The following is a 57,671-nucleotide window of genomic DNA, read 5'->3' on the forward strand; positions in this document are numbered from 1 at the left end:
ACTATGTGAGTGTTGAATAACAATGGGGACAATACGTGTTGTCCTGTTTCAATTTCCCAATCAGAAGAAAATATTATGCTCATGGCTGAAGCGGCAGGCCCGTCTATACGCACCATAATGTCGATCCATTGTCCAATTCCTATGTTTTTTTTAAACAACTGTGGATCTACCATATTCATACTGCCAGTATAAGCAATATGATCATCAATTAATATCATTTTTCGGTGTTGTCGCAGATCCATACGACGTAAAAAGACGCGCAACAAATTAACATGTAGCGCTTCTACAATTTTCACTCCAGCTTGTCGCATTATATTAGGATATGAACTATTGAAAAAATTGGCGCATCCGGCTGAATCTAATATAATTCGACATCGGACGCCTCTTTTAGCTGCTATAATTAATTTTTTTATAACATGATCTACTAATCCCCCGGATTCCCAAATATAAAATACCATATCAATGCTGTGTTGAGCTAATTCAATATCTTTAATTAAAGATATGATGGTATCGTCAGTTTTTTTAAATAACTGTATTTGATTACCCTTTAAAGCGCCTATTCCTTGACGATGTTCGCAAAGCTTAAATAATGAAGCAGCGATTACGCTGTGTTCAGTGGAAAATATATGTTTATAAGTTTTTAGTATTTGTATACGACGCATGGTAGATGACCATGCTATTTTACTTCTAGTAGATCGTTGTTTACCAAGGTTAGATTCTCCAAATAATAGATATGTAATGATACCTATTAAAGGCAAAACATAAATTACTAATAACCATGCCATAGACGATGGCACCGCTCGGCGTTTTATTAAAACTCGAAATGTAACTAGTACGATTAATAACCAATAACTACATAAGAAAATACAATTAAATATAGCATGAATCACAATCATGATTACATAAATCCTATTGAGTTGTTTATAGGATATCTTAAATAAAGACTATAGATTATTATTGAATATTTATTTTATGACAAATTTTATAATCGTACAAAAAGTGTAGATATATAATGATCAGATATTAATTTTTAAAATATATTAATTAATGTTAATTATTATTTGATAGTATCAATTTCATTGTTATATGCTATACATTATAAACAGTATATGATAAGCGCAAAGTACTTCTTATATTTTGAGCAAATAAATGAATTTGTGTATTCATTATATAAATTAGTAATTATTATGCGATGCAATACATATCATCGATTACTCATACTCGAATAGTATAAGTAATTAACGAAAAACTGATGTATGTGTTTAGTTAAATTATTTAATTTTAAACAATTAGAATTGATGCATAACTATTTGTTGTAGTATCTATCCATGTATTTAAAATATTAAGGAGAGTAATTTCAAATAATTCTTAGTATAAAGATAATAAAATATTCAAAATTATAATGAAATATGAGTTTTTTTTAAAAAAAATAAAAGATTTGGTTATAGATCTGTTCCAACGTATTTGGCGCAAATTGCATATGTCAATTTATTTTTATTGTTTTGTGTCATGTGTAGTACATGCATTTGTGATGTATGTATTATTATATCATTGTTATTATTTTATCAATCAGTCTATTTGCGCGCAAAGATCTAAGATCATTACATTGTCATTACTGCAAACTAGTCAACTTTTTCATGAATCATTAGAAAAAAAACAGTTATCGAACACACTTAAAACATGTCATAAGCAACAAAATTCAAAATCTATAATTCGGTCAGAAAAAAAAAATTTAGATAGTTCTAAATATAAATTAAATGCTTATAAAAATGTTCCTTTGGTTGAAAAAAATAATGTTAATATTGGAGAACCTACAACACATTCTGTGCATTTGTCTAAAAAACCTCATGATAGGCCACATATATCTTCTTGTATAATTAATCGTGTATATCCTGAATATCCTAATAGAGCGAGAATATTGAATATAGAAGGCAAAATTATTGTACAATATGATGTAAATACTAAAGGCAAAGTTGATAACATATGCATATTATCAGCGGTTCCTCCTGGTATATTTGAAGAAAGTATTAGATCAGCTATGCGTCGTTGGGTATATGAGAGCAATAAACCAGAAAAAAAATTGATTATTATTTTCAAATTTTGTTTAAATTCTGTAAAAATGTTTGGTAATTAATATTATACATGGTTATTTTAATAAATTGATTTTTCAAATTTATGTAAAATTAATGCTTTTAATCAATTGAATAATTACGATTTCGCGTTGTAATGCATATAGTTTCTTATTTTATATTAGTTATTTTTTTAATATAAATATAAATAAAAAATTTTTAAGAAAATTAATAATTTCATATTGTTCTGATAATCATATATAAGCGATATAAATAAATTAAAATAATTACAGATAATATATTGTTCGTACTGTTTATTAAAATCTTAACAATGAAGATCCAAGAATGGAAATAGTGGATATATATTAGTATAAATATAGTTTTCATTAGAAACCATAATAGTATTGGCGGTGTAGTTAAATAAATGTTGCGATAGCTTACTTTGATACTAAGGCGTATAGCTTCCATAATAGATATATTATTAGTGGTAATTATAATCGGAGTTAAGCTGATTATAATGGTTAATAGAATACCCGGAACAATTGCTATCATTAAACCCAGTTGTATACACAATGTAGTGTAAAAAATTAATAGCAATAATTTTGGAAACATTGGTATCGCTGACTTAATAATATTTATTATATTGAAAGATTGGTTATTTTTATCGGTAGTAGATAAAACATGTAACATGGTTAGTATACTTCCGAATAAAAAAGTACTACTTAGAAGCTTAGAAATACTATTAGCGGCAGATAATTTTAATAAAATATACTGTTGATCTGATGATAACTCTTTGATTATGTCCTGTAAGCTCCTATTAATAAAATTATGCATAAATATGAGATCTTCTGTGTTTGGTAATAAAATATAATCTAAGCTAGCTTGCATTAATGTTGTAGCGAATATTAATGTCGTAATATTAATGTAATAGTTGCGAATAAAACATAATACGTCTTGAGATACTTTGATTATCATAATTTTTCCAAAAATATTTTTTTGAAAATAAAGATGTCATATTTCTTCGCAATTGAATTCGTGAAATATGATCAAATTATTTAATTTTAATTAAAATGTAATGTGATTCTATAAATAATTATATTCAATCTATTGTTTAGGGAATATTTGCATTTGGTAATTTTCTGATAATATTTATAGTTTATAATAAACTGAATATTTTTGCGTCAATGTATTGTCGATGTATTGTATGTGCGAGTATGTTTATAAATTTAACGCGTTTGCACATGGAGATTAATAAATATTGTAATAATATTTTGTATACCAAAGTAATATTAAATCTAATATAATGTACTTTGGCGTTTTTATAAAGGATTTGCGTACTAGTTTTGATGATTATAATATATAAACCATTCGGTTTTTTGTTAAAAATAAGAATATAATGACACCTATTATTGCTAATCTAATTTATGTTAGAACGCATGGATGTCTTCATAAGACGTACTAATTTCTCTATTTTCTTAAATGCTAGTTCTGTATTAGATATATTTTTTTCTATAATGCTTGCAATTTTAGAACCGGTAATGACCCCAGAAGTTCCTAACGATAACGATTCTTGAGCTTGAAGTGGTGTGTGTATTCCAAAACCTTGCAGTATAGGTAATTTCTTTTTTTGTTTTTGGATACATTTAATTATATTATATAATATAGTGTTATAAATTTTTTTTGTATTAATATCAATTCCAGTTACTCCAGGACGGGATAGTAAATAGATGTATCCATGTCCGAGAGTGGTAATATTATGGATTAATTCTTCGGTAGCATTAGGTGGGCAAATAAAGATATGGGCTATTTTATGTTGTGTAGCAGCATTATAAAACGGTAGACTTTCTTCTACAGGAAGATCAGGAATTAATATGGAATCTATATCTAGTTTTGAGCAACATGAATAGAAATTATTTATTCCATTTTTAAAGACTAAATTTGCATAGATTAGCAATCCGATGGGTAAATTTGGATATTTATTACGAATATTGTGTAGTATCATCACACAACGTGAAAAATTTATACCTGATTTGAAAGCACGTTCCATACTCTTTTGTATTATAGGTCCATCTGATATGGGATCAGAAAATGGTATTCCTAATTCTAGCGCATCGGAACCCGAAGACACTAATATATCGATGATATGCATAAAAGCAATAGGATTGGGATATCCTACGGCAATAAACGGAACAAATGCTCCTAATTTTTTCTGATTTAAATGTGTAAATAATTTTTCGTAACGATTCATTGTTATGTATCTCGTTTTTTTTTTAATGCATTACAAACTGTAGAAATGTCTTTATCTCCACGTCCAGACAAATTAACTACTAAAATTTGTGCTTTATTTGGTTGTTTTTGAATTATTTTTAGTGCATGAGCTAAAGCATGAGCAGATTCTAGAGCTGGAATAATTCCTTCATGAATAGATAATTTCTTAAAAGCTGTTATGGCTTCTGTATCATTAACAGATACGTACTGTACCCGGCCAGTATTTTTTAGATAAACATGCTCTGGACCGACAGATGGGAAATCAAGACCAGCGGAAACAGAATAAGAGTTTTTTACTTGTCCTTCCGAAGATTGTAAAATTAAACTTTTCATGCCGAAATAAATTCCTACACTTCCGTGTTGTAGAGCAGCGCCATGATATTCAGTGTCTATACCTAATCCTCCAGCTTCTACACCTAATAACTGTACTGATGGTATATCGATAAAATCGGAAAATATGCCAATAGCATTAGATCCGCCTCCTACGCAAGCAATAATTGCATCTGGTAAGCATTGCTCATATTTTTGTATTTGTTTGTGTGTTTCTTTTCCAATAATACGTTGAAATTCTCTAACGATTGTGGGGAAAGGATGAGGCCCGGCAGCTGTACCAAGCATATAATGAGTATATTCATAAGTTTTTGACCATTCACGCATGGCTTCGTTACAAGCATCTTTTAAAGTTTCAGATCCACGATGTACTGGAATAACTTTTGTGCCCATTAATTGCATTCTCAAAACATTGAGTTTTTGACGTTTTATATCTTTAGATCCCATATAAATACGACATTTCAATCCTAAAAGAGATGCTGCAATGGAGACGGCAACTCCATGTTGTCCGGCACCAGTTTCAGCGATTATTTCTGTTTTAGACATACGCTTTGCTAGTAAAGCTTGTCCTAATACTTGGTTGGTTTTATGAGATCCTCCATGTAATAAGTCTTCACGTTTTAAATACAGTTTAGTGCGAGTTCCTTTTGTTAAATTTCTACATAATGTTAAAGGAGTAGGGCGACCGGCGTAGTGATTTAAAAGATATTTGAGTTCTGTTTGGAAAGAAGCATCATCTTGAGCCGATATAAACGCTTCTTCTAATTGAGTCAGCGCTGGTATTAGAATTTGTGGTACATACATACCTCCAAATTCTCCAAAATAAGATTTTAATTTTATCATATTGATTATTTTATTGTTTAATTATTTGGAATATATATTCCTTTAATAAGATCTGATTATTTGGAAGACTTTGATGAGTTTTTGGTGATTTTTAATACCTGGTCTAATTTCAACTCCAGAATTAAAATCTAAACCTAAACAACCTATGTACCCCGCTTTATTACAATTGTCTATTGTTAATCCTCCGGCTAAAATTATTCTATCTAATCGCATATTAGAAAGCAGTGACCAATCAAAAGTTTTTCCACTGCCCCCTCCATTATCTGTTAAATAGCGATCCACGTTTAGTATATTACATTGCGGCAATGGTCTGTGGTTCATATTAATGCTTTTCCATATGTGACATGTCATAGGTAATCGTGTCCGCAAAACATTAATATAATCTTGATCTTCTACGCCATGAAGCTGAACTGCTGCTAGCCCTAATATGTTAACTATGGTAACAATGTAAGAAATTGTGGCATTACAAAATACACCAACATAACTCAAATGTTTTACGCAATAAACAATACGTTGCGCAATTGTGACATTTATGTAGCGAGGCGAAGTGGGAACAAAAATTAGTCCTCCATATATTGCACCTGATTTGTATGCAATATAAGCGTCTTTGACTTGAGTTAGTCCGCATATTTTGTTTTCTCCTAAAATTAATTTTTTAATGGCTACATTAAGATTTGGTTGAGACATTAATATTGTGCCTATTAAAAATCCATTGACATATTGTCTAAGTTTTCTTATATGACAATAATTGCTAATACCAGACTCGCTGATTACAGTGACAGTGTTAGGTATATCTTTGCTTAGAGTAATAGTGCGATTTAAATCAATAGACAAATCATTTAGATTACGATTATTTATACCGATGACTTTAGCTCCTAAATATTTAGCACGCTTTAATTCATCTTCGTTTGCGATTTCTGTTAGTACCCCCATACACAATGTATGAGCTATTCTGACCAGTTTTTGATAGGTTGCATCATCTAAAATTGATAGCATTAGTAAAATAGCATCAGCTTTATGCAAGCGCGCAAAATAAATTTGCCATTCTGAAATAAAGAAATCTTTGCATAATATTGGTTGTTCTACGATGTTGCTCACTTGGTGTAAAATATTAAAATCTCCATGAAAGTATTTATTATCAGTTAATACTGAAATTACTGAGGAGTAATTTTTATAAGTTTGTGCTATTTTGATAGGGTCGAAATCATTACAAATAATACCTTTAGAAGGAGACGCTTTCTTACATTCTAATATAAATATGGTTTGCTTTTTATTGTGGGACACAGCGCTATAAAAATCCCGATTGCTTGCTTGTGTTTTGCTTTTTAAAACATGTAATGAGTGTTGTTTTTTTTGATCAGCTATCCATGTTTTTTTATATGATAAAATTTTATCGAGTATCGTGTGTTTCATGATTTTGTATCTTAGTTTTTGATAAAGAAGTCAAAAGAGTGTAAGGTATACCATGATGCATTTTTTCTAAAGCTAGTTGCGCATTAGCGCGTAGATTGTTATATCCAAATAATTTTAATAATAATGCTACGTTGGCTGCTATTACAGCTAAATGCGCAGCTTTTCCTTTTCCTTTTAATATGTTGATCATGTATTCGTGGGCTTGTTTTTTCGAATAACAACGTAATATTTCTATTGGATACGAGTCCAATCCAAAATCTGATGCTGTCAAAATATAATTCTTTATGATGTTATTGTGTAGTTCCGCTACATGAGTAGGGGAGTGTAATCCCACTTCATCAATCCCTCCACAATGTACTACGATCGCGTGATTATATTTAAGTAATTGTAATATTTGGATTATAGGTGATAGTAACTCTTTTTTGTATACACCAATAAGTGTTAATGGAGGCTTGGATGGATTAATCAATGGGCCTACTATATTAAATAACGTAGGAATTTTTAATTGCTTACGTATGGGCATTATGCGATGTAGCACTGTATAGTATTGCGGGGCATATAAAAAGCATATACCTAATTCATCAAAGTTTTTACGCGCTTGTTGCGGATTGCTGATCATCAAATAATGTTGTTCTAGTAAGTCCATTGATCCCGTTAGATTAGATATACTACGGTTGCCATGTTTAATAATTTTTGCGCCGCAAGTTGAAGCTACAATAGCACTAGTTGTAGAAATATTGATAGTATTACTATTGTCTCCCCCGGTACCTGTAATGTCTGCAAACAAGCTATTTGGACGGGGAAAAGGTTTAGCATGAGTTAATAATATATTTACAGCGCCTACAATTTCTTCAAAGGTCTCTCCACGTATTTTCATACTAATAAGTGCCGATGCAATTTGTATTTCAGATAATTTTTCTTTTATTATGGAGCGTAATAATGCTTCACTTTGTTCTTGGTTAATATTTTTACCTTGATATAGAGTGTCTAAAATGGCTTGCATGTTATTTTTTCCTTGTATAAGCATATTGCCCATGCGATAGTTTGCTGAATAAGTTGCGTTCCGTGAGTTGTTAAGATAGATTCGGGATGGAATTGAAACCCGCAAATCCGATCAGAGTCATTACGTACTGCCATTGCTGTGTGTTTATTGTAATAAGCATTAATTTTTAAATTATTTGGTATATAACTACCTATTAATGAATGGTATCGTCCTACTAAAAAAGGGTTTGGTATATTAGAAAACATAGCTGAATTGTCGTGATGTATCAAAGAAGATTTTCCATGAAAAATTTCTTTTGATTGCGATATACGTCCTCCATAAAATTCTACAATGGCTTGATATCCTAGACAAATTCCGATGATTGGGATTTGTCTGTGTAATTGTGCTATCAATTTTGTCATGCATCCAGCTTTACTAGGAGATCCAGGACCTGGTGATAACATTAAAATTGGGTCTACCATATTCGATAGTGTATCAGTAATGATTGATGCAGGCAGTTGATTAGTATATATCAGTACTTGATGCCCATGATTGCGTAACTGATCTACTAAATTATACGTAAATGAGTCAATGTTATCCAGTAATATTACGTTAACCATTGTTAAAATAATTCCTTAGAACCATGTGCTGTAGAGATGGCATGTAAAACAGCACGTGCTTTGTTACGGCTTTCATCGGCTTCTGATTGAGGTATGGAGTCTATTACTATACCCGCCCCCGCTTGCACTGTAGCTATTTGATTTGTGACGTAGGCTGATCGAATGATGATACATGTGTCTAAATTTCCAGCACCAGTTAAGTATCCAATAGCGCCTCCGTAAGTATTACGACGTGTACCTTCTACCTCATAAATAAGTTGCATAGCTCTAATTTTTGGGGCTCCAGTTAATGTGCCCATATTCATGCATGCACGATAGGCATGTAGTACATCAAGATCATGACGCAACTCTCCTACTACTCTAGATACTAAATGCATAACGAAAGAGTATCTATCTACTTTTAATAAATCAGCTACATAACGGCTACCTGCTTTACAGACGCGCGCTAAATCATTTCTTGCTAAGTCTACTAACATGAGATGCTCTGATAATTCTTTATGATTTAAGCGCATTTCTAATTCTATACGGTTATCTGAATCTGTATCCAATGATCCATCAGTACGATAAGTTCTAGATCGCGTACCAGCGATGGGGTAAATTTCAATTTGTCGAGTATCTGCATTGTATTTTAAAGAACTTTCTGGAGAAGCTCCGAAAAGTGTAAATGCTACGTCTTGCATAAAAAACATGTAAGGACTAGGATTGTTAGTTTTTAGTACATGGTATGCCGCCAATGGTGAAGGGCATGGAAGGAAAAATCGTCGTGAAGGGACAGCTTGTAATATTTCTCCTTGACGTATAGATCTTTGTATTTTACGTATAACTCGCTTATATTTTTCGTCATTTGGCTCACAGCGTAGTGTCATATTGTGTATTTTTGTATAAGGAATAGATTGTGGTGTTTGGTTAATTTGGATTTTTAATTGATTCATCCTAGTTTGTAATCGATCTTTTTCTAAGATATTTGGACTAAATAAGGTAATTTGTAATGAAGCAGTGTATTTTTGATGATCAAACACCAATAATGTTTCGGCTAAATAGAAACAGTAATCTGGGCATTTATAAGTATTAATTAATTGAGGAAAATATTCAAAACAAGATATTAAATCGTAGGAAAATAAACCTCCTAAAAATGTAGCTTTGGGGGTGTTGTGAAGAGGTTGTATTATTTTTAGTAATGAGCGTAGACAGTCAAATATTGAAATCGATCGTAGACATGTATCTTCGTCAGTTGTTGTCTGTGTTGTAGGAAATATAAATTTGATGCTGTCAGAAGTTTTATGAATTTTCACTGTTGTGGGCAACGTTTGCACTAGTAACGGGAGTAAACTTGCGCCATTTTTAGTTAAAGCTTGTACAGTAACGGTTGAGCCATAAGCGGTAATACGCAATGCGCTATCAATAATCATCATACTTTCTATGTTGTGTTTTTTATTAATTTCTGCTGATTCTAATAATAATGTCGAATTACGTTTATTGCATAATTGATTAAAAATGGCTGCTGGATTGGAATGATAGCGCACTTGAATATTTAGACATTTCATCTGATTTTTTTGACATCTCATTATTTTTTTAAATTTCCCAGTGATTTATTTATCAAAAACTTCATTTATATTAAGGGTCTAATTGCAATATTTTTAAGAATAGTAATATTTTAAATAATTGTTTAATTACTAGAAACGGTTTTAATGAGAGAATACTCATTTTATTGCGATGTGATTATATTTATTTTATAGATACACGAATGTTAATGATATTAGTAATACTATTTTTTCTTTAAAATGTCAAATAGCAGTAATTGAAGGATAGTAAAAAACATTTTTTCATTGAATACACTAATGTATATAATGTTGTTAATAGACGGATTATTAGTGAATAATCCGTCTATTATTATACATATCAAATGTATGGGTTTTTTATTTAAGGTATAATTATTGTGACAAATATAAAATTATACTAAATTATAATAAAATATATATATTTTATTGGTTCTTATAGGTCTTGATGGTTTTATTTATAAAAGTGTTATTGCATAATCAAGTATAATAGAATTTAATAAGTGTACTTAAATGATGCTATTAAAAATGTATGTTTATACGCACGCGAAATATATTGGAAATATATTTTTGTAGATATATGATTTTTCGTTATCATGTTGCAATATGATAACGATTTGAGTCGTTATATTTGGTTTGTTTTATTAATTTAATGGTAATTCTAAGATAACGTTAGGATGAGAGTATTTGTATAATTTTATAGTATTTAATAATGTAAAAATATTTATATAAATGCTTTGATTGATAGCTATGAAGGCTTATTTCATGGGGGGGGGTATATGAATTTTTTATTATTTGAATAGCGTGTAAAGATTAAGATTACGTTTAATAACATAAATAGATGGCTATTTATGTTATTAATATATGTAAATTAGATACATTTTATCGAGAGATCTTGTTTACAATAAAGAGAATGAACAGTTATTTTTATTATGTTTTTATTTATGTCAATGTAATTGACTAATTTCATAATTAGTAAGTTATTTTTTATTAAAAATAAAAAATGTTACAGTATTTATAAAAGGATTATTTTAAACATTCAAGATGTGTTCAAGATATAGTTTATTTATATTGATGGTATGAATTAATCTTTAATTAAATTTATAAATAATGCTTGATGGAAACTTACAAGGATTTTACTTAAATTGTTAAAAATAAAGATTATTATGAAGGCTATTATCGTTTGTTGGATACATCTCACTTAATTTATTATAGATTAAATATGAGGTATGTATGTAAGTGTGTTGATTTAAATATATTTAATCCATGATGATATGATATATATATTTAATATTGCATAGAAATGAATTATTTTAATTTTAGTGGTTACGGAAATTTAATTGACAAAATTATAATAAATTATCTATGAAATAATGATTTGTGTGTATTAAAATGATATGAATAAAAACTTATATATAACAATAAAAAATAATTAAGTGTAATGATTTTTATTTATAGATTAAATGTCATTAAATTAATACAAATGTTGACATATAAAATAATAATATTGTTTGTCAATGGTATTATACTAATATGTAAATTTTATTTATAGTGATAATTGTAAGATTGAATAATGTATACATATATGGTTGCAAAATATATATGTATATGACTTTTAGTGGTGTGGATCTATCTTTATTAAGCGAATTTAATGTGTAATATTTATTACAAATCACTATTATTATATAGTCAATGTGATTATACAAAATGAATGTATTCTTTTTTAAAAAAGTTTAAAAATAAGTTGGTGATAGATGATATCCTAAAACAATTGTATATGAATAAAATTCATTGCTATGATTATATAAAATGAAATATTTTAACTCAAATTTTGATGTGTTTTATTATTATTTGTGAAATAATAAATGTTAGTGGGTATGTTATCATAGCAATGATTGTTTGTTAATGAATTTATATTTATAGAGTTTTTTTGAATTGTGATTTCATCTATTCTAAAATAGAAAGTATTGATAATAATCAAATTATTTGAAATTGCAGAGTTATATACATACCATCAATTTTTTTGTACTCCCACAGTGGAGAGGTGTGAAGTGGTTTTAATTAAGGTTAGTTAACAATTAAATATTATTTGTGTTCTGTAGAGAAAAATTGGAAAAATTTATGTAATGGTAATATTATTAAAGATATTTATGTGTGGAGTAAATTAGAATTGATTGATTATTATAAGAATAAGCTAAAGTTATTTTCGTTTGTAGGTGATTGATAATTTGGATCAAAAATTATTTTTTTTTGAATATATTTTTTGTTGGGTCTTTGAAATTAAAATAAATGTTTGAATGTGGATGGATATGCAGATATCTAATTTATTTTAAATAATAGGAGGTCATAATTAAGACATATATAGATTGCGTATATGATGTAAATAAGTTATTCCGAAAAGGAATGACAATACGTAGAAGTATATGCTATGATTTTTTTGAGTTTGGTATAGTTAAATTTGAATGAATTAATATGTTATTTTGAGGGGTTGTACTTAATGCAATAGATAAGATTTTAATTGTGTTGTATGTATTGTTTAATGAATTTAAAAGATAATAGTTTTCTTTGAATTAAAGAAAGATATTATCTTTTTAAGCATTTTCTTTATTTAAAAGAATGTGCAAACTTTATAGTAAATTAGTGTATATTAAAACTCCATTAATTTTAATATTGTTTATCAATGGACTAGCATTTCTTTTAGTTATTTTTATTTAGAATGGACTTATAATTAAGGCTGCGGTTATTTGTTTATAAAAAAATAAATAAAAAATGATTTTTTTAAAAATACGACTTATTAAAAAATTTTAGATAGATTTTATGTAAATTAAATACTGACATTTCAAATTATAATTTTCTTGATTGAAGACAGGCAGGTAAATTGTAATGATTATGTATTTTTAAGAACAGAATATTTACTCGAGTAAATAGAGCATGTGTATATTATTTATTTGTTGCATATAGAAGTAACTAACCAGTTTTGTTATGTAACAAAACGTTTTTGATTTTTTTTAGTTATAATGTTTGTATTTTTATTTGTAATAGCTATAAAATAAATGCCCCAGTTTAGATGCTTTAGTATCTAAATATCTAGAGTTTTCTGGATTTCTTCCTACTATTAGTGGAACTCTTTCTGTGATATTAATACATGATTTATTTAAGATTTCTACTTTTTTTGGGTTATTGGTTAAAATACGTATTTTTTTTACGCGCAGTAATTTTAAAATATCCGCGCAAATAGTAAAGTCTCTTTCGTCGGGAGCAAAACCTAAACATTGGTTTGCCTCTACTGTATCAGCTCCACTATCTTGCAATGCATAAGCACGAATTTTATTTAATAATCCGATATTGCGCCCTTCTTGCCGATGATAAATTAAAATGCCGCGTTTTTCTTCTGTAATACAATGTAATGCGGTTTTTAGTTGAAATCCACAATCACAACGTGAACTAAATAAAGCATCGCCTGTTAAACATTCAGAATGTATTCGTGTTAATACCGGATCTGATCCAGTGATATTTCCATATATTAATGCAACATGATTATGTCTAGTGAAATTTTCTTCAAATCCTACTATTAAAAAATTTCCCCAAAGTGTTGGTAGTCTTGCTTCTGTCACCCGCCTAAGTCGCATGTTATTGCCTCTCTAAAGATGTCATCAAGAATGTCTATTTTTATTAAAGCGTTGATAGTTTCTCAATAATAGTATTGAAGTATAAAAATATGTTATATATACAAATATCCGTATCATATTTTTTTATAGCGCAATAACTTTGTTAATTAATAATTCGATATTTAATACATATTAAATAGCATTGCTATACGTATAATTTTTTAAGTTTGTTATAATAAATATTATATGTGTTATTTATATTAAATATAATATTTATTGATGTTTTTATTTTTAGTGAGTTTTATTAAAAACTATATGAAAAGATGGTATTAAATCAGATAATTACAACTTGTATCTACAATTTTAAATATCAACATCTTTTTAATTTTGAAGTTTTAATAGTATAATGTATTTAATAAAATTTATAAATATCTATTATAGATTATTGGTTTAAGTAAAGTTTTTAAAACATATAAGAATTATACACATAATTGGTATTTATTTTTATATATGTTTGTAATTACAAAGAAAATAAATACTTTTATATTTCATTATACTTATTATCACAAAAGAATAAATGATATGTGAATAGAGAAAATATCATATGTTGTATGTTTTCGATATGAAATTAGTATAATAATTAATGAAATTAGTTAAATATTTGTGCGCAGATATCCTATTGAATATTTATTGTTAAAAAGATAATGGTATTGCTCAGCTTTGAGCTGATATTTTATTTATATAAATAAAACGATTTTAGTAAAATTTTTATATTGTTTGTTATGAACGAAACAGATTTAGGAATTAGTATAATCCTAATTTTATAAGATTTTATTTTCTATGTTTTTATTTTAACGTTAACATATAAATTATAAAAATATAGAGGTATAAATGAATAGAATGAAAAATTCTGTTTTAGGTAAAAATAAAAACAATTGAAATGCGATATTAATTCATGTTAAATAATAGAAACGAATAATAGGGGTATCGAAATGTGATCGATTTTTTTTTAGATAATTTATTCTAAATTTTATATACAAATGAAAGCAAAATACGTGTATAATATCTACTCGATGTATTCCGGATTCAAGTGGAGAGTAAGAGAACGGTAATGTGAATTTTTATTCAAAATTAATAGTGGTTACATAATTCCAAATATATGATTATTATATATATTCATATTTCATGATTTAGAGCATGTAAAGGGATTGTGGAGATCTGAAATCATATCAAAATTAATATTTTTGAGATGTACCAATAAGTAAGTCAAACTTAATTTGAGATTCTACAACAATATAATTAATAAAATCCGGGGTTAAATATATTGACAGATAAAAACAGAGTATTTAAAAATTTTCAAAATGAATGATGAATCGTAATGATTTGATAAATTGTTTATAAATGTGAGTTTTTGATTAAATTTATTTAATAATTGTGATGGTTGAACAGAAATAAATGGTTGTATCCTTGATTAAGATATAGTAGAAAATTTTTAATATTTGATAAATCATTAATTAATTATCCGAAAAGTAGAGTTGGCTTATGATATGATGAATAATTCATGATGATTTACATTTATATTGGTATTTGCGACATGACTAGCGTAGATTTACCATGGTAATTAAACCGCAGTTTATAGATATGGTTATCATGACAGTAGGAATATTTTATAAAATTTTTTAACAGTAACTTATACAACTAAGATTAAAAAACGATTTTGCTACAATAATAGACAAATTTATAAACATGTAATAATATTTGTTACAATTAATTTTGAATGATTGATGTGTTAGTTATATTGTTAAATATTAATCATAACAAACGTTATATTTTTGGAGATACAAGAATGGCATTGCTTAGTAATAAGCGAATTTTAGTTACCGGTATAGCTAACAATAGATCTATAGCTTACGGTATAGCTCAGTCCTTACATAGAGAAGGTGCTGAGTTAGCTTTTACTTATCATACCGATAAATTAAAATTGAGAGTACAAAATCTATCTAAAAATTTTGATTCTGATATTGTGTTGCCATGTGATGTATCTGAAGATTCTTGTATAGATAAATTATTTGTTGAGTTGAATAAAAAGTGGTCGACTTTCGATGGTTTTGTACATGCGATAGCGTTTGCTCCCACTGATCAATTGACAGGTGATTATGTAGATACTGTTACTCGTGAAGGGTTTACATTGTCCCATACTATTAGTTCTTATAGCTTTGTAGGAATAGCTAAAGCATGCAGGAACATGCTTACCAATAGCGCATCCTTAGTTACATTGACTTATTTAGGTGCTATGCGTGCTACTCCTTATTATAATGTAATGGGATTAGCTAAAGCTTCATTGGAAGCGAATACTCGTTATATGGCCAATGCCATGGGACCAAAAGGTATTCGCGTTAATGCGATTTCTTGTGGGCCTGTTCGCACTTTGGCGTCCTCTGGTATTAAGAATTTTAAAAAAATGTTATTGTGTTACCAAAGGCAATCACCGATTCGTCGTAATATTTCCATTGAAGAAATTGGAAATGTTGCTGTATTTTTGTTTTCTGATTTATCATCTGGGATTACTGGTGAAATAATTTATGTTGATGGTGGATTTAATATCGCATCTAATATAGATGATGTAGAACAATCAATGTAATTAGTAACGTAGGATGTAGTTATTATATTTGAAATGTTATTAAAGAATAATATGCTTATATCTTATGTTTAAGATCGTTCATGTTTTTAACATTTTTGGGTTATGATGAATATGTGATGTCTTTAATAATTTATTTTTTATTGTAGAATTTAATATAATTTTTATAATGTGATTGTGTTGAAAATATGATTTATAATGGTAGATTCGTGTTTTGAGAATAATAATCACAATAATAATTATTAATGTTTAGAACTAGACGTACACGATAATGGAATAGATATGCGATATAATATTATACCAGTTACTCCTTTTCGTCAAAATTGTTCAATAATTTGGTGCGAAGTAACACATGAAGCAGTTTTAGTAGATCCTGGGGGAGAAAGTGATAAATTACGATCAGAAATAGATAAATTAGGAGTAAAAATAAATAAAATTTTATTAACTCATGGTCATTTTGATCATGTTGGTAGTGCTATGGAGTTACGACAGTATTATAACATTCCAATACTAGGTCCAAATAGAGCTGATCAATCGTTGTTAGATGACTTATCTGTGCAATGTAGAATGTTAAATGTAGATCTCCCTAATAGTAGTACTACAGCAGTTATTCCAGATGTTTGGCTAGAAGATGGCGATACGGTACAAGTAGGTCACGAAGTTTTTGATGTATTATATTGTCCAGGACATTCTCCGGGACACATAGTATATTGGAATAAGATACGAAAATTTATGGTGACGGGAGATGTATTATTTAAAAAAAGTATTGGTCGCACGGATTTGCCCGGAGGGAGTATTACAGTTTTAATTAATTCTATTAAGACTAAATTGTTTCCATTGGGAGATGACATTATTTTCTTGCCAGGACATGGCAGCACCTCTACGCTGGGTTATGAGCGTTTAAATAATATTTACGTAACACATACAACATCATAGTAAAATTTTAGGATTCGCTCTAGTTAGAGAAAGTCTTTAGATTTAAGAGCATTCCGATCGAGCGAAGTATGTGTTTAATCTTAACCACCAAGATGGTTAAGATGTTTGTAAAGTTTTAATTATAGAGTTGCTTACATAAGCGATGTTATCATCTGATAACCCAGATAAATTAATTCTACCCGCTCCTACTAGATAAATACCAAATTGGTTTCTTAATCTCATCACTTGATTTTCGTTTAAACCCATAAAAGAAAACATACCACATTGTCGTTCGATAAAACTGAAATCTTTATTTTTGTTATTAGTTTGTAAAGTATTTGCAAATAATTTTCTCATATGATTGATGTTTTCTCGCATGTTTTTTAGTTCTGCTTCCCATGTAGATCGTAAAACTTTGTTGTTTAATATCAAAGATACAATGGATGCTCCATGAGCTGGTGGATTAGAATAATTGCCACGAATAATAACACGTAATTGACTTAATGCGCGTTCAGCATCATCATTATTATTAGTGATTACAGTACACGCTCCTATACGTTCATTATACAACCCGAAGTTTTTTGAATAAGAATTACATACTATCAGTTCTGAATTTTTTTTACAGAAAATATATAAACCTTCAAGATCTTCTTGCAAACTACGAGAAAATCCTTGATAAGCTAGATCAAATAAAGGTAGCCATTGTTTTTTTTCTGATAATTCCGATAGTATACCCCATTGTTCAGCATTAGGATCAATGCCTGTAGGGTTATGGCAGCAACAATGGAATAATACGACATCATTAGGTTTAACGTCTTTTAAACTTGAATATAATTCATCAAAACTTAGTGAATGAGTGATACTATTATAATAAGGATAAGTACATATTTTTAATCCTGCAGCAAGGAAAATATTTCTATGATTGATCCAAGTAGGAGAACTAATCCATATGCGTTTAGAATTGGTATTTTTTATTATAAATTCAGCTGCAATACGTAACGCACCAGTCCCTCCGGGAGCTTGAACAGTTCGCATGCGTTTTTTTGAAACAATAGAATTATCATTTGTTCCAAATAACAAATGTTGAGTCGCAGTATTAAAGGAATGTAAACCTTCTATGCTAAGATAATTTTTGCTGATTTCATGTTTTAATAACCATTCTTCAGCTTGTTTGACGCTAGCTAAAACGGGAGTATTTTTCAGTTTATCGATATATACGCCTATTCCTAGATTAATTTTATTTTTTTGTTCATCAGCATCATAAATTTCCGATAAACCAAGAATTGGATCATCAGGTGCCATTTTAATAGATTTAAACATAACATGTATCCGTATTTATTATAATATGCAGAATATTTTATATATATCAAAAACTATCATGTTTTTCCAATTATTTATATTGAAATTTTCAATTTTAATAATATAAGAATATAAATATATAATCATGTATATAATAATGTGCATATATGGATGTTTTTTAAGCATTATCATTAGATTTATTTTATTTATGTATTTTTTATATCTATAGATTTTATCAAAAATTAATGTTTTTTGAGGTTCTGGGAAACGGAATGACGTCTCTAATATTTTTTATTCCTGTTACATATATCATTAATCTTTCAAAACCTAACCCGAACCCTGAATGAGGTACTGTTCCGTAGCGTCGCAGATCACGATACCACCAATAATTTTCTTGCGTTAGACGGTTTTCTTGTAATCTTTGATCTAACTTTGATAATCTTTCTTCTCTCTGTGAACCTCCAATTATTTCGCCAATCCCGGGAACTAAAATATCCATAGAAGCTACAGTTTTATTATCATCGTTTAAACGCATATAGAAGGCTTTGATGTTTTTTGGGGAGTTTTTTATTATTACTGGGGATTTAAAATATTCTTCCGACAGATATTTTTCATGTTCAGAGAATAAATCTGTTCCCCAATGGATCGGATTATTAAATTTTTTGTTGCATGTTTTTAATAATTTTATTGCTTCAGTATATTCTATATGATTGAATTTAATCTCAGAGAAATTTTCTAGGATAGAAATAATATTTTTGTTTATTTTTGCAACTAAGTATTTTATATCGTCAGAACGTTTTTCAAGGAGTATTCTGACGATATTTTTAAGCAAAGATTCTGCTAAAATGATAATGTCATCTAAAGTCATAAATGCAGCTTCTGGCTCTATCATCCAAAATTCAGATAAATGTCGATTTGTATTAGAATATTCTGCTCTAAAAGTTGGACCAAAAGTATATACTCTTGATAACGCACAAGCATAAGCTTCTGCATTTAATTGACCTGATACTGTTAAAAAAGCTTTTTTACCGAAAAAGTCATAGGTATTGTGAGTATGATGTGATTTTTCGTTTGAATTATTTAAAATTTGTTGAGTTTCTGAAGTAGTAGATACACAGAACATTTTACTGCTTCCTTCAGTGTCGCATGCGGTGATTATAGGGGTAGGAATCCATATAAATTCTTGTTTATGCAAAAAGTTATGAATAGCTTGTGATAACGCGTCTCTGATACGAGCAACAGCGCCAATTGTATTAGTACGTGGTCTCAGATGAGAAAATTCACGTAGATATTCCATAGTATGTTTTTTAGCAGTTATTGGGTAAGTACTAGGGTCGTCTATCCACCCTAATATTTTAATGTTTTTTGCAATTACTTCAACATGTTGTTTTATACCAATGGATTTCACTAGCATTCCCACAATTATAACTGAGCAACCGCTAGTTAAACGTAATATTTCATTTTTATAGTTATGTAACTTATTATGCGCAATTATTTGTAATGAGTTGATACATGAACCATCGTATAGATCTAGGAAGGAAATTTTAGCTTTAGAATCTCGTCGGGTACGAATCCAACCTTGTATAGTAATTTCAGTATTTTTTGATACATGACCGCGTAATATATCCGCTACTGATACTACATTCATTCTATAGTCTCCTAATTTTTAGACTAATAATATTTTACTTTTAGTTATATTATAAATTTTTAACATCATATACTGATAATTATATTTTGAAATAGTATATAGTCTATATATTGCTCATAATTTTTATTTCTTTGAGCACACTCGTGCTTAGATATAGATAACTGTTATAAATTTAATGCATTTTTTAATCAAAGATATACATTATTATAATAATGCATATTGTTTAGTTGTTGTAATCTATAATAAATAGGTTATTTTATGCGAAATAAACTAAATTTTGATGGAGTTAGTTCATATAGAGAAGTTAATACTCAAAAATATTTTCATATTTTATATCTAAATATTTTAGAATACTGTAGAATTTTTAAATAATCCGACTTTTAAATCAGTTGCGGTATAAATTATTTTCCCATCACACAATACTTCACCATCAGCCATTCCCATAATTAGCTTTCTGTTGATGATTCTTCGAAAATGAATCAAGTAAGTAACTTTTTTAGATGTAGGTAAAATTTGGCCAGTAAATTTAACCTCTTTTACTCCTAAAGCGCGTCCTTTACCTTCTCCTCCGAGCCAACCGAGGTAAAACCCTACTAATTGCCACATAGCATCCAATCCTAAACATCCCGGCATAACTGGGTCTTTTATAAAATGACAATTAAAAAACCACATATCTGATTGAATATCTAATTCTGCTTCTATAAATCCTTTATTATAATTTCCTCCATTTTTAGTCATTTTTATTACTCGATCCATCATCAGCATGTTAGGAGCGGGCAGCGTAGGTCCGTTTTTTCCAAACAATTCACCTCTACTGGAAGCTAATAGATCTTCTTTTGTATAGTATTCACGTTTATTAAGCATAGTATATCTCATCTTATGAATATATTGCTCATTTCGTACAATATAAAATATCAAACTATTAAATGCGATTGTATTCTGTATGTATATATGTATATGATGAAAAAGATTTATTACATTATATATCTAGTGATTTTATAAAATGATTAAATTTTTTGATAAAAAGTTTAAATCATTATGTTTTAACTAGACTCAAAATTGTATGTTCATTTTCTAATTTATTCTATTATATTTGTTTTAGCCTGAAAAATATTATTGTTTATTAAATATATATGAATCTATTTGAGTGTGCGCAGTTATATTTGATATGTATTATTTTTAATATAACAATGGTTATTTTTTTGATATCAAAATATGATTTTGATGGGGTATGATTTTATAAACATATATTTCCTAAAAAATATCTTTTTACTAAAGATAATTAAATATATACGTATGCATACGTATATATTATGTTCTATTTAAAAATTAATTTTGTATTAGATGAATGCGAATCTAAATTACAACAAAATATGTCAATTAGTATTTATTACAATTAAAATATGGCTTAAAATATTTTAAGCACCAATTGATATGTTTGAGTACGCGCTTCTTATAGGTTATGGAGAGAACAGTTATGGTATGATTGAAAATTAATTACTGCGATTAAATTTTTATTTAAGTTTGATATTAAATAATAGATATGTCTAAAATTTAAGATATTATTGAAATCAAATGGTTACATTTGATTATAAATATAACCATTCGAAGCAGTATTTAAATACTATCATACTTTGTATGGGAAATATAATATTTTTAATTAATTTGCATATACATATAAACAGTTTTTTAGATATATAGATTAATTTCTTAATCTTGGTGTTTGCAGTTGTAAACGAATAGATTCAGAAAGCTCATCTAAAGTTGTTTGTTCCGGATGTGTTAGTATGTTTTCATACCCTAGTTGTACTTCTGCTAAGTAAGTATGCATGGGTTTTCCTTCTTCATCTTCCATAACAACATGATACCAGGGAGATTTGCGTAGGGTGTCGTTTTTTGTAATTTCATCTAATGTAGGTTTTTCAAGAGAATATTCTGGATCTATATCTATTATTACTCCCAAGTACCCTAATAATTTATGTCGTACTTGTTGTCCTATTCCAAATTTGCTAGCTATCATAACACCCCTCCCATTAAATATTATCTACTGAAAATAATAGAATAGATATGGGATAAGATAATAAAATCAAGTGTAAATTATTATTAAGTAGATTTGATATAAATGAATATTTTTTTCATGTTAAATAAATTTAATAGCCTTCTATTTTAATATTAAAAATATTTAGTACAATAATTTGTTATAAATTTAAAAAATTGTGATTATTGTATCATAAACATTTAACGGGCTTAGGAAGACCAGAAATTTTTGCAATTTTTTGAGCTGCAGATCCTTTTGGAAATAAACGAGCAAGGTATTGACTATTTCCTTTTTCTTTACCGTGTTTAAGCGCTATAGCATTGATTAATATTCTAATTTTTGGTAGCGAATTAAATTCCATATAAAATTTTCGTGCAAAATATATAATTTCCCAATGTATTGTATTCAGTGTAATTCCTTCTAATTTAGCGATATTCCTTGCAATGTCTTCATTCCAATCTTCAAGGTGAATTAAATATCCTTGTGTATCAACATTAGCATTAATTTGGCTATATTTCATAGGTTTAGTCCTGAATTACTTAATAAATTTATTATTATTAAATAATAATAATGTGTGGAAACTAAAAATGGTGTTTAAGTTTATATACAATCAAAATTGTATTAGCTATGAGTACGTATATTTATAGTAATATAATATCCTACTTGATATAGGTTAATAATGTCACTAAATGTGGTCTTTTGTTTATAGGAATTATTTTTTTATAATTCAGTATTGATTTCAGTATTAAATTAATAATTTAAACCATTTAAGTTTTTATTATACGTAAAAGTATAATGTATTTATTGTATGCACTAAAAATGATAAAATAATTATATTGTTTTAAATCTTATGGAGGAGTGGCCGAGTGGTTTAAGGCGCCGGTCTTGAAAATCGGTAATGCCAAAGCATTCTAGAGTTCGAATCTCTACTCCTCCGGATATTTAAAGTATAGTGATTATTTTTTCGTACTGATGGAATGTGATAAAACCAAGATTTTTTATTATTTTTAAAAATTGTATAAGCAATATACTTCTTAAAAAGTAGTTATTTTGATAATTAATATATAGTTTTTCATTATCCTGTTTAAGGACGTGGGTTTAGAAGTGGTTATTAAAGTTTTTTGATCTAATACTTCAGTTATTTTGTAGATATATATTTATGTTAAACATTTTAAAAGATTCTTCTAATTTACTGAAAATGTTAGTGGATATTGCAGTGTTTAATTGATTGGGTCGTGTAGGATTTGAACCTACAACCAATTGATTAAGAGTCAACTGCTCTGCCATATTGAGCTAACGACCCAACTATACTTTAAAGATATGATACCATGTTAGTAACTAAATTGAATTTTTGATTATTTATTATTTATATATTATTATGATTATTATGTGTAATTGGTTATTTAATGGGCTAAAGACAGCTCAATTAATTATAAGTAAGTCATAGATATTGTATTAGCAGTAGTGGAGGATTGTTGTTCTTAATATTTTATTATATTACATAGTAATAGAGCAAATTGATGATTATGTATTTTATAAATATTTATAATGTGAGGTTGCAACGATGTAGTTTATTAAATGAATTGATACTATATTTTAGTCTTATGCTATAAGAATATTGATTATAAGCTAAATGAGTGGTAGTTTATCTAATTAATAAATTTTTTGATTATATTAATAGCGAATAGTGTATTGTGTGAGTTTTTTTGATAAACATAAGGGATGGAGTGTATATTTGTAAAGTTGTAGTACTTTCAAGAGTTACGTCCTAATTTTTGTTAAATTAATTGTTTTTGTTATTATGGATTGTATTAATATACCAACATATCTTACTTTATTGCGTGTTATCATGGTGCCATTTTTTACGGTAATATTTTATTTGCCTGTAAAGTGGGCGCCGATGACATGTACCATTATGTTTTTTGTTGCGGCTATTACGGATTGGTTTGATGGATTTTTGGCTCGTCGTTGGAAACAAACTACTAACTTTGGTAAATTTTTAGATCCAGTAGCAGATAAAGTTATGATAGTTGCAGCGCTTGTTTTAATAGCTGAGCATTTTCATGCATGGTGGATCACATTGCCAGCATCTATTATAATTATTCGTGAAATGATTATATTAGCATTACGTGAATGGGTTGCTGCTATTGGTAGTCGTAATGAAATTGGGGTTTTATGGATTAGTAAAATTAAAACATTTGTACAAATGTTGGCTTTAACTGCATTACTGTGGAACTCGGATGAATGGATAGTAATTATAGGTATTGTTGCTTTATACGTTTCAGTGTTATTAACATTTTGGTCTATGTGCCTTTATTTATATATTGTGCGATATGATTTGTTTAATTATTGATTTTTATTTATATAGATTATAATTTTAAGACGAGAATTTAATTATATTTGTTTGAAAACTAGATAGCATATCAATGCTATCATCTATTAATAGATGTAGGTTGTTTATGTAAATTTGTATGTATTTAAACATTGAATACATACTACATAAGTAGTAAGCATATATTTATTTAAAGATACAAATATAATTTGATATAGATCTCAAACATCAATATTATATTCATCATTTTGATGTTTGAGATCTATATCGTGTAGGAGCTATATATTTTTTAAATAAAAGGATAGTTTGTTAATCGTTGTAGATTTATTATTTTTAAATTAATCAGTAACAAATTTAAATTGTTAGTGAAGAATACATGATTAAAATGTGGTTATGTTGATAAGGTTATGTATGGGGTTGTTACATATTTGATTAACGTTGTTTATGAGGCGCGTTGGCAGAATGGTTATGCATCGGATTGCAAATCCGTATATCTCGGTTCAATTCCGAGACGCGTCTTTTTATTCTAAATAGCCCGGGTGGTGGAATTGGTAGACACAAGGGACTTAAAATCCCTCAGCTTTGACTGTACGAGTTCAAATCTCGTCCCGGGTAGTTTGCTGTAATTCTTCTGTCTGTGATAAAAATTTTTTTAAATATTAAAAATGGTTTTTATTTAAAAATAAATTGACTTAATGATTGTTAATATGTGTTTAAAGTAGCAATGCCATTATATTTAAGAATGGGTGGTTGGTTGTTTGTAATAGTTATTTGTTTTTATTGTTAGTGAGTTTTCGCGTGATGTTTGTCGGTATACCGGAACGATCTTTTAACGCTTTGTTAATTATTTCATAATCTACATTGGAATCATTTATTAATGTAGATCGTATTTGTTGTTCTAAGTGCGCTATTATCGATGCTTCTGACTGTTTTTTCTCTTTGTTACAAGACAACGGATTATGAATTTCTAAATACCGCATACCGTTTTTTTCAACAGTACTTTTTACAGGTTCATTTATAAATTGCACTTTAGTGCCGACGGGGACAATGTTAAATAAGTATTCAATATCTGCAGGACGTAATCTTATACAGCCGCGGGTTATTCTCAGGCCAATTCCAAAATTGCTATTGGTGCCGTGGATTGCGTAATTTTTTTCTAAGTATAAAGCATACAGTCCCATAGGGTTATTAGATCCAGCCGGAAATATGGTAGGTAAAATTTCTCCATGTTTAATGTATTCATCACGCATACTTTTGGTAGGGGTCCAAATGGGATTTTTTTTTATGTGTTATTGATGTTATCCAATGTGATGGCGTTGCATTTCTAACGGTCCCGATAGCTATCGGCAACACAATTACGGTATTTTTTTTTTCAGGATAATAGTATAATCGCATTTCAGCGTTGTTAATAACAATGCCTGAATGAGGCGTATTTGGTAAAATTAATTGATGTGGAATTATTAATCGTTTTTCTGAATCTGGAAGATAGACATCGACGTCGGGATTAGCTTCTAACATGTTGCTTATTCCTACTTGAAATTGTGCAGAAAAATATTCAAGAGAATATGTATTGTTTTTAGGTGTGACAATTTCTATATTCTCGCCTATTAGTCTGTCATTGTTATCGGGTAATGTATAAACAGTAGCAGAAGCAAAATAATGATATAAACCAGCAATAAAAAATATTATTTTATAAAAATATATTTTTGTACTCATATTTATTTATATTGTTTAAAAATTTATGTTTTGGTTATTTTTATATATGATTAATAGCGTTGTAAAAATTATTTTAAAAAATTTTTAAGAACGTTTAATTAAAACTTATAATCAATCAACGTGATTCTTCATCATATCAAAAAATTGTATGAAATTGCAGCAGTATATAATAATTTAATTTTTATTAATTTTAAAAAATGATTTCTTAGTTAAAGAAAAACATTTTGAGTATAATGTGATTTAATAATATTTAATATGAAATAAAATGAATAGATTACGCATATTTGTTCGTATCTGCATTTGTACCAATAATAATTTACATAATATGATTAATTTTATTGGCCTGCAACCAGTCGTTTTGATTTTGTTTTTGTTTAATTAATATAAAGAAGATTCTCCAGGCGGACGGGTTTTAAATCGACGATGTAGCCACATATATTGGTCAGGGGCTAGTAAGATTACTTGTTCGATTACTTTATTAATGTGTTTGATCATATCGATATTTGTGTCTAAAGGTATTTCATCTTGTTTATTTGGCAAAATTAGCAGTTCATATCCAAGAACATTAGGTAATCTGCGTGCCACAAAAGGAACAATTGCAGGTTTAGCTATTTTTGTGAGTATATAAGTACCAATAGTACTCGCTGCATTTGACACTGCGAATAAGGGGGCAAATACACTGTTTTTATATCCGTAATCATGATCTGGTGCATACCAAACAATTTCCCCGTGTTGTAAAGCTTTAATCATGCCTTTAATATTAGTACGATCCAACATTGTTTTATTCGATCTTAATCGGCCCTTAGTTTGTAACCAGTTTAATAATGGATTATCATTAGGACGGTAGACACCAATACCTGGATTCAGCATACCTAAAATTCGAGCACCTAATTCTAAGGTGAAAAAATGCACCCCAATCAATAATATGCCTTGATTTTTTTTTCGTGCTTGGGTTATGCTATCTAGCCCATTAATTTTAAACCAGCGTTTAATTCTATGTTCTGACCAAAACCAAGCCATTCCAGTTTCAAATATCCCCATACCTATGGATTCACAATTTTTGTTGAACAAATCTTGTTGTTCTTGATTTGGTAAATTAGGAAAACAGAGTTCTAAGTTTCTACGAATAATACGCATGCGATTTATCATAAAATATTTTGTAATACGACCAATTCTAGTACCAAGATAGTGTATGATAGGATAAGGGAGTAATACTAAAATATATAATGTTCCTATACCTATCCAAATTAACCAAAATCGTGGGCGCAAGAAAGAGTAATTAAAAACCGGAAGTTTATTCATACGTAGTTAACATCATATAAACGACACAATAAAAATGTATTAGCATATATTACAATATATATTGTGATAATAATATATATTTTAGGAATCTATTTTCACAAAATTGCACATACATACACTTGATAATAGCATATCTTAAATGCTTTGAGTAATTTTGTAGCGAATAAAATTTTTAAAATTAGGTATATAGGTTTATGTATGATAAAATATATTTATGTTAATTGGTTATTTCTTTAGATATTGCATAGCTTAAACATCAAAGTATGATTTATAAATTTATTTTATTAAAAACTAAAGAACTAATTTTTATTTTTAGATTCTATTTTAGACATATGAAAGATATGTATATGTAATGAATTTTCGAAGTTATGTTAGCGCTATATCACATTTATTTCGTAATATTATTACATTTTTTTTAAGGTAATTTTGTCTCGACGTTGTTGTAACCGGTATTTAAAATTTATACGAAAATGACGAGAAGATCGGCGTATACGGTGAATCAGTTGTGCGCGGTTATTGTTGTCTTGTTGGGATATGTTTTTATAATATTTAGCAGCGCTATGGTTAATATGTGAGCAGTGTATAATAGTGTTGTTGATATTTTTTGGGATATGTAGAGTATTTGATGTTAAATCAGAGGTATGAATATCTGTAGAATTATCGATAGTATTAGAATTTACTTCAGTAATGGTGGTTTTTTTGTCAAAACAGTGGGGATCTGTTGTACAACATGTTCTGTAGGAATTGATATTTATAGGTATTACTGGTTCGTTATTGACTTTCATATGCAAGGTGTGTTCAGGTTGGTGATGTTTTCGCCATATCCAATATTCTGAATGATGTGTTTTATTTAAGTGCTGATGTTTAATGTTGTGCATATATCTTTTTTTATGTCTCTGCATAGGTATTTTTTTTGTTATTTTTTCAATAGACTGCGTTGGATTAGTGTAGCAGGGAGTAGGCGCAGATTTGTAAATATTGTCAATAAATCTCGATAGAGACTGAGTGTTGTTATTATTATCTTTATTAAAAAAATATTTTATTTTTTTATGATTATTCAAGTTAGTTTTGTTTTTTGTATTATGGATATAATTTTTTTTATTATTATTAATATTACTGCTACTATTGTATTTAGAATAAAAATTCGGATATGACTTAAAATAATGATTTATGTGCTGAGATGGTTTGTGTTGATATATAATTTTAGTGTATATCCAATTAATGTTTTTGGTGGTTATTTTTGATAGTGCTTGTTTTAAATTATTATAACTTGTGATACATAAACTGAGTATTTTATGCCAATAATTTTTGATTTTATCAAACCATGATAGCTCTCTTTTTGATTTAAATTGAAACCTGCAATTTGCATAAGAAAAATTCTTATTATAAGTAGGTATTACATTTGATACAGTGCTTTTTGTCGGCTGTGGTTTTTCTGTAGTATAAGTGTAGTTTGAAGAAATTATTTCTCCTGATGATTGGGTTATTTCATAGTCTTGATTTGTTGCTAATAAATAGCTTGGTTTATTGTATGTTTCTCCTTTACGTATACGTCGTACTTCGTAATTTGGAGTTTTCATTTGTTCATAAGGCACTATAATGGCACGTACTCCTTTTTGTCGTTGTTCTATATCGCTAATAGCTTTTCGTTTTTCATTGAGTAAATATGAGGCGATAACTACAGGAACGATCGCATGTACTTCATAAGTATTATCTTTTAGCGCTTCTTCTTCAATTAAACGTAAAATTGATAGAGAAAGAGATTCGTTGTCACGAATGCTGCCTGTTCCGCTACAACGTGGGCAAATATAATGACTTGATTCTCCAAGCGACGTACTTAATCTCTGTCTAGATAACTCTAATAGACCAAATTTAGAAATATGTCCCATCTGAATGCGAGCGCGATCCTGATGCACTGCTATCTTTAAGCTATTTTCAATTTCTCGTTGATGCCGAATTGGAGTCATGTCTATGAAGTCTATAACAATTAATCCACTTACATCCCGAAGACGTAACTGACGCGCTATTTCATCAGTTGCTTCTAAATTGGTATGAAAAGCTGTATCTTCAATATCTGCTCCTTTAGTAGAGCGTGCAGAATTAATATCGATTGCTGTTAGAGCCTCGGTAGTGTCTATAACAATGGACCCTCCAGATGGCAATCGTACTTCTCGTTGAAACGCTGATTCTATTTGAGATTCTATCTGGTAGTGACTAAATAAAGGAACATCGCCATTATAAAATTTTATTTTTTTAGTGAAATCTGGGCGACCTAAAGAAGTTATATGTTCTTTGGCTAAATTCATAATTTCGGGATTATCAATTAAAATTTCTCCTATATCTGGGCGTAAATAATCTCGAAATGCACGTACGATAACATTACTATCCTGATGAATTAAAAAAGGAGCCAAGTGCTTTGCTGCGGTATTTTTGATGGTTTTCCAATGTTGCAAACGAGAAGTTAAATCCCATTCTAACGCTTCGATAGATTTCCCCAGACCAGCAGTACGAATAATCAAACTCATTCCTTCAGGTAATTCTAAAGTAGATAGAATTTCTTTTAATTCGATACGGTCGTTTCCTTCAATTCGTCTTGAGATTCCACTGGATTTGGGATTATTTGGCATGAGTACTAAATAGCTACCTGCTAAACTGATAAAAGTAGTTAATGCAGCACCTTTATTTCCTCTTTCTTCTTTATCTATTTGTACAATTAGTTCTTGTCCTTCACATAAAATTTCCTTAATATTGAATTTATTATAGGAAGATGACGAAGAAAGAAAATATTCGTGTGAGATTTCTTTTATAGGAAGAAATCCGTGTCGTTCGACTCCATAATCTACAAATACTGCTTCTAAACTAGGTTCAATTCGGATAATTTTTCCTTTATAAATATTTGATTTCTTTTGTTCATGACCTACTGTTTCAATATCTAGATCATATAATCGTTGCCCATCTACTAATGCTACTCGTAATTCTTCTTGTTGAGTAGCGTTAATTAACATTCTTTTCATTATAATTTTTGCTCAATGTTGATATATTGCAATGTAGATATTTGGATTTAAATATCTAATTATTTTTAGTATTTTTATAGTTTGATGTTTAATAGATTTGCATTTACAACTTAAATGTATAATTATTTTTTTGTTTAGAAGGTTCCTGGAATTGTTAATAACCACATATCTATGCAAATCATAATATTAGTTATCGATAGACTACCGTATTGTGCAAAACATCATTACGAGTGATGTTTGTTATTTTTTTTAATGTATCAGCTACAAGTAGTCTTATTGTAATCAAATGAACTAATAATTGTACTTGGTATTAGATGAAAAAATAACACTATAAAAATTATATATGCGTGAAATTAAATGTTTTTAATTTAAAATTATTAATTGCGAATATTAAATATATCAATTTTACAGTATTTATCATGCAATTTGATATTAGCTTGCTAAAATTATGATTTTTTCATTATATTTATTATTATATTAAAACAATTATGTAATTGCCATGGTTTCTTATGAAAGAACATGATATTCGTATACATTTTGTTAGAATTTCTTCAAATTTTTCTGGTCAAAGAATTGATAATTTTTTGTATACTTATCTAAAAGTAGCACCTAAATCTATGATTTATAGAATTATACGAATTGGCGCAATACGTGTTAACAAAAAAAGAATTAAATTTCAGTATAAGTTGCAAATAGGAGATTTATTAAGAATTCCTCCAATAAGAGGAATAAAAATCAATAGATTTAATAAAAAATATATGGAAGAAATTGCATTTTTACAGAATATCATAATTTATGAAGATGATTATTTATTGGCATTGAACAAGCCTACTGGTGTTGCTGCGCATGGAGGAAGTGGTCTTAAATTTGGTGTTATTGAGGGATTACGAGCATTGCGTCCTAAAACACAGTTTTTAGAGTTAGTTCATCGTTTAGATCGAGAAACTTCTGGTGTCTTATTAGTGGCTAAAAAACGCACTGCTTTAGTATATTTACATGAACAGTTACGTTTACAAAATATGAAAAAGGAATATTTAGCGTTGGTACATGGAAGATGGGATGCAAATTTACAAATAGTATCTGCGTCATTGTTTAAAAAAAATACTTTACTCAATAGTAGCAGAGTTGTTTATATAGACTCAGAAAAGGGGAAATCTTCTACGACTCATTTTCAAGTTAAAGAACATTTTGATAGCGTAGCGACTTTGCTGACAATTAAACCTATTACTGGACGTACACATCAGATTAGAGTACACACTCAATACGCGAGTCATCCTATCGTAGGGGATAGTCGGTATGGCAATTATCAATCTAATACTCGATTTAAACGGTTTGGATTTAATCGATTATTCTTACATGCTTCTATATTGCGTTTTATACATCCAAATACAAAAAAAGATTTCTATATACATGCGCCATTAGGTCAATCATTTCACAATTGCTTATTTTTTTTAAGAAATTTATCTATAAAAAGCTATGATTGTTTATTGGAAAATATTATTAAAAATATAGATAATTTAAAATAATTAAAATTTATTATTGTTAATTTTTATTAAAAGGATGATATACGTAATTTTATTTTATAATGATTGTGCGCTATTTATTTTTTAATAAAAAATATAAGTAAATTAAACATTAATTTAATTTACTTATTTTTAAATAAAAACATTTTATAAAACAATGAGTCTTTTGAAGTAGCCGTATAATTCAATTATTCTATGCAGTTAATGTTAGTTATAAATATTTAGGCACTTTATCTTAAAGAATGAAAAAATTAGTTAATTATTTTGATGAGTTATGAAGTGTGTGTATGTTTTAGAAATGTTAATGATGAGTAATAATTTAATATTTAGAATGAGTTATATAATATCGAGAGTTAAGGATTAATATATATTTAAGTGAATTGAATTTTGTTAAAATATATCATGAAATTTTATTAGTTGGAGTGAATGTGTTAGTGATTGATGTTAAAAGATTTATTTTTAGTTGTGTCTTAAATGATATTTTTTTTATTTTAAAAATTTTATAAAATGAGACCGTAAAAATACAGCAATATGATATATTGGTTGGTTTTATGTCAGTTCATTTTTTATACAGTTTAAAATATATGAGTATGTGTGTAAATGTAGTGATTATATGTGGTCACTATTTTTTTTACAGTTAGAAGTATGTTTCGTGATAATTTAAAAAAAAGGTAATTTAAATAAATAAAAAAATTATATTTGCGGAACGATAGATAATTAATCATAATATATTTTCTGGTAAATAATTGTTTTTATATTGAAAATAAACAATTTTTCTATTTTAAAAAAACTATATTATGTGTGATTAAATAAGTGAATATTTTAATTATTAGTCGATCTCATTAAGATTAGATCGGTCTTTGGATGAAAAATAATATTGAAATATATCAAAGGGAGAGTATAGCATGGCCGTACAACAAAATAAATCTACTCGTTCTACAAGAGGAATGCGTCGTTCTCATCATGCGCTGCGCCCGGTTACTATATCAGTAGATCGGACATCTGGAGAAATACATCGACGTCATTGTGTTACTTGTGATGGGTTTTATCGTGGACGAAAAATGATTGAGAATTAATTTTTGAAAAACGATATACAGCTACAAAATTTGGTTATTGCATTAGATGCAATGGGTGGCGATTTTGGGCCTGTGGTAACGGTGCCAGCTTCTTTGCAAGCATTGTCTTTATATCCAAAACTTAGATTGTTACTTGTTGGAAATCCTGATGCAATTTTACCCATATTAGCAGCATCAAAATCTATAGGTCTTGATAGGTTAACTGTTATTCCATCAAAATCGGTAATAAGTGGAGATGTGAGGCCTGCTCAGGCTATTAGAGTGAGCAAAGATACCTCGATGCGAGTAGCTTTAGAGCTGATCAAGTCAGGTCGTGCTCACGCTTGTGTTAGCGCAGGAAATACAGGGGCGCTCATGGGCTTATCTAAATTAGTGCTTAAGTCTGTACACGGTATCGAACGCCCTGCTTTAACAACATTGCTGCCGCACCAAAAACAAGGAAAAACTGTTATTTTAGATTTAGGCGCTAATATTTCATGTGACGGTGGAATGCTAGTACAGTTTGCGATCATGGGTTCAGTATTATCAAAACAAATTTTAGGAGTAAGTCATCCAAGAGTAGCGTTATTAAATATCGGATCGGAAGAAACTAAAGGATTAGATAATATTCGTCATGCTTCCAGGATATTGCATACTATTCCATCAATTCATTATGTTGGTTATGTTGAGGCGAATGATTTATTAACAGGGAAAACCGATGTTTTGATTTGTGATGGATTTATTGGCAATATTACTTTAAAGACTATGGAAGGAGTTATAAGAGTTATTTTATCAACATTACAATCGTCAGGAAAAAAAAATAAGCCGAACTGGTTTATGAAAATTATTAATTTCTGGATCAGACAATATCTGTTTAATCAATTTAATCAATTTAACCCTGATTGGTATAATGGCGCTCACTTGGTGGGTTTACGTAGTACGGTAATAAAAAGTCATGGAGCAGCTAATCAACACGCATTTATTGCCGCTATCACACAGGCAATACATTCCGTGGAACGGGAGGTTCCAGAAAAAATTTCTCATCAATTAAGCGCAGTGCTATCTAAAAATAATCATTAATATACATGTTTACTAGAATTCTTGGAACAGGGAGCTATTTACCGCAAAACATTAGATCTAATATTGTTTTAGAAAAAATGGTAGATACATCGCATGAGTGGATTGTTGCTCGCACTGGTATTCAAGAACGGCGTATTTCTACTTCTGATGAAACTGTAGCCAAAATGGGTTATTTTGCTGCTAAAAGAGCTTTAGATATGTCTTGTGTGCACGCCGACAAAGTAGGGATTATTATTGTTGCAACGACATCTTCCAGTCATGCATTTCCTAGTTCAGCATGTCAAATTCAACGTGATTTACATATACAAGATACTATTGCCTTCGACTTATCAGCAGCTTGTTCTGGATTTGTTTATGCACTAGGTGTAGCGGATCAATATGTTAAGAATGGAAGCGTAGATTATGCTTTGGTTGTAGGGTCAGATACTTTAAGTCATACTCTAAATCCTAGAGATCGTGGAACATTGATTTTATTTGGGGATGGAGCGGGAGCAGTAGTACTTGGTCGCTCGGAAACACCAGGTATTATTTCTATTCACTTACATGCAGATGGAGATCATGGGGATTTATTGACTCTTCCTAATTGTAATAGGAAGAGTCCTGATATATCTAATTATTTAACCATGGCTGGTAACAAAGTATTTAAAATAGCTGTTTCTGTTTTAGCGCGCGTTATAGATGAAACTTTGAGTATGAATAATTTACATCAAGATGAATTAGATTGGTTGGTCCCTCATCAGGCTAATTTAAGAATTATTTCTGCTACTGCTAAACGATTAGATATGGATATGAGAAAAGTAATAATTACGCTTGACAGACATGGGAATACATCTGCGGCTTCTGTTCCTTTAGCGTTAGATGAAGCTGTACGTGATGGTCGTATTAAGTCAGGTCAATTGGTATTACTAGAAGCGTTCGGGGCTGGATTTACCTGGGGTTCAGCGTTATTACGATTTTAAATTATGAGAGGAATATTGATTATTATGAATACATTAGCTGTAGTATTTCCAGGACAGGCAGCTCAACAAGTAGGGATGCTAAGAACTCTTTCAGAACATTATCCGTTAGTAAAAGAGACTTTTTATGAAGTATCGGAGGTTCTAGGTTATGATATATGGAAATTGATACAACGTGGGCCTGCTACAGAATTAAATAAAACTTATCGAGCACAACCGGCTATTTTAACCGCGTCAGTAGCTGTTTGGAGAATATGGAAGCAGCAGGGAGGTTGTGCGCCAAAGATAATGGCTGGCCATAGTTTAGGCGAATATTCTGCTTTAGTATGCGCGGGAAGTATGGATTTATATTCTGCAGTTAAATTAGTAATGATACGTGGTATGTTAATGCAAGAAGTAGTACCGTATGGACGTGGAGCTATGTCTGTAATTATTGGGCTAAGTGATGATGTTGTTTTTGAATTATGTAAATCAGCACAACAAGATCAAATTGTTTCTCCTGCTAGTTTTAATGGGCCTGGACATGTAGTTATTGCCGGACATAAAGAAGCAGTAAATCGTGTCAATTTGTGTTGTAAAAATGCAGGTGCAAAACATATACTTATGTTGCCGATTAGTGTTCCATCGCACTGCTCATTAATGAAACCAGTAGTTGTAAAATTCAAAAAAGAACTAGAAAAAATCGTCATCACTACTCCTAGAATACCAGTAGTAAATAATGTTGATGCGTGCGTTGAGTGGGAACCTAAAGATATTCGTAATGCATTAATACGACAATTATATACTCCGGTGCGTTGGCATGAAATTATGCAATATTGCATTCATCAAAAAATTAAGAGATTTTTAGAAATGGGACCTGGAAAAATATTGACTGGATTGATACGTAATACTGTTAGCGATGTGTTTAGTTTGTCAGTAAATGATCCTATTTCTTTGTCAGAAGCAATTAGAATTAATAAGAATTAATATATTTGTATGAGAGGGGTACATGTAGGATGAATTTTAATGAAAAAATTGTCTTAGTAACTGGTGCTCGTCGCGGTATTGGTCGTGCTATTATCGAAATGTTTGCAATATATGGGGCTACTGTAATAGGAACAGCGACTAGCGAGTTAGGTGTCAAAGACATTAATCGGTATTTAAGAAATCAAGGAAAAGGGATGCAATTGAATGTTGCAGATAAATGTTCTATTGATCTTTTTTTTGAAAAAATACGCCAAGAATTTGATAGTGTTGATATATTAGTAAATAATGCTGGTATTGTTCAAGATAATATTTTGTTATTCATGAAAGATGATGAATGGCAATCTGTTATTGACGTAAATTTAACTGCTGTATACCGTATGTCTAAATCGGTAATAAAATCGATGATAAAAAAACATTATGGTAGAATTATTAATATTGGTTCTGTAGTTGGTGTTATGGGCAATGCTGGGCAATCAAATTATTCGGCTGCTAAATCAGGATTGATTGGGTTTACAAAGTCTTTAGCTCGTGAAGTTGCTTCGAGAGGCATTACGGTTAATTTGGTAACACCAGGATTTATTTGTACAGATATGGTTAAAAAGTTAACTGATAAACAAAAAAATGATATTTTATTACAAATACCAGTTAATCGTTTTGGAGATCCAAAAGATGTGGCTTATGCGGTTATGTTTTTTGCTTCTGATCATTCAAACTATATTACTGGACAAACGATGCATATTAATGGGGGAATGTATATGGGGTAATTTATTTTATGTGATTTATTTTAAATATAAATATAATAAAATAAAATGTATTTTATTTGTTCATCGTTTGAAGTGTAGTGTGTTTTATATTTTTGAGCACTATTATATAAGCGCATTTTGATAGGAAAATAAAAATATGAATACTATAGAAGAAAAAGTAAAAACAATTATTTCTGAACAATTAGGAGTTAAACAAGAGGAAGTAGTAAATCACGCTTCATTTGTCGATGATCTTGGAGCTGATTCTCTTGATACTGTTGAGTTGGTTATGGCGTTAGAGGAAGAGTTTGATACTGAAATTCCAGATGAAGAAGCTGAAAAAATTACAACTGTTCAGGCGGCAATAGATTTTATTAGTAATAATCATCAACAAAATAAGAATAATTAATTAAAAACTGATAACCTTTACCTGGTTATATTAAGCAAGATATGAATGATTTTTAGTGCATTATATTCATAATCATAATATAAAATTGAATTTTATTGGAGATAGTTTTTGTTATGTATACATTTGATTAAATGTGCAGCATGATCTTTATTTAGTTTAATAATTTTTTAATAATTAATACACTAATTGACTGTAAGCATGTATTATTGATTAATAAATTAACGAATTATTTCTTATAAATAAATTAAATTATAGTATGAAAATAGTAATAATAGTGTATGAACATCAAAAGATGGTAGTTTCAAAAAATTTAGTTCTGTAGATACATTATGAATATTAATATAAATTGTTTTTTGTATTATAGAATTGAAGAGATCATAAAAGTTATATGATAATTAGGTTAGAATAAAAATTTGTGCACGTGGAGATATAAGGTGATGGATATTAATTGTCTGCGTGTTGATATTTTATGCGTTAATATATGATTATGTTTATTTTAATGTGAGTAACGCACAGTATATATAAATAAAAAAATAATGCTTATCTTTTTGTTATGCATGATCATTAAGAATTGTTTTAGTATTAATTATATTAATAACTATTAACATTGTTAAACGCTGACTGATTGAGATTAAAATGTATTGGGTGAATGGAATTTCAAAAAAAACAATATCATTAAATAATCGTGCTTTACATTTTGGTGATGGATTTTTTACGACTGCTAAATTACAGCATGGAAAAATAGATTTTTTAGATTGGCATATGGATAGATTAGTTGTTTCAGCAAAAAGGTTGATGTTTAACAATTTTAATTTTCATCTTCTGCATAAAGAAATGCAGCAAGCAGCTGTATATAATGATATATATAATGTTATTAAAGTAATAATCAGTAGGAGTAATAGTCACAGATTATATGGATATCAATGTGATAATGATATTGAACCATTACGTATAATTCATGTTAGTCGATTACCAAAATATTACACGCGCTGGATTCATTCTGGAATTCGTTTAAAAACGAGTATTGTGCGGTTAGCACGTAACGCTTGCTTGGCAGGAATAAAGCATCTTAATAGATTAGAACAAGTTATGATTGCTATTTGGGTAAGCAAATGTGAAACAACTGATGAAGCACTAGTTTTGGATACTGATGGAAACGTGGTAGAGTGTTGTAGTGCCAATATTTTTTGGAGATATAAATACCAGGTATTTACCCCATCTTTATATTATGCTGGTGTTAATGGAACTATGCGTCAATTGGTATTAAAATTATTACCAAAATTAGGCTACTGTATACAAGAAGTAACGGTTGGACCTGAACATTTAAAACATGCAAATGAAGTTTTTATTACAAATGCTTTATTACCGCTAGCGTCAGTCAATTCAATTGATGATTGTGTGTATTCGGATAGGACATTATTTCATTTGCTACGGTTTCATATTATAGATAATAAACTTTAACATATTTATAAATGTTATTTATAAAATAATATGTAAAAAATATTTATGCTCTCCGTTAGTCATAATTGTGTCATATCAATTGATTTACAAGTAACTAATGATTTCAATAATAATTGTTATTCAATATATTATTGTAGTGTAAAAGTGATATTTGCATCCGTACAATGCTAATTATAATTAGCAATCCTTTTGGGATTGATTGGGTTTTATTATTCTGGGTTTTATAGTTATATATTTGAAAAGATACGATTAAAGCATATATAAGATTATATATTTTAATTATTGTTCATTTTCATAAATATGTAAAATTTTATGGACTTTAATAAATAATTAAATAAAACGGTTACACAACCTTATATCAGGATGTGCTATGGACAATAGGTTTATTACGATTGAAGGATTAGATGGCGCTGGAAAAACTACTATTACTCATAGAATAAGTAAATACTTATATAAATATGGTGTAACTAATGTTTTGACTACTCATGAACCCGGCGGGACGCCGGTTTCAGATTTTTTACGCGTATTGATTAAATATGGCGGTCCTATGAATGAACCTATCAATAGTATATCAGAATTATTAATGATATACGCTGCGCGATTACAATTGGTAGAAAATGTTATTAAACCAGCTTTATCTAAAGGTTATTGGGTAATTGGGGATAGATTTGATTTGTCTTCTCAGGCGTATCAAGGAGGCGGAAGAGGAATTGATACATTATTGTTGCATGCTTTATCAGATAAGATCACAAATACCTTATCTCCAGATTTGACATTTTATCTTGATATTTCTCCAGAATTAAGCATATCTCGTATAAATCATAGACAGAAATTAGATCGCATTGAACAGGAGCCTTTGAGTTTTTTTGATCGTGTACGTTCTTGCTACAAAAAATTAGCTTCTGCAAGAAAAAATATTATCACGATTGATGCTACTCAAAGTTTAGAAGAAGTTTCCGTGTCTATTTATAGACATTTAGATTGGTGGTTCTTACATTCTCAGGAATAATCTATAATGATATGGTATTCTTGGCTAGATAGTACTTATAATCAAATATTAAATGCTTATCGACAAGATAGAGGACATCATGCGTTACTTTTAAATAGTAAACGAAACAATGGTGAAAATACTTTAATTTATGCTATTGCACGTTGGTTAATTTGTTCTCATCCTGATGCGAATCGATATTGCAATATTTGTTATGATTGTAGATTAATGAACGTAGGGTATCATCCAGATTATTATGAAATAAGTCCTGAAAATAATACTCAGACTATAGGTGTAGATACTATACGTGTTTGTATTAATTCTCTACATAAGCATGCATGTCAAAGTAAAGTAAAAATTATATATATAGAATATGTGGAATATTTAACTGATCAGGCTGTTAATGCATTGTTAAAAACACTTGATGAACCCCCAACAAATACTTATTTTTTTTTTAAAACTCGAGATTATATGAAAATATCACTAACGTTGTTGAGTCGATGTATGCGATGGTCTATTATATCTCCGAAAGAATCGATCGGATTAGAGTGGTTGATGAAAAATAGAGAAGGGATAAATGATATTTTGTTGGCGCGGTGTGCATTACGTTTGTGTGATGGATCTCCTATAGAAGCTGAAGATATGTTTAAACTAGGTTTATGGAAACAACGATTAGAATTGTGCAAATGTATAAATTACGTAATTGCAAACGGGGATTTTTTAAAACTTGTACCGTTTTTAAATACTTGTAAGAATGATATATATTTGTATTGGTTTATAACTGTACTTGTAGATGCATTAAAATGGAAGCAAGGGATAAAAAAAGGATTTTTAATAAACTTAGATCAAGTAGAATTGATTACTGTTATTACAGTGCATTGGGGCGTGGTATCTTTAAGTCGTCAGTTACAACAATGGTTGGTATTGTTACGTTATTTTCAAGAATTTACTAATGTTAATCGCGAATTATTATTGACTTATCGATTATTAAATTGGCAACAAGATATTGTTGAATCTTGTTTGCATTAATGGAGTATATAATGTTATGTTTTTGGTGGATTCCCATTGTCATTTAAATCAATTGAATTATCAAGATATTCATAAAAATGTATCAGATGTGTTGAATAAAGCTAAACAAAAGGGGGTGCAATTAGTCTTGTCGGTCAGCCTTACTATGTCGGATTATGATGATATGGTAAGATTAATTGGATATAGAAGTGATGTTGTGTTTTCTTGTGGAGTGCATCCTACATATATATATAATATTAATAATTTTGACAGTGAAAAATTGTATGTTTTGTCTTCTAAAAGGAATGTAGTAGCTATCGGTGAAACTGGATTGGATTATTATCATCGATTAGAATCAGATAGCAAAAAAAATCAAAAAAAAGCATTTAGAGAACATATTCGTGTTGCTAAAGCAGCAAAAAAACCAATTATTGTACATAGTCGCGCTTCTTGTCAGGATACTGTCACTCTTTTACGCTCAGAAGAAGCAGGGGAGTGCGGTGGTATATTGCATTGTTTTAGTGAAGATATAGATACTGCAAGATTGTTGTTAGATCTCAATTTTTATATATCTTTTTCTGGAATGATAACGTTTACTAAATCTTATATGATGCAGGAAGTCATTAAATATGTACCTTCCGATCGTATTTTATTAGAAACTGATTCTCCTTATTTAACTCCAGTTCCTTATAGAGGGAAAGAGAATCAACCTGCTTACATATATGAAATCGCCAAATACGTAGCGTTTATAAAAAATATAAATATAGATGAATTAGCAGTTATCACTACATCTAATTTTCGTACTTTGTTTCATTTAAAATAAAACTATAATAATATTGTATATTAATCTGTATGTATAAATAGATTATTGTTCGTATTTTTTGTTAATTTTTAGATCATGACCATGATACTGGTATTGAATGATGTTTCGGTTAATGTGAGATTCATTTATACAGTAATTATAGAATATTGGAAATCATGCAGTATTTGTGTTTGTTATTTTAAGAATATAACGTTGTTTGATTTATTTAAAAAAATTATTGTAGAATTCATATGATTTTTAGGAATAGGATAAGTTATGAAAAAAGACAATATTTTTATGAATATTATTCAAAAAAAAGTCAAAACTGATATATTATATCAGGATGAGTTAGTTACTGCATTTTATGATTTAAGTCCTAAGGCACCTGTTCATGTATTAATTGTGCCTAATATTTTGATTCCTACCGTTAATCATGCAACAACTCATGATGAAATGATATTAGGTAGGTTGTTTATAGTAGCGGCAAAAATCGCTGAAAAAAAGAATATACATTCTTCAGGTTATCGTTTAATAGTTAATTGTAACGATCATGCTGGCCAAGAAATTTATCATCTTCATATGCATTTATTGGGCGGAGAGCCTTTGGGCCCTTTGTTGCAGAAATAACATGGTTTAATTAAAAATACATTACTAAATCAATTATGTGTTCCTTTAAATAAGATGGCGTACTTGTATATACGGTATGATCAGAGATAATGAAGCGTGGTGCTTGTTGTATTACATTCATATAACTAAATAAAAAATTTTTAAAAAATTAATATTAAATTTTATTGTCAACAATAGCATAATGTATTTTATGATTGTGAATAAACAAATAGCGCATCTACTTCTTAGTATGATTTTTTTATATCATATTGGTTTATGTAACAATAATGTGTCTATTTTGACGACAGAACCTATTTTATTAATACCACAAAAAATTAATTTAATTAATTGGCAACCGGTTTTACTAAGAATGCTTCAAAGTGTGTTTTTTTTTGATAATATCGAACGTGATAGCGTATTATTAGTAAATATGGTAAAGAATAAAACTGATGGTATTTTGCAGGCTAGCAAAATTACAAATATTTTGATTCATTATATTGTAGAGAATACCAGGAAATATAATGTTATCGATATGGAAATACTGTATTCTGTATATAGGGAATTAGGTATGTTACCAGAAGATAATAGAAATTCTTATAGTTTTTCTATGAAAATTGCAAATTATTTAAAAGCGAATTATATTTTGTATGGTATTGCTTATGGAGATGCATTAAAACCAAATTTAGAATTGCAATTAATATCCGTTAAAACCGGTGAGATTTTACGTGTTGTTAACGGTTCTGTATAAGAATATAAACGGTTCTCAATAATATTGAGATGTGTTGGTAATATAAAAACTCCTTTAAGAGACTGAAAAATATAATACTGAGAAATAATTCAGTTATTAAAATTTACTTAAAATAATTATATTTATTATTTCAATAAATTTTGTATCCATATACATATGTGCATGTAATTATATATTTCATATGATGTAAAATATACGATTTTATATTATTTTTATATTTATGAGGTAACCTAAACAAATATTGATGCATCGATCGACTATATTGTTTATTGCTCTACGTTATATTTCAGGAAAATCGATAGATCAATTTGGTCGGCATATTTATTGGTTTTCTAGTTTTGCTATTATGATAGGTGTGATGGCTATGATAACCGTGTTATCAGTTATGAATGGTTTTGAGCGTGAGTTAAAACAAAATCTTCTGCATTTCATACCTCATGCGTTACTCACTACCCCCAAAGGATATGTACATGTTAGAGATAAACCAAATTTAGTATTAGATCAATTACACAATATAATGCGTAAGGAGCCATTGGTCATATCCAATGTGATATTGCAAAGTTCCAATAAGATGTCGTTTGGAGTTATGTTAGGGATCGATCCAACTTGTTTTGAACCATTGTGTGGTTATTTGGTAAATAAACGTGAAAATCAATTGGTTGTAGGAAAATATTATATAATTCTTGGATCAGCATTAGCAAAAAAACTTGAAGTACATATAAATGATCAAGTTCGTTTGCTTGTTCCTTCTGTTATGCAGATCACTCCTATTGGCCATATCCCCAGTCAACGACTGTTTACGGTATTAGATATTTATATTACTAACAGTGAAGTTGATTCTTATCAAGTATTAGTTCATCAATTAGATGCTTCTGCGTTAATGCATTATCCATTTCAATGTGTTACTGGGTGGCGTTTATGGTTACATGAACCATTTTTACTCAGTCACTACACTCAACAAATGCGATTACATACAGACTGGATGTGGAAGGATTGGAGAGAATATAAAGGGTCTTTATTTCAAGCGATGAAAATAGAAAAAAATATAATGTCTTTGTTGTTAGGTTTAATTATAATAGCAGCAGGTTTTAACATTGTTTCTTTTTTAGTATTATTAATATTAGAAAAACAAATAGAAATTGCAATACTCAAAACATATGGTTTCACTCGCCGACAAATTATCTTACTTTTTATGGTTCAAGGAGTTACTAATGGGTTTTTTGGTATTATATTGGGAACGATATCAGGAGTATTGTTATCTCATAAGTTAAATAAAATATTATTATTTTTAAAAATATTTCCAGATACTATATTTTTACCTATAGAAATAAAATATTCTCAAATTTCAAGTATCATATTCATGACGTTTATTATGATCTTGTTGGCTACGTTGTACCCATCGTGGCGAGCGGCTTCTTTTTATCCTGCAAAAATTTTACGTTATGGCTGATATTCCATTGTTGCATTGTATTCAGTTAACAAAATATTATCAACGCGCTAATTTATTAATTAGAGTGTTGAATTGCATTACTCTGAGTATACAATCTAATGAAATGATTGCTGTGGTAGGAGCATCTGGATCTGGCAAAAGTACATTGTTGCATTTGCTTGGAGGATTGGATAAGCCAACTGAAGGGGAGATATTTTTTGAGGGTCATGCGCTACATAAATTAACTGACAGCGAACGTTCTGTGATACGTAATAAACGGTTAGGGTTTGTTTATCAATTTCATCATTTATTGTTAGATTTTGATGTTTTAGAAAATGTAGCAATGCCTTTATTGATTGGAGGTATTGCGTTTAATCAGGCAAAAAATAGGGCACAATGTATATTAGAGTCAGTTGGATTAAAAAATTATATTCATTCTTTTCCGCATGAATTATCTGGGGGGGAAAGTCAACGAGTGACTATAGCTCGGGCTATAGTAAATAATCCATCTTTAATATTAGCTGATGAACCAACCGGTAATTTAGATCAAAAAAATTCAGATAGTATCTTTCAATTATTAAAAAAGTTAAATACATATTATGGCACAACTTTTTTAATCGCAACGCATGATTTAAATTTGGCTAAACAATGTCATAAAATATTTTTGATATCTAATGGTAAAATAAAATTGAGTCAGAATGACTCGTTTAGGTAATTGTTTATAAATGATGTTGTCTTTGAAAATTGCATTAAAATTTCATCGAGGTTCGAGTGGTAATATTTTAATATCCTTAATGTCTTTGATTTCTGTTATTAGTATTACTATAGGAATACTTATATCTATAATTGCATTAAGTACAATGAATGGATTTAAATATGAATTAAGTAATCGTATTTTATCAGTTATTCCACATGGGGAAATTGAACCAATAAGAGCACCATTTGTTAATTGGCAAACAGTTTTAGAGTGTATTCGTCGGATACCAGATATTAGTCATGCGAGTCCTTATATTAATTTTTATGGAGTTATTGAATATAATAATAAATGGCATGTAGTTTATGTTAGAAGTGTAGATTTGAAGCAAAACGTCAATGAAAACGCATTACTTAATTTTATAGAAAAAGATTCTTGGAAATATTTTTGCGAAAATATAGAAAAAATTATTTTAGGAAAAGGAATATCAGAAGATTTAGGAATTAGAGTGGGTGATTGGATTACTGTTGTGACTGCTCATGATTTTCGTTCAAATAATAAATTATTGTCATCTAAGAAAATTCGTTTACAAGTAGCTGGAATATTAAATTCAAATAGTCAATTAGACTGCAATATTGCAATAATGTCTTTATCAGATGTGCAACATTATTATGATGAAACGTCAGATGTTGCAGGAATAGCTATTAAGCTTAACAATATTTTTTCTGTTAATAAAACACTATATAAAATTCAAAGAATGCTGAACCAGCAGGTTTTTGCGCGTAGTTGGATGGAAACTTATGGATATATTTATCAAGACATTCAAATGATTCGCATAATTATATATTTATCAATGATATTAATCGTAGGTATTTCTTGTTTTAATGTAATTGCTGTACTGATTTTATCAATAAAAGACAAAAACTATGATATTGCGATAATACGTGCATTGGGAGCTAAAAATATTTTAATTCAATGTGTGTTTTTTTGGCACGGGTTAATTATTTATATAATTTCTAGTATTATAGGCACTGGATTGGGTATTTTTATAGCTTTTCATTTAACAAGTTTAATTACGATATGCAATGATTTATTAGGAAATAAAATTTTATCAGAAGGAACTTATTTTATTAATTTTTTACCCGTTAAGTTAAATGAATGGGATATATTGTTGGTACTAAGCACAACATTATTATTAGGCTCATTAACTAGTTGGTATGCAGCGTCAAAAACAAGGCAGGTTAATTTATCTGAAATCTTAAAATAAGCATGTTTTATGATTTTTATTAGAGTATTATAATGGTGCTCGCATAGATAAATTGGTTAGACCATGTAATCAGATTATTAATAAAATGTCAAATGAATACAAATATAATGAGATGATACACTTGATTATAGTATCAAAATATATGTGATTGCTATATTTAGAGATATAAGATAGTGTGTAGCGTTCGGTCCGTTTCATATGTTTTATAGTATTTATTTACAGGTTCATTATTTCCATCATAATGATGAGTAATTACGCATGTAATAATTGATTATTTTTATTATATTATATCAGTAATGTCATTTGCCATATCTACCGCTAAGCCTATGTAATCAAGTGGAGTGATTTTTTGTAATCGTATTTTTTCTGTTGCTGGTAATGGTAGTGATTCAATAAAAATTTTTATTTTTTCAGGATTAATCTTTGTATTACTGATGAATTTTTTTGTGCATTCATAAGATTCATGAATATTGTATCGTCGCATTACTGTTTGAATAGCTTCGCTTAACACTATCCAGTTTTTATTTAATTCGGTTAATACATGTTCTTTATTAACTGTCAGTGTTTTTATGCCTTTTAATACGCTATGGTAGGCGATTAAGGCATACCCCATGGCCATACCCAGATTTCTTAGAACAGTAGAATCGCTTAAGTCACGTTGCCAACGCGATATTGGTAGTTTAGCGGAAAAATGATTAAGCATGGCATTTGCTAATCCTAAATTTCCTTCAGAATTTTCGAAGTTTATAGGATTTACTTTATATGGCATAGTAGAAGATCCAATTGCAGTATTATTATGATTTTGTTTAAAATAGTTGAGAGCAATATATCCCCATATGTCTCTATTAAAATTTATTAATATGGTATTGAATCGTGCAATGCAGTCAGATAGTTCGGCAATATAATCGTGTGGTTCTATTTGTGTTGTATAAGGATTCCATTGCATTCCTAAAGATATAACAAACTCTTCACTGAATTTTCGCCAATTTATTTCTGGGTATGCTATTACGTGAGCATTATAGTTTCCTACGGCACCGTTAATTTTACCTAAAATTTTGATTGATTCTAATTGATGATATTGACGTATCAAACGGTATGCAATATTAGCCATTTCCTTTCCGATAGTAGAAGGAGTGGCGGGTTGTCCATGGGTTCTAGATAACACAGGAATATCTTTATAATTAATACTCATTTTTTTTATTTCGTTAATAATTTGTTTCCAAATGGGTAAAAAAATAGTTTTCTTAGTTTTAGTCAGCATCAATCCATATGCAAGATTGTTAATATCGTCTGAAGTACAAGCGAAATGAATAAATTCACTGATTTTTTTTAAATTAGGTAATACGTTTATTTTTTCTTTTATAAAATATTCTATTGCTTTGAGATCATGATTGGTAATTTTTTCTATTTCTTTAATACGTTCTGCGTCTTTAATATTAAAGTTGATTATCAGTTTATTTAAAAAATCACATTCGATTTGCGTAAAAGGTGATATTTCTTTAATAGAAATTGTGTTAGCAAGTTTCTTTAACCAATGAATCTCTATTTGGACACGAAATTTTAGTAAACTAAATTCACTGAAAATATTACGTAAAGAATCAGTTTGTTTGTGGTAACGACCATCAATAGGAGATATTACAGTTAAGGGCGATAATGTTATCACTTTTTCCTCTTCATAATTAATTAGGAGCTTACATTTTATATGATATTTAAAAATTACGAGTTTATCCAAAAGATAATATGTGCATCTTATTGAATATTTTTATATTTTGTAAAAAAATTTTATTTCATAAATATAGGTGATTATATGATACTAGTATTAATGTTTAAAAAATATATGGGATGATGATCGATGATCATATGTCTATGATGATAGACATGATTTTGTAGAATATTCATATGATTGATTTCTTAATATTTATTTAGGCAATCTTATTTATAACTAAATCTATGAAACTATAACATTTATTTATTTATAATGAAAGTGTAAATTATATGTAATGATTATTGGTTATATTTGATTGTAACAATTGATATTTTTGATATTTTTTAAAACAATTATTCTAATATTTAAGAAGCTAGAAAAGGGTATATTTTTGTAATAATTCCTCCGCCCAAACAACGTTCTTTTAAATAAAATACTGCTGATTGTCCTGGTGTAATTGCTAAAACCGGAATTTTTAAAATAACTTTAAGATTGTTGCTTAAAAGAGGATATACTTGACATTGAATATCGGGGTGTCTATATCTGGTTTTAACTGTGCAATATAAAGGGGATGTAAGTGCGTGTCGTTTTACCCATTGATTTTGTTCAGTAATGAACGCGATAGACATGAGACGTGGATGATTACGTCCTTGTGCTGCAATTAATATATTATTTGATATATCTTTGTCTATTACGTACCACGGTTGTCCATTTCCTTGTTTTACTCCACCTATTTTTAGGCCCTTTCTTTGTCCTAAGGTATAAAATGATACTCCTTGGTGCACGCCGATTGTATCTCCATTTATATCAATTATCACTCCTGGTCGTATTGGTATATATTTACTAATAAAATCTTTAAATTTGCGTTTACCAATAAAACAGATACCAGTTGAGTCTTTTTTGTTTGCTGTGATTAAGTTTAATTGTTTAGCAATATTTCTAACTTGGGATTTATTTAACGTTCCTACAGGAAATAAACATTGTTTAAGTTGTTTATAACTTAGTGTATACAAAAAATAACTTTGGTCTTTATTTTGGTCTGTACCGCGTATCAGATAAGTTTCTTTATTCATATCAACACGGCGTACATAATGACCGGTTGCAATGAGATCAGCGCCTAGATCTTGCAATGCAAATTCTAAAAAATACTTAAATTTAATTTCTTTGTTACAAAGAATATCAGGATTAGGAGTGCGACCCATGCTATATTCTTGTAAAAATACTTGAAATACATCTTCCCAATATTCTTTAGAAAAATTTATGGTGTGCAGATATATACCTAAATTATCGCAAACGGCATGAGTGTCCGATAAGTCCGATGCTGATGCACAATGTTCTGTGCTGTCGTCATCTTCCCAATTTTTCATAAATAATCCTTCTACTTTATATCCTTGTTGTTGTAACAACCATGCAGATACAGAAGAATCTACACCACCAGACATGCCAACAATTACTTTTTTTGTGCGATTATATGACATAATTTATAACAATATAAAGTATTAAAATGGATTTATGTAGTATGTAATATAGAAATTTTGTATTTTAAGTATTTATTTGCAAAATGTATGCGGATAATAGTACATCGAATAATTTATATGATTTATTTTTTTAATCTCTAAAATATATATTTAAAAAAAGTAAATATTTTTAATTCATATGAAGAATGGAATCAAAAGATATTTACTTGATCTATAAAAATAATGATATAGTGTATTAAGTAATATTATCATTACTTAAAGCAATTTAATATGTGAATATTATATTCTGCTAAATATATTGTCAATTAATTATTTTGTTCTATCAAACGTACGTTGATCGTTATTATTACATATTCAATACATCTATAAGTTACGATAGATCAAGATAATTTTTATGTGATTGATTATTAAAAGATATATTAAAAATTTGTCTAATATTTAGATAATTGTTCTGTTTATTTAAGAGATCAGCATGATAGTCAAAAATTTAATTTCTTTCTATGTTATTAATGTATGTGTAGTGTTTATTGTTTTTATTTACATACGTAAATTATTTGATATATCGTATGTACTAATACGGAGTGTAGTATGTAGATTGAGAATTTTATATTTACACACGTAAACAATTATATAAGGATTAATTATTTATTGAATACAATATTTATTTATTCAAATTGATAAAAAAGTATTATTATTTATCATGTAACATGAGATTTTATTATGACTAAAAATAATATAGAAGTATTGTCCAGTAATCTGGCGTGTTTTACAAAAAAAACAGATAATTTACAAGGATTTATCCAGGTTAGAGCGGCACATCGACGCGAGCTCATTGATGATTATATTGAATTAATTGCAGATTTAATTCAAGAACGTGGGGAAGCGCGTCAAGTAGATTTAGCATTAAGCCTTGGAGTAACGCAGCCAACAGTAGCAAAAATGTTAAAAAAGTTAATTGCTTCTTCATTAATTAATCATAAACGCTATTGTGGAGTGTCGTTGACAGAACAAGGGAGACAATTGGCTAATGAAAATCATATACGACACAAAATTGTAAAAACTTTTTTAATGGATTTAGGCATCAATAAAAAAATTGCTCAAAGAGATGCAGAAGGCATTGAGCATCATGTCAGCAATGAAACATTGTTGGCATTTATTCAATTCTCTAAGCGCTTCAATAAATAATCATCTATGTACGTGGTTTATATTTATATATGTAACACATAGATGGTAAAAAATAATTTTTAACACTGTGTATTATAATTATAGGTATTTAATTTTGGGTTTTTTTATTTTAATAAGTTTTTTGTTTAAATTCATTTAAGTAATTATTATTTAATTTTATCAGAAAAACGTATAAAATTTATGTTATCTTTTTATTTGTTAAAGAATAAATATTTTGTTCTATACAGAACAGTCAATGTTTTTAATATTTTAGTATAAATTTTAAGTATAATCATTCACTCGGTAACAAATATAACATGAATCATTATTTATGTATTTATGTGTGCATGTATGTATAAATAGATGTTTCTATATATTTTAATTATTAAAATTGCGGAAAAATTAATTTTTAAAGTATGAGAACATCATTTTTGTATAATAATTTTATGAAGAAATACATATTTTGATCATAAAATCATGAAATTATGAAGATGTGTATAATACATTTAGTTGTAATTTTGTTACTAGCAACTTGTGCTCAAAAAAATATTGAAAAAAACGCTACATGGACATTATATACTGATTCAAAGTATAAGATAACTTATTTTCCTAAACGAATTACACCGTCTATGTATAATGATTATATTCATTATTGTGCTATGAATTATGGAGTAGATGCATCTTTAGTGAAAGCCATTATTCAAGTAGAATCTAATTATGATCCCACGGTAATTAGTAAATCTAATGCTGTTGGGTTAATGCAGCTTAAAGCGGATACTGCAGGCAGAGATGCTTATCGTTTGAAAGGATGGAGAGGAGAACCTAGTATTCGTGAATTAAAAAATGCTGCTGTTAATATTGACCTTGGTACTGCTTATTTGTCTATATTGCAAAAACAATTAGAGGGAATTATTGATGTAAAAACTAGACGCTATGCCGTAATTGTTGCTTATGTGAATGGGTTAAGTGCGTTGTTGAAAACATTTTCTATTGATCGTAATTATGCTATTGAAAAAATAAATAAGCTTAATCCGGAACAATTTTACCAACATATACAATCTCATCATCCATCTAAGCAAGCGCAACGTTATTTATTTAAAGTTAATTCTATTTATGTTACAGAAAATTAATTGTAATAATAAATAGCGTAGATTTATACAAGTATTTTATTTTTGATAAAATTTTATGAGACATATGTCATGACCATTGTGATTTGATGAAACATATTATTAGTATAATTTATTCGTAGCAGGTTAATTTTATGTACTTTAAATAAGTAAATGGTATATTTAGTTTCGGTTGTTATTGAAATAAATACAGGATATTGATAAAACTTTTGCACGATAATGAACGGCTGGTTTGGCTAAGTTAAATTGGTTATAATGATATTGAAAATATAATAATACTTTTTGTTCTAATTATTTAATTAAAAAACTTTTTCCATGTAGCGAATAACTTGTGTTTATCTATTTGATATATATATAATATATTTCAATTATTATTGATCAAATACAAATGGCAGTTAATTCTAATGATTTAGATATATACGGTTAATTTATATTTTTGTTAGAAGGTATTTCTGTCCCGAGGAATACTTACCAATAGTGAATTTAAAAATTACTAATTTTTGAATTTTTGTGATATTTGGTTTATAACATGGTTATTTTTAGTAAAAATTTAAGAATTTCAAATAATGCGATAATGTTTGATGAAAAATATAATATTATTTTTTAAATGAATAGTTGATAGATATATTATAATGTTTGTTAAATTTTAATAAAAGGGAAGTGTGTTGAATTTAGTTGGGTATTTAACAAATTTATCAATGGGTGTTTTAACTGAAGAAGTGGTTCTTGTTTGAAAGAATATATAAACAAATGTATTTTATTTTTTAATATGTTTTTAGTAGTTGTTAGTTAATAACGTATATAATCCGGTTAGTTATTGAAGCCGCATATTATTGTCACATGTATGTTGCATAACAATTAAAATTTTAGAGTTAAAATCAAGATAATATGAATCATTATTATTTGTTTGATTGTATTATGTAATTTCAGTGCACTGCATAGTGCAGTCATTACATTCAAATCCCAATTCTGAATGGAAAGTGCAAATATTACATGAGTTTATTTCTTTGCAACAATATAGTTTAATGTGATCTTTTTTAGTGTATAAGTACACAAAACCAATGCTGAGTAATATTACAACCATTATTGTCAGAGTAATCATGTATTTTATATGAGCTTTTATATTTAGTAAAATAGAAGATGATAATAAATTATTGTTTTGATCTGTGTTTTTATGTAGGGAGGGAGATACGCATGGTCGATCTTCGTGTATTTTTTCTATAATTAATTGATTGTTTAGCTTCAGCCCTCGCTTAGGAATAGTTATAATAGATGAGGAATCTAGTCCAAAAGATGTTAAGGTTTTTCTTATTACACTAATTTGTTGATTTAAGTTGCCGTTAGATGGTTCCAACCCATAAGCTCTCCAAACGTTTGAAAACAAGTGTTCTCGGGTGACTGGCGCACAAACATCAATATTGTGTCGTTTAATAAGCTCTTCTAATACTCGTCCAGCAGAATTAGATAATTTTACTGATGTATCGGAATCAGTTAATAATGTCAGAGTATATTCTGTAGTGTCAAATATTATAGTTGATTGAATGACATATTTCATTTAATTACTCTATATGAACTGTACATGGATAAAATCAACATTTATATCATCTGTTTACATAAGGATTCAAATAGTATATTTTTTAATTTATATATATAAATACTGTGAAAAGTATTTCATCATAAAATGCATTAACATAATTGTAATTTATGTTTATGTAGATTGTGGTTGTTTGTAATTTATTTTTTGATAGTATAACAACATTTTGTAAAAATCTAGCATATTAGTATGTGTACTGCTCAAATCAATATCAAAGGGATATTGATTTGAGCAGTTGATTCTTCTGATAAATTAAATAAGACGTGTTAACTAAACTTCAGTTGAGAATATAGAATAGTAAGTACCGTGATTTCATCAGTGTTTAGTACAATATTTAGAATGCATATTATATATCCACGATTTGTTTTTAAGCATTATGATATTTGTAAATAATCTCAAGATTAGGTATTTAGTTGGAAACGATCAGTTTCAATCGAGATTATTAATATTATCTATTTATTTGATTTTATATTAGAAGAAATTAAGTTTTTAATATATATTGTAATAAAGATATCAATATATTGAAAAGAATGTAATAGTTACGAGTATATATGGTATATGGAAAATTTTTTTATAATAATAAAATATTAATTCAAAAAATATTATTTTTGATATGTTTTGTGTTCGGCATATTCACTCTTAATAATTCTCAAGCTCATTCAGATGGTGTGTCTGTTAGTAGTAAACCTAAAGATACTTTGGCATCAATATCTAGTGGTATACAAAAAAAACCTATATTATTCCAAGGAAAAATGCATGATGACGTCATAACTATTATTTCACCAAAAAATTCCCCATTGATTTTCAGTGATTCTCCTGCAACGTCTTTGCAATCGTCGTATGTAATTGATGTTTCTGATTATTTAAAAGATATTGCTGGATTTTCTTCTATTCGTAATGGAGGAGTGAATAACGAACCAGTGTTTAGGGGAATGTTTGGATCTCGAATGCGTATTTTGATGGATAATGGCGAAATACTCGGCGCTTGTTTTTCTCATATGGATCCTGTTAGCGCTTATATTTTTCCCGAAACTTTTGATATTTTAAATATTATTAAAGGCCCTCAAACAGTACTGTGGGGCCCTGTAACATCTGCGGGTACGTTGCAATTTGAACGATATCATCCTCGATTTGATAAATCAAAAATTCAATTGCGCAGTAATGTAACAATCGGTGCGAATAAAAAAATAGATAAAAATATAGATAGTATTATGGGAAATAAATACGGCTATATTAGATTAATAGGCAATATTTCTCGTTCAGACGATTATCGTGATGGTCATAAAAACCAAGTACATTCTGCGTGGTATAAATGGAACGCTGATGCGATTTTGTCATTTAATTTAAGTGCAGATACATATTTAGAAGTCAGTTTGGGGCAGGGAAATGGTACTGCAAATTATGCCGCTCGATCTATGGATGGGTTATGTTTTGCGAGAGAAAGTTATGGGATGAAAATAGAAACCTTAGATATCAGTAAAGTATTAGATAAAATTGAACTACAAGCTTGGCATAATTATGTAAACCATATTATGGCTGATACTGTGTCTCATAATACAGAATTATCTACTGAAAAATGTTGTGGGTTTAGTAGTAATGTTAATAATAACGTTGATCGATTAATATGGGGTGCACGAGGTATTACTGTATCTCAATGGGACAATATCAAATGTCATAGTGGTGCAGATATTCAAATTAATACACATAGAAAACATATGGAATCTAATCCTCATTGGAAAACAGACATTGCCTCTCGAGATACTGGTATATTTACCGAATTGATTGTTGATTCGTTGTCAAACAGAAGATTTATTGGGGGGGCACGACTGGAATATAGTGTTATTAATTTTAATAATTGTTCTAAATATAAACGGCACAGTATAGTATATCCTGCTGGATTTATGCGTTATGAGAATAATATTAATCCGTTGTTGTCATATTGTATTGGTGTAGGCACAAGTTTTCGATTGCCTGATTATTGGGAGTTATTTTATACTAAATCCGGAGAAAACATTAATATAGACGATATTTTAAAATTAAAACCTGAAAAAACTATTCAGATGGATATAGGAGCACGTTTTCAACATCTACAAATCAATGGATGGATATCATCTTATGCTGGATATGTTAAAGATTTTATCCTATGTGATTATCGTAACGATGACATTATACAAGATGCTATTAGTTATTCGGAGAACATTCATGCTAAAATATGCGGCACTGAAGTAGGATTAAATTATCAATTTAATGAGCATTGGCATACTACAACTGATATCTCATGGGTTTGGGGAATGAATGTTGACAATGGCAGCACTTTATTTAGAGCTCCTCCATTGGAGGGTAGAGTTACATGTCAATGGATACGAGGAAGTTATAGTGTAGCTGCGAAGTGGAAATTAGCATTGCCGCAATCTATTAATAGTTCGTTGATGTCACCGGGGTCTTTTGTTTCTAGAAATATGTTGTCTCATACAGGTGTAAATTGTAATACTTCAGGATTTGGAATATTTTCCATGCATTTTGCATGGAAAAGTTCTCAATTTTATAAATTTAGTATTGGTGTAGACAATTTACTAAATCATAATTATAGAGGATATCTGAATTCGTGTGTTCATAAACGGCTTGGATATCCTTCCGGTACTTTGATTTATGAACCAGGGCGTATTTGGTGGATTAAATTAGGGATGGAATTATAAGAAAAAGATAAAAAATGTTTATTTATATTAATGTGATTGATGTGACGAGTGCGGATGAATTTGTCATGATTTTTTGAAACAACCTAATAGCTTGACTTGTGTTCACAGTGGATTTAGCGGTGCATATATGTATAAAAATTTAAATTGTACTTTGATTGTTATCGGCTACGGAAAATAATTCTTCCTTTACTTAAATCGTATGGTGTTAGCTCAACGGTGACTTTGTCTCCTGTTAATATTCGAATGTAGTTTTTTCTTATTTTTCCAGAAATATGTGCCACAATGGTGTGTCCATTTTCTAACTTTACACGAAACATCGTATTAGGTAAGGTATCTAGTACGATGCCGTGCATTTCAAAGCTATCTTCTTTTGTCATTATGATCTCTAAAAATTCAATAAACGATCCGGGATCATCTCATAATATTAGAAGCTAATCAAGTGTTGATTTTATATGTACGATCATTTAAGTACTTAATTTTAATAACTTTATTAAAAAGTTTATTTTTTTCTGTCAAATACAATTACTAAGTTATAACTATAATAATAAAACTATAATGGGGTCTATTTTATTATAGATTGGTTATTTCTTTTATTTATTTTAGACATATACATTGCTGCTGCAGTAAGAATACTATTTTTTGTTTTGTATTTTGTGTGTTCAGGTTGTAATATGTATAAATTTATGTAGTTAACTGTATATATTTACTCAACGTTGTTACTACGTAACGTATTCTGGATAGCACCAGCCATTAGTTTATACTTGTTAAATATTAATTTTTATTTTTAGATTTTATAAGTACGAGTAATTATATATTTTATTTAAAAATTAATGGATAATTTTATTCGAATTTTGTTTTATTTATGTGTTGATGTATTAATACATCATAGTAGATAAGTAACGCTCAGAGTCTATTGCAGCCATACAACCTGATCCAGCTGCAGTAATTGCTTGACGATAGTTGTGATCTATGACGTCTCCTGCTGCAAATATACCTGGAATAGAGGTGGCTGTTGCATTGCCATTCATACCGGAATGCACACAAATATATCCATTGTTTAATACGAGTTGATCATTGAATATAGAAGTATTTGGATTGTATCCAATAGCAATAAATATACCTTGAAGATTTATTATGTGTTCCTGATGTTGTGTTAGATCTGTTATACGTAAACCGGTAACATCTGTACCATTACCTAATATTTCTTTAACAATATGATTGGTATGCAAAACAATATTACCACTGTGTACTTTATTCATGAGTCTATTAATTAATATTTTTTCTGCGCTAAATGTAGAACGACGGTGAATCAGATACACCTTAGAAGCAATATTGGATAAGTATAAACTTTCTTCTATTGCCGTGTTACCTCCCCCAATAACTGCAACAATTTGTTTATTAAAAAAAAATCCATCACAAGTAGCACACGAAGATACTCCTTTTCCTTTATATTTTTCTTCAGAAGGTATACCAAGACTGCGAGCATATCCTCCTGTACTTATGATTAAAGCGTCACATGTATATTCATATGTATTACCGTATAAACAAAAAGGGTATTGTTTAAAATTTACTTTAAATATG

The 57,671-nt window shown here is 28.8% G+C and carries 44 protein-coding genes, 4 tRNA genes and 1 pseudogene (2 of these 49 running past the window's edge); 26 read left to right on the forward strand and 23 right to left on the reverse strand.

Going from position 1 to position 57,671, the window contains the following annotated elements; genetic code table 11:
• Positions 1 to 896, reverse strand: partial view of a cardiolipin synthase gene (gene cls / locus M9407_RS00465; RefSeq protein ID WP_250237223.1) — the 5' portion only. Its footprint begins 574 nt before the window's first position; 896 of the gene's 1,470 nt are visible here — the first part of the coding sequence; its start codon is at positions 894 to 896; its stop codon lies off the left edge, out of view.
• A 506-nt stretch (positions 897 to 1,402) separates the two neighbouring features.
• On the opposite strand from cls, the gene M9407_RS00470 reads away from it, so the two are divergent.
• On the forward strand, positions 1,403 to 2,134 hold the full coding sequence (locus tag M9407_RS00470) for a TonB family protein (RefSeq protein ID WP_250237224.1): 732 nt from the start codon (positions 1,403 to 1,405) through the stop codon (positions 2,132 to 2,134).
• 172 nt (positions 2,135 to 2,306) lie between these two features.
• Here M9407_RS00470 and M9407_RS00475 read toward each other — a convergent pair whose 3' ends face one another.
• From M9407_RS00475 to ribA, 8 genes are all read right to left on the reverse strand, one after another.
• A complete protein-coding gene (locus M9407_RS00475) occupies positions 2,307 to 3,044 on the reverse strand; it encodes a YciC family protein (RefSeq protein ID WP_250237225.1) in 738 nt (245 codons plus the stop codon).
• A gap of 442 nt (positions 3,045 to 3,486) precedes the next feature.
• Positions 3,487 to 4,317, reverse strand: coding sequence for a tryptophan synthase subunit alpha (trpA, locus tag M9407_RS00480; protein WP_250237226.1), 831 nt, complete (start codon positions 4,315 to 4,317; stop codon positions 3,487 to 3,489).
• A 2-nt stretch (positions 4,318 to 4,319) separates the two neighbouring features.
• Positions 4,320 to 5,510: a tryptophan synthase subunit beta gene (gene trpB, locus M9407_RS00485; protein ID WP_250237227.1), complete on the reverse strand. Its 1,191-nt coding sequence runs from the start codon at positions 5,508 to 5,510 to the stop codon at positions 4,320 to 4,322.
• Positions 5,511 to 5,552: 42 nt separating this feature from the next.
• Positions 5,553 to 6,923 (reverse strand): bifunctional indole-3-glycerol-phosphate synthase TrpC/phosphoribosylanthranilate isomerase TrpF, encoded by a 1,371-nt coding sequence (gene trpCF / locus M9407_RS00490; RefSeq protein WP_250237228.1) that lies wholly within the window; start codon positions 6,921 to 6,923, stop codon positions 5,553 to 5,555.
• The gene (trpD, locus tag M9407_RS00495; protein WP_250237433.1) at positions 6,901 to 7,926 is read right to left on the reverse strand and encodes an anthranilate phosphoribosyltransferase; all 1,026 of its coding nucleotides are present in this window, start codon (positions 7,924 to 7,926) and stop codon (positions 6,901 to 6,903) included. The genes trpCF and trpD overlap by 23 nt, the downstream gene beginning before the upstream one ends.
• Positions 7,911 to 8,525, reverse strand: a complete 615-nt coding sequence (locus M9407_RS00500) for a glutamine amidotransferase-related protein (RefSeq protein WP_250237229.1) — start codon at positions 8,523 to 8,525, stop codon at positions 7,911 to 7,913. Before M9407_RS00500 ends, trpD begins: the two co-directional genes overlap by 16 nt.
• A gap of 2 nt (positions 8,526 to 8,527) precedes the next feature.
• Positions 8,528 to 10,090, reverse strand: coding sequence for an anthranilate synthase component 1 (locus M9407_RS00505; RefSeq protein WP_250237230.1), 1,563 nt, complete (start codon positions 10,088 to 10,090; stop codon positions 8,528 to 8,530).
• 3,020 nt (positions 10,091 to 13,110) lie between these two features.
• Positions 13,111 to 13,710, reverse strand: a complete 600-nt coding sequence (ribA, locus tag M9407_RS00510) for a GTP cyclohydrolase II (protein ID WP_250237231.1) — start codon at positions 13,708 to 13,710, stop codon at positions 13,111 to 13,113.
• Positions 13,711 to 15,535: 1,825 nt separating this feature from the next.
• Here ribA and M9407_RS00515 point away from each other — a divergent pair.
• Positions 15,536 to 16,330, forward strand: coding sequence for an enoyl-ACP reductase FabI (locus M9407_RS00515; protein WP_250237434.1), 795 nt, complete (start codon positions 15,536 to 15,538; stop codon positions 16,328 to 16,330).
• Positions 16,331 to 16,609: 279 nt separating this feature from the next.
• Positions 16,610 to 17,263 carry an MBL fold metallo-hydrolase gene (locus M9407_RS00520; RefSeq protein ID WP_250237232.1) on the forward strand — a complete coding sequence of 218 codons (654 nt, stop codon included), beginning with the start codon at positions 16,610 to 16,612 and terminating at the stop codon, positions 17,261 to 17,263.
• A 96-nt stretch (positions 17,264 to 17,359) separates the two neighbouring features.
• On the opposite strand, the gene M9407_RS00525 is transcribed toward M9407_RS00520, so the two are convergent.
• From M9407_RS00525 to M9407_RS00545, 5 genes are all read right to left on the reverse strand, one after another.
• Entirely contained in the window at positions 17,360 to 18,562 is a 1,203-nt protein-coding gene (locus M9407_RS00525; protein WP_250237233.1) for an amino acid aminotransferase, read from the reverse strand.
• A 214-nt stretch (positions 18,563 to 18,776) separates the two neighbouring features.
• Positions 18,777 to 20,189 carry an asparagine--tRNA ligase gene (asnS, locus tag M9407_RS00530; RefSeq protein ID WP_250237234.1) on the reverse strand — a complete coding sequence of 471 codons (1,413 nt, stop codon included), beginning with the start codon at positions 20,187 to 20,189 and terminating at the stop codon, positions 18,777 to 18,779.
• A gap of 345 nt (positions 20,190 to 20,534) precedes the next feature.
• Entirely contained in the window at positions 20,535 to 21,053 is a 519-nt protein-coding gene (fabA, locus tag M9407_RS00535) for a bifunctional 3-hydroxydecanoyl-ACP dehydratase/trans-2-decenoyl-ACP isomerase (RefSeq protein ID WP_250230925.1), read from the reverse strand.
• 838 nt (positions 21,054 to 21,891) lie between these two features.
• Positions 21,892 to 22,209 carry a heat shock protein HspQ gene (gene hspQ, locus M9407_RS00540; protein WP_011282960.1) on the reverse strand — a complete coding sequence of 106 codons (318 nt, stop codon included), beginning with the start codon at positions 22,207 to 22,209 and terminating at the stop codon, positions 21,892 to 21,894.
• Between the two features lie 208 nt (positions 22,210 to 22,417).
• Positions 22,418 to 22,747 (reverse strand): TusE/DsrC/DsvC family sulfur relay protein, encoded by a 330-nt coding sequence (locus M9407_RS00545; RefSeq protein ID WP_250237235.1) that lies wholly within the window; start codon positions 22,745 to 22,747, stop codon positions 22,418 to 22,420.
• A gap of 332 nt (positions 22,748 to 23,079) precedes the next feature.
• Between M9407_RS00545 and M9407_RS00550 the strand changes: the two genes are divergently transcribed.
• Positions 23,080 to 23,164, forward strand: a tRNA-Ser gene (locus M9407_RS00550).
• Positions 23,165 to 23,456: 292 nt separating this feature from the next.
• Here the strand turns inward: M9407_RS00550 and M9407_RS00555 are convergent.
• Positions 23,457 to 23,530, reverse strand: a tRNA-Lys gene (locus tag M9407_RS00555).
• Between the two features lie 498 nt (positions 23,531 to 24,028).
• Between M9407_RS00555 and pgsA the strand changes: the two genes are divergently transcribed.
• From pgsA to M9407_RS00570, 3 genes are all read left to right on the forward strand, one after another.
• On the forward strand, positions 24,029 to 24,580 hold the full coding sequence (pgsA, locus tag M9407_RS00560) for a CDP-diacylglycerol--glycerol-3-phosphate 3-phosphatidyltransferase (protein ID WP_250237236.1): 552 nt from the start codon (positions 24,029 to 24,031) through the stop codon (positions 24,578 to 24,580).
• A gap of 427 nt (positions 24,581 to 25,007) precedes the next feature.
• Positions 25,008 to 25,078: transfer RNA gene (locus M9407_RS00565), tRNA-Cys, on the forward strand.
• A gap of 14 nt (positions 25,079 to 25,092) precedes the next feature.
• Positions 25,093 to 25,174, forward strand: a tRNA-Leu gene (locus M9407_RS00570).
• A gap of 152 nt (positions 25,175 to 25,326) precedes the next feature.
• On the opposite strand, the pseudogene M9407_RS03325 reads toward M9407_RS00570, so the two are convergent.
• The 3 genes and pseudogenes from M9407_RS03325 to rne form a co-directional block, all read right to left on the reverse strand.
• Positions 25,327 to 26,275, reverse strand: a pseudogene (locus M9407_RS03325) (L,D-transpeptidase family protein).
• A 378-nt stretch (positions 26,276 to 26,653) separates the two neighbouring features.
• Positions 26,654 to 27,577 (reverse strand): LpxL/LpxP family Kdo(2)-lipid IV(A) lauroyl/palmitoleoyl acyltransferase, encoded by a 924-nt coding sequence (gene lpxL / locus M9407_RS00585; protein WP_250237239.1) that lies wholly within the window; start codon positions 27,575 to 27,577, stop codon positions 26,654 to 26,656.
• 404 nt (positions 27,578 to 27,981) lie between these two features.
• Entirely contained in the window at positions 27,982 to 30,591 is a 2,610-nt protein-coding gene (gene rne / locus M9407_RS00590; RefSeq protein ID WP_250237240.1) for a ribonuclease E, read from the reverse strand.
• 509 nt (positions 30,592 to 31,100) lie between these two features.
• On the opposite strand from rne, the gene rluC reads away from it, so the two are divergent.
• The 16 genes from rluC to M9407_RS00670 all read left to right on the forward strand — a co-directional run bounded on the left by rluC (position 31,101) and on the right by M9407_RS00670 (position 46,326).
• Positions 31,101 to 32,117, forward strand: a complete 1,017-nt coding sequence (rluC, locus tag M9407_RS00595; protein WP_250237241.1) for a 23S rRNA pseudouridine(955/2504/2580) synthase RluC — start codon at positions 31,101 to 31,103, stop codon at positions 32,115 to 32,117.
• A 902-nt stretch (positions 32,118 to 33,019) separates the two neighbouring features.
• Positions 33,020 to 33,190, forward strand: a complete 171-nt coding sequence (gene rpmF, locus M9407_RS00600; RefSeq protein WP_250230934.1) for a 50S ribosomal protein L32 — start codon at positions 33,020 to 33,022, stop codon at positions 33,188 to 33,190.
• Positions 33,191 to 33,241: 51 nt separating this feature from the next.
• Positions 33,242 to 34,249 (forward strand): phosphate acyltransferase PlsX, encoded by a 1,008-nt coding sequence (gene plsX / locus M9407_RS00605; protein ID WP_250237435.1) that lies wholly within the window; start codon positions 33,242 to 33,244, stop codon positions 34,247 to 34,249.
• A 5-nt stretch (positions 34,250 to 34,254) separates the two neighbouring features.
• The gene (locus tag M9407_RS00610; RefSeq protein ID WP_250237242.1) at positions 34,255 to 35,208 is read left to right on the forward strand and encodes a beta-ketoacyl-ACP synthase III; all 954 of its coding nucleotides are present in this window, start codon (positions 34,255 to 34,257) and stop codon (positions 35,206 to 35,208) included.
• 24 nt (positions 35,209 to 35,232) lie between these two features.
• Positions 35,233 to 36,171 (forward strand): ACP S-malonyltransferase, encoded by a 939-nt coding sequence (fabD, locus tag M9407_RS00615; protein ID WP_250237243.1) that lies wholly within the window; start codon positions 35,233 to 35,235, stop codon positions 36,169 to 36,171.
• A 29-nt stretch (positions 36,172 to 36,200) separates the two neighbouring features.
• Positions 36,201 to 36,935: a 3-oxoacyl-ACP reductase FabG gene (fabG, locus tag M9407_RS00620; protein WP_250237244.1), complete on the forward strand. Its 735-nt coding sequence runs from the start codon at positions 36,201 to 36,203 to the stop codon at positions 36,933 to 36,935.
• Between the two features lie 136 nt (positions 36,936 to 37,071).
• On the forward strand, positions 37,072 to 37,323 hold the full coding sequence (gene acpP, locus M9407_RS00625) for an acyl carrier protein (protein ID WP_250237245.1): 252 nt from the start codon (positions 37,072 to 37,074) through the stop codon (positions 37,321 to 37,323).
• Between the two features lie 636 nt (positions 37,324 to 37,959).
• Positions 37,960 to 38,784 (forward strand): aminodeoxychorismate lyase, encoded by an 825-nt coding sequence (gene pabC / locus M9407_RS00630; protein ID WP_250237246.1) that lies wholly within the window; start codon positions 37,960 to 37,962, stop codon positions 38,782 to 38,784.
• A 370-nt stretch (positions 38,785 to 39,154) separates the two neighbouring features.
• Positions 39,155 to 39,793 carry a dTMP kinase gene (gene tmk, locus M9407_RS00635; RefSeq protein WP_250237247.1) on the forward strand — a complete coding sequence of 213 codons (639 nt, stop codon included), beginning with the start codon at positions 39,155 to 39,157 and terminating at the stop codon, positions 39,791 to 39,793.
• 6 nt (positions 39,794 to 39,799) lie between these two features.
• The gene (locus M9407_RS00640; protein WP_250237248.1) at positions 39,800 to 40,801 is read left to right on the forward strand and encodes a DNA polymerase III subunit delta' C-terminal domain-containing protein; all 1,002 of its coding nucleotides are present in this window, start codon (positions 39,800 to 39,802) and stop codon (positions 40,799 to 40,801) included.
• Positions 40,802 to 40,817: 16 nt separating this feature from the next.
• Positions 40,818 to 41,603 carry a YchF/TatD family DNA exonuclease gene (locus M9407_RS00645; RefSeq protein ID WP_250237249.1) on the forward strand — a complete coding sequence of 262 codons (786 nt, stop codon included), beginning with the start codon at positions 40,818 to 40,820 and terminating at the stop codon, positions 41,601 to 41,603.
• Between the two features lie 255 nt (positions 41,604 to 41,858).
• Positions 41,859 to 42,209: an HIT domain-containing protein gene (locus tag M9407_RS00650; protein ID WP_250237250.1), complete on the forward strand. Its 351-nt coding sequence runs from the start codon at positions 41,859 to 41,861 to the stop codon at positions 42,207 to 42,209.
• A gap of 190 nt (positions 42,210 to 42,399) precedes the next feature.
• Positions 42,400 to 42,936 carry a penicillin-binding protein activator LpoB gene (locus M9407_RS00655; protein WP_250237251.1) on the forward strand — a complete coding sequence of 179 codons (537 nt, stop codon included), beginning with the start codon at positions 42,400 to 42,402 and terminating at the stop codon, positions 42,934 to 42,936.
• 244 nt (positions 42,937 to 43,180) lie between these two features.
• Positions 43,181 to 44,386 carry a lipoprotein-releasing ABC transporter permease subunit LolC gene (gene lolC, locus M9407_RS00660; RefSeq protein ID WP_250237252.1) on the forward strand — a complete coding sequence of 402 codons (1,206 nt, stop codon included), beginning with the start codon at positions 43,181 to 43,183 and terminating at the stop codon, positions 44,384 to 44,386.
• Positions 44,379 to 45,080, forward strand: a complete 702-nt coding sequence (gene lolD, locus M9407_RS00665) for a lipoprotein-releasing ABC transporter ATP-binding protein LolD (protein ID WP_250230957.1) — start codon at positions 44,379 to 44,381, stop codon at positions 45,078 to 45,080. The genes lolC and lolD overlap by 8 nt, the downstream gene beginning before the upstream one ends.
• Positions 45,081 to 45,090: 10 nt before the next feature.
• On the forward strand, positions 45,091 to 46,326 hold the full coding sequence (locus tag M9407_RS00670) for an FtsX-like permease family protein (RefSeq protein ID WP_250237253.1): 1,236 nt from the start codon (positions 45,091 to 45,093) through the stop codon (positions 46,324 to 46,326).
• Between the two features lie 280 nt (positions 46,327 to 46,606).
• Here M9407_RS00670 and purB read toward each other — a convergent pair whose 3' ends face one another.
• Positions 46,607 to 47,986: an adenylosuccinate lyase gene (gene purB, locus M9407_RS00675; protein ID WP_250237436.1), complete on the reverse strand. Its 1,380-nt coding sequence runs from the start codon at positions 47,984 to 47,986 to the stop codon at positions 46,607 to 46,609.
• Positions 47,987 to 48,396: 410 nt separating this feature from the next.
• Positions 48,397 to 49,509 carry a tRNA 2-thiouridine(34) synthase MnmA gene (gene mnmA, locus M9407_RS00680; RefSeq protein ID WP_250237254.1) on the reverse strand — a complete coding sequence of 371 codons (1,113 nt, stop codon included), beginning with the start codon at positions 49,507 to 49,509 and terminating at the stop codon, positions 48,397 to 48,399.
• A 720-nt stretch (positions 49,510 to 50,229) separates the two neighbouring features.
• On the opposite strand from mnmA, the gene mntR reads away from it, so the two are divergent.
• Both mntR and M9407_RS00690 read left to right on the forward strand, forming a co-directional pair.
• Complete coding sequence (mntR, locus tag M9407_RS00685) at positions 50,230 to 50,694, forward strand: manganese-binding transcriptional regulator MntR (RefSeq protein WP_250230964.1); 465 nt, start codon at positions 50,230 to 50,232, stop codon at positions 50,692 to 50,694.
• 464 nt (positions 50,695 to 51,158) lie between these two features.
• A complete protein-coding gene (locus M9407_RS00690) occupies positions 51,159 to 51,803 on the forward strand; it encodes a transglycosylase SLT domain-containing protein (protein ID WP_250237255.1) in 645 nt (214 codons plus the stop codon).
• Between the two features lie 913 nt (positions 51,804 to 52,716).
• On the opposite strand, the gene M9407_RS00695 is transcribed toward M9407_RS00690, so the two are convergent.
• Positions 52,717 to 53,355, reverse strand: coding sequence for a winged helix-turn-helix domain-containing protein (locus M9407_RS00695; protein ID WP_250237256.1), 639 nt, complete (start codon positions 53,353 to 53,355; stop codon positions 52,717 to 52,719).
• 590 nt (positions 53,356 to 53,945) lie between these two features.
• On the opposite strand from M9407_RS00695, the gene M9407_RS00700 reads away from it, so the two are divergent.
• Positions 53,946 to 56,090 carry a TonB-dependent copper receptor gene (locus tag M9407_RS00700; protein WP_250237257.1) on the forward strand — a complete coding sequence of 715 codons (2,145 nt, stop codon included), beginning with the start codon at positions 53,946 to 53,948 and terminating at the stop codon, positions 56,088 to 56,090.
• Positions 56,091 to 56,248: 158 nt separating this feature from the next.
• Here M9407_RS00700 and infA read toward each other — a convergent pair whose 3' ends face one another.
• Together infA and trxB are read right to left on the reverse strand one after the other, a co-directional pair.
• A complete protein-coding gene (gene infA, locus M9407_RS00705) occupies positions 56,249 to 56,467 on the reverse strand; it encodes a translation initiation factor IF-1 (protein ID WP_250230973.1) in 219 nt (72 codons plus the stop codon).
• Positions 56,468 to 56,965: 498 nt separating this feature from the next.
• Positions 56,966 to 57,671, reverse strand: the 3' portion of a protein-coding gene (gene trxB / locus M9407_RS00710; protein ID WP_250237258.1) for a thioredoxin-disulfide reductase. It continues 251 nt past the right edge of the window; 706 of the gene's 957 nt are visible here — the last part of the coding sequence; its start codon lies off the right edge, out of view; the stop codon is at positions 56,966 to 56,968.

Origin of the sequence: Blochmannia endosymbiont of Camponotus sp., from assembly GCF_023586365.1 — a bacterium.
In the GTDB taxonomy this organism is placed as follows: Bacteria; Pseudomonadota; Gammaproteobacteria; order Enterobacterales; family Enterobacteriaceae; genus Blochmanniella.

What these genes read in the sequence shown, in the direction of transcription:
- M9407_RS00700 (WP_250237257.1), top strand. Translation starts at nt 53,946, where the DNA reads ATGGTATATGGAAAATTTTTTTATAATAATAAAATATTAATTCAAAAA.
- hspQ (WP_011282960.1), bottom strand. Translation starts at nt 22,209, where the DNA reads ATGATAGCTAGCAAATTTGGAATAGGACAACAAGTACGACATAAATTA.
- trpD (WP_250237433.1), bottom strand. Translation starts at nt 7,926, where the DNA reads ATGCAAGCCATTTTAGACACTCTATATCAAGGTAAAAATATTAACCAA.
- ribA (WP_250237231.1), bottom strand. Translation starts at nt 13,710, where the DNA reads ATGCGACTTAGGCGGGTGACAGAAGCAAGACTACCAACACTTTGGGGA.
- lolD (WP_250230957.1), top strand. Translation starts at nt 44,379, where the DNA reads ATGGCTGATATTCCATTGTTGCATTGTATTCAGTTAACAAAATATTAT.
- acpP (WP_250237245.1), top strand. Translation starts at nt 37,072, where the DNA reads ATGAATACTATAGAAGAAAAAGTAAAAACAATTATTTCTGAACAATTA.
- rpmF (WP_250230934.1), top strand. Translation starts at nt 33,020, where the DNA reads ATGGCCGTACAACAAAATAAATCTACTCGTTCTACAAGAGGAATGCGT.
- pabC (WP_250237246.1), top strand. Translation starts at nt 37,960, where the DNA reads ATGTATTGGGTGAATGGAATTTCAAAAAAAACAATATCATTAAATAAT.
- M9407_RS00475 (WP_250237225.1), bottom strand. Translation starts at nt 3,044, where the DNA reads ATGATAATCAAAGTATCTCAAGACGTATTATGTTTTATTCGCAACTAT.
- M9407_RS00640 (WP_250237248.1), top strand. Translation starts at nt 39,800, where the DNA reads ATGATATGGTATTCTTGGCTAGATAGTACTTATAATCAAATATTAAAT.
- fabD (WP_250237243.1), top strand. Translation starts at nt 35,233, where the DNA reads ATGAATACATTAGCTGTAGTATTTCCAGGACAGGCAGCTCAACAAGTA.
- M9407_RS00505 (WP_250237230.1), bottom strand. Translation starts at nt 10,090, where the DNA reads ATGAGATGTCAAAAAAATCAGATGAAATGTCTAAATATTCAAGTGCGC.
- fabA (WP_250230925.1), bottom strand. Translation starts at nt 21,053, where the DNA reads ATGCTTAATAAACGTGAATACTATACAAAAGAAGATCTATTAGCTTCC.
- infA (WP_250230973.1), bottom strand. Translation starts at nt 56,467, where the DNA reads ATGACAAAAGAAGATAGCTTTGAAATGCACGGCATCGTACTAGATACC.
- M9407_RS00520 (WP_250237232.1), top strand. Translation starts at nt 16,610, where the DNA reads ATGCGATATAATATTATACCAGTTACTCCTTTTCGTCAAAATTGTTCA.
- tmk (WP_250237247.1), top strand. Translation starts at nt 39,155, where the DNA reads ATGGACAATAGGTTTATTACGATTGAAGGATTAGATGGCGCTGGAAAA.
- rne (WP_250237240.1), bottom strand. Translation starts at nt 30,591, where the DNA reads ATGAAAAGAATGTTAATTAACGCTACTCAACAAGAAGAATTACGAGTA.
- M9407_RS00650 (WP_250237250.1), top strand. Translation starts at nt 41,859, where the DNA reads ATGAAAAAAGACAATATTTTTATGAATATTATTCAAAAAAAAGTCAAA.
- mnmA (WP_250237254.1), bottom strand. Translation starts at nt 49,509, where the DNA reads ATGTCATATAATCGCACAAAAAAAGTAATTGTTGGCATGTCTGGTGGT.
- lolC (WP_250237252.1), top strand. Translation starts at nt 43,181, where the DNA reads ATGCATCGATCGACTATATTGTTTATTGCTCTACGTTATATTTCAGGA.
- asnS (WP_250237234.1), bottom strand. Translation starts at nt 20,189, where the DNA reads ATGAATGTAGTATCAGTAGCGGATATATTACGCGGTCATGTATCAAAA.
- trpB (WP_250237227.1), bottom strand. Translation starts at nt 5,510, where the DNA reads ATGATAAAATTAAAATCTTATTTTGGAGAATTTGGAGGTATGTATGTA.
- M9407_RS00515 (WP_250237434.1), top strand. Translation starts at nt 15,536, where the DNA reads ATGGCATTGCTTAGTAATAAGCGAATTTTAGTTACCGGTATAGCTAAC.
- mntR (WP_250230964.1), top strand. Translation starts at nt 50,230, where the DNA reads ATGACTAAAAATAATATAGAAGTATTGTCCAGTAATCTGGCGTGTTTT.
- lpxL (WP_250237239.1), bottom strand. Translation starts at nt 27,577, where the DNA reads ATGAATAAACTTCCGGTTTTTAATTACTCTTTCTTGCGCCCACGATTT.
- M9407_RS00695 (WP_250237256.1), bottom strand. Translation starts at nt 53,355, where the DNA reads ATGAAATATGTCATTCAATCAACTATAATATTTGACACTACAGAATAT.
- plsX (WP_250237435.1), top strand. Translation starts at nt 33,242, where the DNA reads ATGGGTGGCGATTTTGGGCCTGTGGTAACGGTGCCAGCTTCTTTGCAA.
- M9407_RS00670 (WP_250237253.1), top strand. Translation starts at nt 45,091, where the DNA reads ATGATGTTGTCTTTGAAAATTGCATTAAAATTTCATCGAGGTTCGAGT.
- M9407_RS00610 (WP_250237242.1), top strand. Translation starts at nt 34,255, where the DNA reads ATGTTTACTAGAATTCTTGGAACAGGGAGCTATTTACCGCAAAACATT.
- M9407_RS00645 (WP_250237249.1), top strand. Translation starts at nt 40,818, where the DNA reads ATGTTTTTGGTGGATTCCCATTGTCATTTAAATCAATTGAATTATCAA.
- M9407_RS00525 (WP_250237233.1), bottom strand. Translation starts at nt 18,562, where the DNA reads ATGTTTAAATCTATTAAAATGGCACCTGATGATCCAATTCTTGGTTTA.
- M9407_RS00470 (WP_250237224.1), top strand. Translation starts at nt 1,403, where the DNA reads ATGAAATATGAGTTTTTTTTAAAAAAAATAAAAGATTTGGTTATAGAT.
- M9407_RS00500 (WP_250237229.1), bottom strand. Translation starts at nt 8,525, where the DNA reads ATGGTTAACGTAATATTACTGGATAACATTGACTCATTTACGTATAAT.
- trpA (WP_250237226.1), bottom strand. Translation starts at nt 4,317, where the DNA reads ATGAATCGTTACGAAAAATTATTTACACATTTAAATCAGAAAAAATTA.
- rluC (WP_250237241.1), top strand. Translation starts at nt 31,101, where the DNA reads ATGAAAGAACATGATATTCGTATACATTTTGTTAGAATTTCTTCAAAT.
- fabG (WP_250237244.1), top strand. Translation starts at nt 36,201, where the DNA reads ATGAATTTTAATGAAAAAATTGTCTTAGTAACTGGTGCTCGTCGCGGT.
- M9407_RS00690 (WP_250237255.1), top strand. Translation starts at nt 51,159, where the DNA reads ATGAAGATGTGTATAATACATTTAGTTGTAATTTTGTTACTAGCAACT.
- pgsA (WP_250237236.1), top strand. Translation starts at nt 24,029, where the DNA reads ATGGATTGTATTAATATACCAACATATCTTACTTTATTGCGTGTTATC.
- trpCF (WP_250237228.1), bottom strand. Translation starts at nt 6,923, where the DNA reads ATGAAACACACGATACTCGATAAAATTTTATCATATAAAAAAACATGG.
- M9407_RS00655 (WP_250237251.1), top strand. Translation starts at nt 42,400, where the DNA reads ATGATTGTGAATAAACAAATAGCGCATCTACTTCTTAGTATGATTTTT.
- M9407_RS00545 (WP_250237235.1), bottom strand. Translation starts at nt 22,747, where the DNA reads ATGAAATATAGCCAAATTAATGCTAATGTTGATACACAAGGATATTTA.